Genomic DNA, 54,732 nt, shown 5'->3' on the forward strand with positions numbered 1-54,732 from the left:
GCAGCTCCAGGCCGGTGGCGTTGACCACGTGGTCGACGTCCAGCACCAGGCTGCGTCCGTCGCGGGTGCGCGCGGTCAGCTGCACGCAGCGCTGGCCGGCCACGGCCATGTCCAGGCGCGCGCGGTGCAGGACCAGGCGCCCGTCCGCGTACCAGTCGGCGAGGATCGCGCCGACTTCCGGGGCGATGCGGTGGCGGTGGATGTCCCAGTAGCGCACGGCGTGGCGCAGGAAGCGGCGCTGCTCGGCCGCGTCGAGCGAACGCCACAGTGCCTGGCCGTGCGGGCGCAGCCGTTCCATCACCGCCTGCCAGGGCAGGCCGCGCGCGGCTGCGTCGCGCATGCCCTGGCGCAGGCGGCGCAGGCGTTCGCGCACGCCCAGCGGATGCAGCGCGTCGACGTCGAAGGCCTCGTCCGCCGCGGGGTTGGTGGAGTGCGCGCGCGGCAGCATCGCGTGGCGCGAGAGCAGGTGGATGCGGCCGCGGTGGCCGTTGGCATCGAGGGTGAGCAGCACGTCGACCATGCTCAGGCCGGTGCCGACGATGCACACCTCGGCCGCCGGGTCGATCGCGGCGACGCCGGCGTAATCCCAGGCGTCGACCAGCCGCGGCCGCGCCAGCGCGCCGGAACCGCGCACCGGCAGCGGGCGCTGCGCATTGCCCACGGCCAGCACCACGCGCTCGGCCAGGGCCGTGCCCTGCGCCGAGGACAGGCGCCAGCCATCGGCCTCGCGGGCCAGGGCCTCGATCCGCCAGGGCAGGACTTCCAGCGAAGCCGGGCTGGCCTGGCGCGCGTCGTGCAGCCGGTCGGCCAGGTAGCGGGCGTAGTCGCGGCGCGGCGCGTAGCCATGGGCCAGCGCTTCGCGCGAGGCGCCGGCGTGCTCCGGACGGGCGGCGAACCAGTCCAGGAAGTCGGACGGGCGGTCCGGCAGCGCGCTCATCCGCCCGGTCGGCACGTTGAGCAGGTGCTCGGGCCGCTGGGTGGAGTAGGCGATGCCCTCGGCCAGGCGCGGCGCGGGCTCGAACACCGCGATCCGCAAGGGCGTGGCGGCCTGGCGCAGGTGCTGGATCGCGGCCAGCGTTCCGGCGGCGGCGCCACCGACGATCGCGATGTCGAAGCGGGGATGCATGGGTCGATTCTACCGGGTGGCTCCGTCGGGTGGCCCCGGGGAACCGCCTACATGAACGAGTCGGCCAGCCGGGCCAGGCCCTCCAGGCTGCGCTTCCAGGCCGGACGGCGCCGCCACTGTTCCAGCGACAGCTGCTCCGAATGGCGCAGGTAGTCCTCCTCGATCCGGTGCATCCGCCGGACCACCTCGCGGTCGTAGCACAGCAGCCCGATCTCGGCGTTCAGGGCGAAGGAGCGGATGTCCAGGTTGATCGAGCTGACCAGCGCCACCGAATCGTCCACGCTCAGGTGCTTGGCGTGCATGAAGTGCGGCCGGTACAGGGCGATCTTCACCCCGGCCTGGAGCAGCTCCTCGTAGTAGGACTGCTGGGCGAGGAACAGCAGGCGCTGGTTGTTGGTCGCCGACAGCACCAGCTGCACCTCCACCCCCGACAGCGCGGCGATGCGCAGCGCGCTGAGGGTGGCGTCGTCGGGCACGAAGTAGGGCGTGGTCAGCACCAGCCGGTGCTGGGCCAGGTGGATCAGCGAGGTCACCGTCTCGCCGGCGTTGCGGAACGGGTAGGCCGGGCCGCTGGGCAGCAGCTGCGCGGCCACGTCCTCCTCCTGGATCGGTCGCGCCGGCGAGACCTCCAGCATCTGCCCGGTTTCCAGGTACCAGTCGCTGGCGAACACCGCCTCCATGTGCGAGACGATCGGGCCGCGGCAGCGCGCGACCAGTTCGCGGTTCGGATGCCCCGGGACGAACACCGCCTCGGCCAGGTTCTGTGAACCGACGTAGCCGACGTGGTCGTCGATCACCGCGATCTTGCGGTGGTTGCGCAGGTCCATGCGGCTGCTGCGGCGCCAGCGCAGGCCGCCGGGCATCATCCGCTCCACGTCCACCCCGGCGGCACGCAGCTGGCGGGCGAAGCGCCGGTAGCCGCGCTTGGCCCCGATCGCGTCCAGCAGCAGCCGGCAGCGCACGCCGCGTCCGGCCGCGCGCGCCAGCGCATCGGACACCGCCTGGCCGACCGCGTCGTCGAACATCAGGTAGTACAGCAGGTGCACACGCACCCGCGCCGCGTCGATGTCGGCGACCAAGCGGGCGATCGAGGCGTCGTAGTCGTCGAGCAGCTCCACCCCGTTGCCGCGCACCGGCATGAAATCGCCCAGGCGCTCGACCAGCGGCGCGGTCTCGGCCGCAGCTCCGGTCGGCGGCGGCTGCCAGCGCAGCGCCCGCTGCGGCCGCTGGCCCTCGCGGATCGCCTGCGAGGCCTGGCCCTGGCGCAGCCGGCGCTGCCGCGACAGCCACGGCTGCCCGAGCAGCAGGTACAGCGGCAGGCCGACCAGCGGCAGGAAGAACACCAGCAGCAGCCAGCTGCGCGCGGCAGCCGGCGTCGAACGGGTCGGGATCCACCACAGCGCGGCCAGGCGGACCAGCCAGTCCAGCGCCAGCAGGAGGGTGCCGGTGGACCAGTCGCTCATCGGGACGCCTGCATGGCCGGGACCGGCCGATTCTGCGGGCAGGAGCGCTGCCGGCCAAGCCCGCCTCGGCCTGGCGGCGGGCAAAAGAAAAGCCCGCCGGTGGCGGGCTTTTCCAGAACAGCGGAGGCGACCAGTTACTTGATCTTGCCTTCCTTGTAGATCACGTGCTTGCGAACGACGGGATCGTACTTCTTGATCTCCATCTTGTTCGGCGTGTTCTTCTTGTTCTTGTCGGTGGTGTAGAAGTGGCCGGTGCCGGCCGAGGAGATCAGGCGGATCTTGTCGCGCTTGGATGCCATGGTCGATTACTCCTCAGATCTTCTCGCCACGCGCGCGCAGCTCGGCCAGAACGGAGTCGATGCCGTTCTTGTCGATGGTGCGCAGGGCAGCGGTGGAAACACGCAGCTTCACCCAACGGTTCTCGGAGGCCACCCAGAAGCGGCGCTCGTGCAGGTTGGGGAGGAAACGGCGGCGGGTCTTGTTGTTTGCGTGCGAGACGTTGTTGCCGGTCTGCACGCTCTTGCCGGTGACTTGGCAAACGCGGGACATACGCACCTCGAAAGGTCTGGTGTCGCCCATAGCCCGGGAGACGGCGGCCCCGCGACCGTTCCCTCGTGGGAATGGCGCACGCGATGCGGGAAGGGGTTCGACTGCGGTGGCGGCCCCGGATCGCGTTCCCGGGCTGCCGGTCCGGGTCACGGACGCAGCGAGCCGCGCATTATGCACGGCCAAGTGCCTGATTGCAACCGGGTTCCTTGCCGGGAGCCCGGACAGGCCCCCCCTCCCCGCTCCGGCCCGCGTCCATGGGCGGGAGCGCGACGGCACGCGCCAGTGGGCGCGCATGCCGCCTCACCCCAGAGGGCGAAGGGAGAAAAAACGAAGCCACGACCCGAACGCGCCCAAAGACGCGGTGGCGCGGGGGTATGTCGCAAGCGGCACATGGATGTGCCGCGGTCGCGCGTTGGAGCAGGACGCGGAACCGCGCGATGCGGCATACCCCCGTGCCGCCGCGGCTCCGTCCGAAGCCAGCCACCCCTGGAAGCCGACAGGCCTTTGCTCCTTCCAGACAGCACCGTGGTGAGCGAAGCCTGAGCCCGGGGATGTGGCCAGTGGCGCCAACGGACTGATTATTCCCGCTGCCGCCGCCAGCCCCGCAGGCGGATGTCCAGGACGAGGTTGTAGAGGGCCACGAAGCAGGGGAACAGGTTCTGCAGCACCCCCACCGAGTCCTGCTTGGCCGAGAACAGGAAGTAGCTGAGGGTCATCAGGCTGCCGGCCACGCTCATGTACCAGAACAGCCGTGGGATCACCGGCCGCCCGGCCCGGCGGGTGGCGACGAACTGGACCAGCCAGCGCGCGCCGAACATCAGCGCGCCGGTGTAGCCGATCAGCTTCCAGCCGGTGACGTGCAGGCCGCTCCAGGCCAGCCACTCCAGCTGCCGGTCGAGCAGGGGCAGTTCCACCATCTCAACGCTCCTCCACCGCCGTGCGGCGGCTGCGCGTGATCAGCCAGGCCACCCCGCGCAGGTCGCGGATGCCCACCAGCGCGCGGCCGAGATTGTTGTACTTGGACACCCCCGCCGTGCGCGGCCGGTGCGCCACCGGCACGCTCACCGTCTTCCAGCCCGCGCGCTGGACCAGCGCCGGCAGGTAGCGGTGCATGTGGTCGAAGTACGGCAGGTCGAGGAACACCTCGCGCTCGAACAGCTTGATCCCGCAGCCGGTGTCCGGCGTGTCGTCGCGCAGCATGCGCGCGCGGATCCGGTTGGCCCAGCGGCTGGCCCAGCGCTTGGAACCGGAATCCTTGCGGTCCACCCTCCAGCCGGCGAACAGCTTCACCTCCGCCGGCGCCGCGTCGCGCGCGGCCAGCAGCTTCGGGATGTCGGCCGGGTCGTTCTGGCCGTCGCCGTCGAGGGTGGCGATCCAGGCCCCGCGCGCGGCCTTGACCCCGTTGCGCACCGCGGTGCTCTGTCCGCTCTGCACCACGTGATGCAGCACCCGCAGTTCCGGCACCGCGGGCTTGAGCGACTGCAGCACCGCCAGCGAATCGTCGCGCGAATGGTCGTCCACGTAGACGATCTCGAAGGCGACGCGCCCGCGCAGCGCGGCGACGATCTCGCCGACCAGGGGCGCGATGTTGTCGCGTTCGTTGAAGACGGGAACGACGACGGAAAGCTCGGGAGGGGTCATGGCGTCGCTTGCAGGGGAGGGCATGCCGGGCTGGCGGCCGGATCCCGCAGGGCGGGAAGCCTGCCGCGGCTGCCTGCACCGCAGCGCCGCCGCGGCACGGCAGGGGGCGGCTGCATGGCGGGGCGGACAGCGATAGCGGCCGCGGACGGTCCCGCGCCGGCGCGGCATTGTCGCAGTCGCCGGATGAACGTGGAATACGGCACGCCCGGGGCCGGGCGGGCCGGTCAGGCCTGGCGGTTGCGCAGGCGTTCGAGCACGCCGTCCAGGGTGTCCAGGTCGGTGTAGTGGATCACCAGCTTGCCCTTGCCGCCGCGGCCGTGGGCGATGGCGACCTTGGCGCCGAGGGTCTCGGACAGCTCGGTCTCCAGCGCGGCGATGTCCGGCTGCTGGGTGCGCGCGGCGGCCTTGCGCGCGGCCTTGCCGGTCACCGGCACCTTGCCGGCGGCGAACTGCTGGGCGCGGTGCTCGACCTCGCGCACCGACCAGCCGTTCTCGGCGGCCTCGTGGGCCAGCTTGCTGGCCAGCTCCGGCGACAGGGTCAGCAGGGCGCGGGCGTGGCCCATCTCCAGGCGGCGGGCCTCGACCAGGGCGCGGATGGCCGGCGGCAGGTCGAGCAGGCGCAGCAGGTTGGACACCGCCGCGCGCGAACGGCCGACCGCGGCGGCGGCCTCGGCGTGGGTCAGCGAGAACTCGTCGATCAGCCGCTGCAGGGCCTGGGCCTCTTCCAGCGGGTTGAGGTCCTCGCGCTGGATGTTCTCGATCAGCGCCATGGCGATGACCGTGCGGTCGTCCAGCTCGCGCAGGACCACCGGCACCTCGGTCAGGCCGGCCAGCTGCGAGGCGCGCCAGCGGCGTTCGCCGGCGACGATCTCGTACTGGTCCGGGCCCAGCTCGCGCACCACGATCGGCTGGATCACGCCCTGGGCCTTGATCGAGGCCGACAGCTCCTCCAGCTTCTCCGGATCCATGTCCCGGCGCGGCTGGTACTTGCCCGGCTGCAGCTGGCCCACCGGCAGCGTGCGCAGCACGTCGCCCGGCTGCGGCTGCTCGATCTGCTCCGGCAGCGTGGCCGCCGGCGATGCGGCGGCGGCCGCGGCGCCCTTGGGGCCGAGCAGGGCTTCCAGTCCGCGGCCCAGGCCGCGCTTCTTCGCCGCACTCATCACAGTGCCTCCGCCGGGACGGTGGCGGTGGCGCGGGCGGCGCGTTCGCGCTCGGTCTGGCGCCGGATCACCTCGCCGGCCAGGCCCAGGTAGGCCACGCCGCCGCGCGAGGCGGCGTCGTAGCCGACGATGCTCTGGCCGTGGCTGGGCGCCTCGGCCAGGCGCACGTTGCGCGGCACGATGGTGCGGAACACGCGGTCGCCGAAATGCGAGGTCAGCTCGGCCGACACGGCATTGGCCAGGTTGTTGCGCACGTCGAACATGGTCCGCAGCACCCCTTCGATTTCCAGGCCCGGGTTGAGCCGCTGGCGCAGCGCCTCGATGGTTTCCATCAGCGCGCTCAGGCCTTCCAGCGCGTAGTACTCGCACTGCATCGGCACGATCACCGAGTCGGCGGCGGTCAGCGCGTTGAGGGTCAGCAGCGACAGCGCCGGCGGGCAGTCGATGATGATGAAGTCGTATTCGCCGCGCAGCGGTTCCAGCGCGGCCTTGAGCTTCTGCTCGCGGTCGTCCAGCTCCATCAGCTGGATCTCGGCCGCGGTCAGGTCGATGTTGCCGGGCAGCAGGTCGAAGCCTTCGGCCGTGGCCACCCGGATCGAGCGGGCGTCGCTCTCGCCCAGCAGCAGGTCGCAGGTGGAGGACTCCACCTCGCGCTTGTCCACGCCGCTGCCCATGGTGGCGTTGCCCTGGGCGTCGAGGTCGACCAGCAGCACGCGCTTGGGCGCGCGCGCCAGCGCGGCGGCAAGGTTGACCGCCGTGGTGGTCTTGCCTACGCCGCCCTTCTGGTTGGCGATGGCGATGATGCGGGCCATGGGTGCTCTGCCTCGGGGACGACGGACGCGCTGGGTCCGGAGCGGGCCATTATGCGGATTTCACGCCGCCCGGCCCACCTCGACCAGGTGGCGCTCCGCCTCCAGCCCCGGGACGACCAGCGGATGCACCGCCAGCGCGGCCCATCCGGCCGGCAGCGCGGCGATCTCTTCGGCCGGATAGACGCCTTTCATCGCCAGCAGCCGGCCGTGCGGGGCCAGCAGGTGGCCGCCGACCTCGAGGATGCCGGCGAGGGTGTCCAGGGCGCGGGCGGTGAGCTGGGCGTAGGCGCCCGGTTCGGCCACTGCCTCCGCGCGCGATTCCAGCACCCGGGCATTGCCCAGTTTCAGCTGGCGCACGGCCTCGCGCAGGAACCGCGCCTTCTTGCCGTTGCTCTCCACCAGGGTGACCTGCAGGTCCGGGCGGACGATCGCCAGCGGGATGCCGGGCAGCCCGGGGCCGGTGCCCAGGTCGGCCAGCGCGCCGGGCTGCACGAACGGGTGCATGGCCAGCGAGTCGAGCAGGTGGCGGGTCACCATCTCGTCCGGGTCGCGGATCGCGGTGAGGTTGTAGGTGCGGTTCCAGCGCAGCAGCAGGGCCAGGTAGTCCAGCAGCGGCGCGGCCAGGGCGCGGTCCAGGCCCAACGCGGCCAGGCCGTCGTCCAGGCGCTGGCGCAGGGCGGGGGAGAAGGGGGGTTCCATGGACGGATTATCGCCGATGGGGCGGCGACCCCGCGGCCCGGCTCAGCGCGGGCGCCAGGCCAGGGCGGCCAGGTAGCCCGGCTCGGGGTTCCATTCGTGCAGGTGCCATTCCGAGGCGTGGCCCAGCTCCGGATCGCTGGCCAGCAGGCGCAGCGGGGCGTCGGGCGCGTCGTCCTCGCTGCCGAACTCCAGCCGGTGCAGGCCGAAGGCCAGGCCGCGGCCATGCGCTTTCAGCACCGCTTCCTTCGCGCACCACAGGCGCAGGAAGGCGAGCTCGCGCCACGGCCCGTCGAACGACTGCAGGCGCCGCGCCTCGCGCTCGGTGAAGTAGCGCCGCGCCAGTTCCAGCGCACGCGGGCGCGGACGCTGGCGCTCCAGGTCCACGCCCAACGTGACGCCGTCGCCGACCGCCAGCAGCAGGCGTTCGCCACTGTGGCTCCAGCCGGCATCGCGTTGCGCATGCGGCGCGAGCAGGCGCGGGCGCCCATGCACGTCGCGCTGCAACGGCAGTGGCGCACCGGGCGCACCCAGCCATTGCGCGAGCAGGTCGCGCACCTGCGGCTCGCCGCGCAGGCCCTGCACGTGCGGCAGCGCGTGCACCTGCACCGGACCGAACCGCCATTGCGCCAGTGGCGTACTCACGCGGCGGCGTTCCTTTTGCTGCACCTGCGGAATACCGGATATACGGCCGCTTCACGCCATGGCGCGTCTGATGGCCGCGCACACCCCGCCAGCCGGGGTGAACTTCGCGGAACCAAGGAGACGGACAGCATGGGCATCATCATCTGGTTGATCGTGGGCGGCATCGTCGGCTGGCTGGCCAGCCTCATCATGCGGCGCGACGCGCAGCAGGGCATCCTGCTCAACATCATCGTCGGCATCGTCGGCGCGGTGCTGGCAGGCTGGATTTTCGGTGGCGGCATCAACGAGGCCATCACCATCCGCACCTTCCTGTTCTCGATTGTCGGCGCGGTCATCCTGCTGGCCATCGTCAACCTGTTCACCCGCGGCCGGGTGCGCTGACCCGGCGCGACGCCTGCGACGAGGCGACGGAGGCCCGGCCCTGGCCGGGCCTTCGTCGTTGTGGGGCCGGCCAGGCCGATTGCAAGCTCAGCCGGCCAGCTCGATCCAGGCCGGGGCATGGTCGCTGGGGCGCTCCCAGGTGCGTGGCTCGCGGTCGATGCCGGCGGCGCCGACCCGCGGGCGCAGCGCTTCCGAGACCAGGGTCAGGTCGATGCGCAGGCCGAGGTTGCGGCGGAACGCGGCCTGGCGGTAGTCCCACCAGCTGAAGATCCCGCCGTCGCCGTGCAGGACGCGGAAGCCGTCGTGCAGGCCGACGCGCAGGATGTCCTGCAGTGCGGCCCGCTCGGGCGCCGAGGTGAGGATGTGGTTGTCGTTCCACACCTCCGGGGCGTGCACGTCGCGTTCGTCCGGGGCGATGTTGAAGTCGCCCAGCACCACCAGGTTCGGATGGGTGCGGATCTCCTGCTCCAGCCAGGCACGCACCGCGGCCAGCCATTCCAGCTTGAACTCGTACTTGGGCGTGCCGATGTCCTGGCCGTTGACCACGTACAGGTTGACGATGCGCACGTCGCCGACGGTGGCGCTGATCGCGCGCTTCTGCTCATGGTCGAAGCCCGGCACGCCGATGACCACGTCGCGCGGCTCCTCGCGGGAGAGGATCGCCACGCCGTTGTAGGTCTTCTGCCCGGAGAACACGCTGCGGTAACCCATCGCTGCCAGCGCGGTGTCCGGGAACTTGTGGTCCTCCAGCTTGGTTTCCTGCAGGCCGACCACGTCCGGGTTGAAGGCGCGCAGCCACTGTTCCAGGTGCGGCATGCGCACGTTGAGGGAATTGACGTTCCAGCTGGCGATCTTCACGGGGGACGGCGACCTGTGCGGATGTACGGTGGCGCCGCGGCAAGCTGCGGCGCATGGGCGGTCTATTTCAGCACACGCTGGCGCGGGGCGCCCTCAGGCGTCGGACGCCTCGTCCAGCGCCGCATCCGGCGCGGCTTCCGTTGCATCCTCGCCCTCGCGCATCAGCTTCGCCGCCATCCACGCGGCCAGCAGCATCGCCGCGGCCCCGAACACGGCCACCGCACGCATGGCGTCGGTGAAGGCGGTGCGCGCGCTGTCGCCGAGCGCCGCGCCCGCGGCGCCGCCAAGTTCGCCGGCCACGCCGATCGCGCCGCCCAGGGTGGCCAGGCTGCGCGCGGTGGCCGCCGCGTCCAGCTCCGCCGGCATCGCCGGGCCCAGCCACAGCCGGAACAGCACCATGCCGGCGCTGCCGAGGACGGCGATGCCGAGGGCGCCGCTCAGCTCCGCGCTGGTTTCCGACAGCGCCGAGGCGGCACCGGCGCGTTCGGGTGGCGCAGTGGTGATGATCAGTTCGTTGCCGACGGTCATCACCGGGGCCAGGCCGATGCTCATCGCCAGCATGCCGCCGATCAGGATCCACAGCCCGTAGGGCGGCACCACCATCGCGGTGATGCCGAACCCCACCGCCGCCAGCAGCAGGCCACGCACCATCACCTGCCGCGCGCCCCAGTAGCGGGCCAGGCGTGGCGCCAGCAGCGACCCGACAGTGAAGCACACCGACCACGGGATCGTCGCCACGCCCGCCTGCAGCGGGGTCAACCCCAGCACCAGTTGCAGGTACTGGGTCATGAAGATGTATACGCCCATCATCGACAGGCCGGTCAGCGAGTAGGCGACGATCGAGGCGGTGAACGCGCGGCGGCGGAACAGGGCCACGTCGAGGAACGGATACGGCAGGTGCCGCTGCCGGCGCACGAACAGCACGCCCAGCACGGTGCCGGCCAGCAGCGCCGCGATCCCGCGCCCGTCCGCGCCGTACTCGGCGATGCGCTTGAGTCCGTAGACCACGGCCAGCACGGCCAGCAGCGACTGCACCATGCTCGCCGGATCGAGCTTGCCGGCGTCGGGATCGCGGTACTCGGGCAGCAGCTTCGGCCCCAGCACCAGCAACAGCACCATCACCGGCACCGCCGCCAGGAACACCGCGCCCCACCAGAACCACTGCAGCAATACGCCGCCGACCAGCGGCCCGATCGCGCCGCCCACCGAGAACGCGGCGATCCACACGCCGATGGCGAACTGCCGCTCGTGCTCGTCATGGAACATGTTGCGGATCAGCGACAGGGTCGACGGCGCCAGGGTCGCGCCGGCCACGCCGAGCAGGGCGCGCATGGCGATCAGGGTTTCGGCCGTACACGAGAACGCCGCCACCAGCGAGGCGATCGCGAACGCGGCCGCCCCGACCAGCAGCAGTTTGCGGCGGCCGATGCGGTCGCCCAGCGTACCCATGGTGATCAGGAAGCCGGCGACGAGGAAGCCGTACACGTCGACGATCCACAGCAGCTGGCTGGCGGTGGGCTGGAGTTCGGCGCTGATCGCCGGCAGGGCGAGGTTCAGCACGGTCAGGTCCATCGCATAGACCAGGCAGGGCAGGGCGATGATCGCCAGCCCGATCCATTCGCGGCGGGTGGCCTTGGCAGGTGTGGGAGCGTCGGTCATGGGGCAGCCGGAATGCACGCGTCATCCAGTCAGACGGATGGGAAGCGTGATTCTCGACCGGTCCGGACTCCGATTGACATGCCTTTTGCGTGACATTCCGCCGGGCACAGGCGCATCGGCTGCGCACCGGGCCCGGCGGGACCGGGTCGGCACGTCCGCAGGGCGCACCGTCGGAACGGGGTGGAAGGCCGGCCATACTGCGCGGAGAGGCGCCGTCCGTCGCCGTACACGTGCCCGGCTTCACCCGGGTGGTAGAGCGTGCCCTCGGGCACCTGCGGCGGGCGGTCTTCCTGCTGCCGGTCCGCGTACTTGGCCGCCATCCGGTCGGCCAGCTTCGGCAGCATCCGGGCCATGAAGGAGTTCATCTTCGACATGGCCCCGACCTTGTAGTCGCGTCCACCGCGCTCGGCGGCTGTGAGGATGGCCTCGGCGACCTGGAAGGGGTCGATCTGCGGATCCGGCAGCTTCGGTTCCTGCGGCAGGTAGTTGCGCGCGCGGTGCGGATACGGCGTGTTCACCGCGGTCGGCTGGATCAGGGTCACGCTGACCGGGCTGTCCTCGACTTCCTCCACCTCCACGCGCAGCGCGTCGGTGAAACCCTTGACCGCGTGCTTGCTCGCCGAATACATGCCCTGCAGGGGCACGACCGCGTCGGAGACCTCGCTGCCGACGTTGACCGGTGCGCCCCGGCTGCGGCGCAGGTGCGGCAACGCGGCGAGACTGCCGTTGACCACGCCCCAGAAGTTCGTGTCGAACAGGCGGCGGCTGTCTTCCTCGCTGACTTCCTCGAGCCTGCCGTAGATGGCCACGCCCGCGTTGTTGATCCAGGTGTCGATGCGGCCGAAGCGCTCGATCGCCACCGTCGCGGCGGCTTCCACCGCGTTGCGGTCCGCCACGTCGGCCACCACCATCGTGGCCCGGCCGCCTGCGCTGGTGATCTCGTCCACCGTGTCCTGCAGCGTCCCGCTGCTGCGTGCCACCAGGACGAGGCTGGCCCCGCGCTCGGCGGCCTTGAGTGCCGTGGCCAGGCCGATGCCGCTGCTGGCGCCGGTGATGACGATAACCTGCTGGTCGAGGGGTTGGTGCTTCATGGCGCGCTCCACGGCTGGGTAGCCCACCCTAGGTGCGCGCATGTAAAGCGGGTGCGGCGTGGCGGTTAACGCCAGGCCAAGGGCAGGTGATGCCGTCGCAGCCACCGGAACACTGCGGTGACGCCCTCGTCAGCGCACCAGCAGGTCGAGGAAGCGCTGGATGCGCCGGTAGGGCGGCCGCAGCAGGTCGCTGGCGCTGCGCCGCGGCTGCCACAGCACCGGCAGCCACTTGCCCATCGCGTCGAACCCGGCGCGGCCGTGGTAGGCGCCCATGCCGCTGGCGCCGACGCCGCCGAACGGCAGGCCCTCGGCGGCGAAATGCAGCAGGGCGTCGTTGACGGTGACGCCGCCGGCGCGGGTGGCGTGCAGGATGCGCTCGACCTCGCCGCGGTCATGGCTGAACGGATACAGCGCTAGCGGTCGTGGCCGCGACTGCACCACGGCGATCGCCTGGTCCAGCGTGTCCACGCAGCGCAGCGGCAGCACCGGGCCGAAGATCTCGTCCTGCATCACGGCGAGGTCGTCGCCCGGTTCGATGACCAGGGTCGGGGCGAACAGGCGCGTGGCCGGGTCGTGGCCTTCGGCCAGCACGATCACTTCGCAGCCGCGCTCGCGCGCCTCGTCGACATAGCCTTGCAGGCGGGCGAAGTGGCGTTCGTCGATGATCCGGGTGTAGTCCTGCGCGCCATCGCGCATGTCGCCGTAACGCGCGGCCACCTGTTCGCGCATCGCCTGGACGAAGGCATCGCGGCGCTGGCGGCCGACCAGCAGCACGTAGTCCGGGGCGATGCAGGTCTGCCCGCCGTTGAACCACTTGCCGCTGGCCAGGCGCGCGGCGGCGCGCTCGACCGGATAGTCCGCGCAGACGATGGCCGGCGACTTGCCGCCCAGCTCCAGGGTCAGCGGGGTCAGGTTGGGCGCGGCGGCGGCCATCACCTTGCGCCCGACCGCGGTGGACCCGGTGAACACCAGGTGGTCGAACGGCAGCGCGGCGAAGGCCGCGCCCACGCTGGCGTCGCCTTCGGCCACCGCCACGCGGTCGGACGGGAATACTTCGCCCAGCAGCTCGCGCAGGAAATGCGAGGTGCGCGGCGTGAGTTCCGAAGGCTTGAGGAACACGTGGTTGCCGGCGGCGATCGCGGTGGCCAGCGGCACCAGCGCCAGGTTGACCGGGTAGTTCCACGGCGAGATCACCCCGACCACGCCCAGCGGCTGGTGGCGCAGCTGCGCGCGTGCCGGCCACAGCCGCCAGCCCACCGCCACGCGCTGCGGTTTCATCCAGCGGCGCAGGTGGCGCAGCAGGTGGTCGATCGCGGCCAGCACGGTCATGCCGTCGGCCAGCAGCGACTCGTGGCGTGAGCGGTGGCCGAAGTCGGCGGCGATGGCGTCGGCCATCTCCGGCAGGCGCCGCCTGAGCGTGGCGCGCAGGCGCAGCAGGTCGTCGCGCCGCTGCGCGTAGCCGGGGATCGACGTCTGCCAGGCATGGCGCAGCGCGTCGAGCTGCGCGGCCAGGTCCAGCGGACCGGCGGGCGCTTGCGGGGCGGGCGCATTGCCTTCCTTGCGCGCACGGCTGGCCGCGAGCGCTGCGGAGACCGCGGCGGTGTTGGCGATGGTCGCGGCGATGACGGCGGGGTTGGCGTTGGTCGACATGGGCGCAGTGTAGTGCCAGTCCGGCGGCCTACAATGCCCGGATGAACGAGCCTTCCCTGCGTCCCTACCTGGACAAGCGCCCCGTGCTGGGCGAGCGCGTGTACGTCGACCCGGCCGCCACGATCGTCGGCGACGTTGAACTGGCCGAGGATGTCTCGGTGTGGCCCGGGTGCGTGCTGCGCGGCGACGTGAACTTCATCCGCGTTGGCGCGCGCAGCAACATCCAGGACGGCACCATCGTCCACGTCAGCCACCACAGCCCGTTCAACAAGGCCGGCTACCCGACCCTGATCGGCGCGGACGTGACTGTCGGCCACGGCACGATCATCCATGCCTGCACCATCGAGGACCTGTGCCTGATCGGCATGGGCGCGTGCATCCTCGACGGCGCCACGGTGAAGAAGTACGGCTTCGTCGGCGCCGGCGCGGTGGTCGGCCCGGGCAAGGTGGTGGGCGAGGCGGAGCTGTGGCTGGGCAACCCGGCGCGCTTCGCGCGCAAGCTCAGCGACAGGGAAATCGAGAGCCTGCACTACTCGGCGGGCCACTACGTGCGCCTGAAGGACCGCTACCTCGGCATCGGCGGTTAACCGGGCGCCGCCCCGTAGAGTCGGGCTTGCCCGACTCCCCCGCCTGATGCTCCAGGCCGCGCAGAAGGCAGCGGGGCAAGCCCCGCTCTACACACTTCGGCCCGTGCGCGGTGACCCCTCTCCGGGAGACCTGGCAACCGTAGAGTCGGGCTTGCCCGACTCCCCCCGCCTGATGTCCCAGGTCGCGCGAAGAGCAGCGGGGCAAGCCCCGCTCTACGACGGTGTCCGCCTGTGCGCGGGTGGCCCTGCCTGTGGGGAGGGGGGTGTCACCCCGCAGGTGCCGTCGCCGCCTCCAGCTCGGCGAGGATGGCCATCGCCTCTTCGCGGCTGGCGCCGCACATCGAAGGGCCCGGACGCAGCGAGGCGCAGAACGCAGGGCGCTCTGGACGCCCGAACAGGCGGCAGCGCAGGTGTCCGTCCAGCTGCACGCAGGGCACGCCGGCCGGCTTGCCCTGCGGCATGCCCGGGATCGGCGAGGTGATCGACGGCGCCGTGCAGCACGCCGCACAGGCGGCGCGGCAGGCGAACACGGGCGGGACGGGTTGCGGCAGCATCGGGGAAGTGTATGCGCCGCGGCGGCAACCTGCCGGTCCGCGTGCACAGGCAACCGGAAACCCCGGCTGGATCCGCTGCGCCGCGCGAGGCCAGCCGGCAGGTGACAATCTTCACTGGCGCCGCGCACCGGCGCGGCCACAATCACGGCAGGACTTCCGAGGAGATACCGATGAGTGCACCCGGTTCGACGGGCAATGTGATCGCCGCGATCTGCAGCTTCTTCGTTCCCGGCCTCGGCCAGCTGGTGCAGGGGCGCGTGCTGTCGGCGCTGCTCTGGTTCCTGGCCGCCTGCGCCGCCGGCGCGATCACCTGGGTGCTGACCCTGTCGTTGTTCCCGTTCGGCTGGTTCCTGGTCAGCCTGTTCTCGTGCATCAACGCGGCGCTTTACCGCCCGCCGCTGCGCTAGGCGACGCCGGCGCAGCGCCGGTTCGATGCGTTTGCCGGGCACCGCTGTCCCGGCTTCGAGGCCGGGCGTGGCGTGCGCCGGGCGCTCAGCGCGCGCGTGCGCCGGCCGCGTCCAGCGCCTCCAGCAGCGGTTCCAGCGGCAGCGCCGGCGCAGTGCCGCGGTGGCCCTGCACGGTGCGGGCGCGCAGCAGCGAGTTGAGGATGGCTTCCTCGGTGGCTTCGGCGGTGGCCTCGAACAGCGGGGTCAGCGCCTCGCCACCGACGCTGGCGCCCGGCTGCACCGCCGCGCGCGGGTCGCGCCGGTTCTGCTTCGCGGTGGAGAAGGCGATGACGTAGTCACCCGAGCCGTTGGACATGTCCGAACCGGTGCGTGCCAGTCCGGTCAGCGCACGGTTGGCCACCCGGCGCAGCGCCGAAGCATCCAGCGGCGCATCGGTGGCGACCACGATCATGATGCTGCCGTCACCGCGCCAGGGCGGCGGTTCCTGGCGCGAGTGCAGCGCCAGCGCCTCCGGGCTCGGCAGCGACTTCCACACCGGCACGCCGGCCACGGTCAGATGGCCGCCGTAATTGCTCTGTACCAGCACGCCCACGGTCCAGCCGCCATCCGCTTCCGGAAGCCTGCGCGAGCTGGTGCCGATGCCGCCTTTCCAGCCGAACGCCACGGTGCCCGTACCGGCGCCGACCGCGCCTTCCTCGACCGCGCCGTAGGAGAGCGTCGCCAGGGCCTGTTCCACCTGCGCCTTGCCGATCGGGCGGGCGCGGATGTCACTGAGGTAGCCGTCGTTGGTCTCGCCGACCACCGGGTTGATCGAGCGCACCTGTTCCATGCCCGGCTGCGCCAGCAGCCAGCCGGCCAGTGCGTCGGCGGCGTTCCACACGCTCAGCGTGCCGGTCAGCAGGATGGGCGTTTCCAGTTCGCCCAGCTCCTGCACCTGGGTCACGCCCAGCAGCTTGCCGAAGCCGTTGCCGACCACGATCGCCGCCGGCACGCGCTCGCGGTAAAGGTTGCCGCGGTGGGGCACGATGGCGGTGACGCCGGTGTTGAGCTCGCGTCCGCGGACCAGCGTGGCGTGGCCCACGCCGACGCCTTCGACGTCGGTGATGGCGTTGTTCGGACCGGTCGGCAGCGTGCCGATGACGATGCCGACGTCGCGGGCGCGCGGACGTTCCTGGTGGTCGTGGGAAGTGGCCGCGGAGGCGCCGGCGGCGCACAGCAGCAGGGCGAACGGGAGCAGGGCGGAGGTCAGTTTCATCCGGCCATCCTAGCCGAGCTCCGCGTGGCGCCGCTGCACCCCGGGGACATGCCGGCTACGGGCCGATGCGGCCTCAGTCGGCGGTAGCCAGCGTCTTGTCGCGTTCGCGCAGCTCGGCGTAGATCGCGTCGGTGAGCGGGCGCACGCCGTGCCAGAGCTCGAAGGCCTCGGCGGCCTGTTCGACCAGCATGCCCAGGCCATCGATCGCTTCGAGGCAGCCGGCCGAGCGTGCCCAGGCCAGGAACGGGATCGCCGCTTCGCCGTAGTTGAGGTCCACCGCCACGCTGCGGCTGTTGACCAGCGACAGCGGCGCGACGAAGCCCGAGGACTGGTCGCGGCCCGCGGAGGTGGCGTTGACGATCAGTTCGAAGTCGCCCAGCTCGCGCAGGTCTTCCCAGTAGCGCGAATGCGCGCGGCCGGGTTCGCCGAGCGCATCGACCAGGGCATCGGCACGTTCCGGCGTGCGGTTCACCACCACCATCTCGCCGACGCCGGCATCCAGCAGCGCCGGGGCCACGCCGCGCGCCGCGCCGCCGGCGCCCAGCAGCAGCACGCGGCGCGCGCGCAGGTCCAGGCCCTGGCGGCCGGTGAGGTCGCGGACCAGGCCGGCGCCGTCGGTGTTGTCGCCGTGCCACTGGCCGTCGCGGCGGGTGAGCGTGTTGCAGGCGCCGGCGCGCAGCGCGCGCGAACTGGTCTGCGCGCACAGCGAGAAGGCGATCTCCTTCAGCGGCAGGGTCACGTTGCAGCCGCGCCCGCCGTCGGCGGCGAAGCTCTCCAGCGCGGCGGCGAAGCCGTCCGGCGGCGCGTCGATGGCGGTGTATTCCAGCGGGATCCCGCACTGCCGGCCGAAGGCGGCATGGATGCGGGGCGAGAGCGATTGCGCGATCGGGTGGCCGAAGACAGCGAAGCGGGCGGTGGACATGGCTTTGGTATATATCCGCGTAATTGGGAAACCTGGCCGGGAGCGATCACCATGAAGCGCAGACTGGGCGTCGCCTTCGCCTGCAGTCTACTCTGCGGTCCGGCCATGGCGCAGCTGGCCGAGTACGGCCTGGAAGGCATCTGGACCGTGTCCACCCGCGATGCCGAATTGCGTGGCACGGTCGCGCCGGACGGCCAGCGCATCGTCTGGGGCAGCGACCGCGCCGGCGGCCCTGGCGGCGGCGACCTGTGGCAGGCGCGGCTTGACGGCAAGCGCTGGGTCGATCCGCAGCCGCTGCCGTTCAACACTGCCGCGGCGGAGATCGAGCCGATGTTCAGTGCCGACGGGCGCTGGCTGTACTTCGCCTCGGACCGTCCGGGTGGCGCCGGCGGTCACGACCTGTACCGGGTTGAAGTGCGCAGCGACGGGTTCGGCGAGCCGGAGCGGCTGCGCGACGGCATCAACGGCCGCGCCGACGAGCGCTCACCGGCGCCGGTGGCGGGCGGGTCGCTGCTGTTCTCCAGCGACCGCCGCGGCGGCGTGGGCGGTTTCGACCTGTACCACGCTTCGCTGCAGGGCGATGCCGCCGTCGTGCCGGTGCCGGGGGTGAACACGCGCGCCGACGAGGTGGACATCGCCCTGCTCGACGGCGGCCGCGCGGCGATGTTCTCGCGCGGCGAGGATGGCGGGGCCATGCGCGTCTACGTGGCCACCTGCGACGGCAGCCGCTTCGCCGATGCGAATCCGTGGACGCTGTCGTTCAACACGGAGACCGGGCACACCCGCGCGCCGGTGGTCGATCCGTCGCGGCCGAAGGAAGGCACGGTGACCGGCTCTGCGCCCTCGCCGAAGGCGGGCAGAAGCGACATCTACCGCATCGTCCTGCCCACCGTGCGCGGGCAGGACGGCTGCCTGCCGCAATGATCTTTCCCTCTCCCTCCGGAGAGGGCTGCCAGCGCAGCCCGGGCGCTTCGTAGAGCGGGGCTTGCCCCGCTGCCTCCGGCGGTGCGTCGCCCCGCCGGGCGTGGGAGTCGGGCAAGCCCGACTCTACGTTCTCCCCTTCCTTGCGGGAGCGGGGGCTATCGATGCGTAGCCCGGGTAAGCGAAGCGCACCCGGGAGCTTTGCCCCGACGCAAGGCGTCTTACCCCTGCCGCAGCCAGCGCGCCACGTCCATGGCGTAGTAGGTCAGCACGCCGTCGGCGCCGGCGCGCTTGAACGCCAGCAGCGCTTCCAGCGCGCAGGCCTTCTCGTCCAGCCAGCCGTTGGCCGACGCCGCCTTGAGCATCGCGTACTCGCCGCTGACCTGGTAGGCGAAGGTCGGTACGCCGAAGGCATCCTTCACCCGGCGGATCACGTCCAGGTACGGCAGGCCCGGCTTGACCATAACCATGTCCGCGCCCTCGGCGATGTCCAGTTCCACCTCGCGCAGGGCCTCGTCCGAATTGGCCGGGTCCATCTGGTAGGTGTACTTGTTGCCCTTGCCGAGGTTGCCGGCGCTGCCGACCGCGCTGCGGAACGGGCCGTAGAACGCGCTGGCGTACTTGGCCGCGTAGGACATGATCCGGGTGTTGATATGGCCGGCGCCCTCCAGCGCCTCGCGGATCGCGCCGATGCGCCCGTCCATCATGTCCGACGGCGAGAGGATGTCGACGCCGGCCGCGGCGTGCACCAGCGACTGCCTGACGAGCGCGTCGATGGTCTCGTCGTTGAGGATGTAGCCGGTGTCGTCGATCAGCCCGTCCTGGCCGTGGGTGGTGTACGGGTCCAGGGCCTGGTCGGTCATCACGCCCAGCTCGGGGAAGCGCGACTTCAGCGCGCGGATCGCGCGCGGGATGATGCCGTTCTCGTCCCAGGCCACGCGCCCGTCCGGGGTCTTGGACGCCGGGTCCGGCACGCCGAACAGGTCCAGCACCGGCACGCCGAGTTCCAGCGCCTGCTCGGCCACCCGCAGCAGCTCGTCGATCGACAGCCGCTCCACGCCCGGCATCGACGGTACCGGCGCGCGGCCGTGTTCCTCGTGGACGAAGACCGGGTAGATCAGGTCGTTGGTGGTGAGGACGTGCTCGCGCATCAGCCGGCGCGAGAAGTCGTCGCGGCGCATGCGGCGCATGCGGACGTGGGGGTAACTCATCGTGGACTCCACCGGAAGCAGGCGTCCATGATACGCCCCGGTCCGAGCCGGGCCGGTCCTGCGCCAGGCCGCCGACCTGCGGGCGGTGCAGCGGCCGGACGGGGTTGCCGGCGGTGGCGGACATGCGCCGCCGCCCGGCTCCTGCGGAACGCCGCCGCGGGTCGCGGTTGCCGGCCGGTTCACGCCCCGCGGCGGATCATCCATGCTCCATCGATCCCCCGTTCCCGAGGTCCTGCATGCGCCCGTTCCCCGCTCTCGCCGCCGCCGTCCTGGTCCTGGCCGGCTGCGCCGGTTCCTCCAAGGTGATGGTCGGCCAGGCGCGACCGCCGATCGACCCTTCGCAGGTCCGCATCTACTCCGCCGTCCCGCCCGGTTCGCAGGAAATCGCCCAGCTGGAAGCCTCCAGCGCGGTGGGTTTCGGCACCCAGGGCCAGACCGACGCGGCCGTGGCCCGGCTCAAGCGCGAAGCGGCGGCGCTGGGTGCGAACGGCGTGGTCCTGATCGGGGTCGGTTCGTCCGGCTCGCCGGCCAGCATGTCGGTCGGCGCCGGCAGCTACGGCCGCCATACCGCCGGCGGCATCGGCATCGGCATCCCGACCACGCAGAAGAAAGCCCACGGCGTGGCGATCTGGGTGCCGGACCCGTCCACCGCCCAGCCGGCGCCGAACCCCTGACACGACGTTCGCGTTGCCGCCACCGTAGAGAACGCGTAGCCCGGATAAGCGAAGCGCATCCGGGACCCTGTGCGCGGCAGGCGCCGGGCGCAGGTGCGCAGGCCGGCCTCCCCGGATGCGGCCTGTGGCCTTACCCGGGCTACGTCACCCGTGCACCGACCTTCTCACCCAGCCCTCTCCCGGTTGGGGTGGAGAGAAGGTGCGACCTCAGTGCCCCGGCCGCAGGCAGCGGTCGAAGAAATCCGCGGCCAGGCGGTAGCGGTGCAGCGCGTCCTTGCCGGCCAGGCCGTGCTTGGCGCCCGGGTAGGTCATCAGCTCGAACGGCTGGCCGCGCTGCTGCAGCGCCGAGATCACCGCGGTGGAGTTGGTGAACAGCACGTTGTCGTCGGCCATGCCGTGGATGAGCAGCAGCTTCGGCGCGTCCTCGCCGACCAGGCCGTCGATGTGGGTCAGCACGCGCGCATTGCGGTAGCCCTCCGGATTGGCTGCCGGCAGACCCATGTAGCGCTCGGTGTAGTGGGTGTCGTACAGGCCCCAGTCGCTGACCGGCGCACCGGCGATGCCGCAGGCGTAGGCATCGGTGCGGGCCAGCAGCATCAGGGTCATGTAGCCGCCGTTGGACCAGCCATGCACGCCGATGCGCTTGCCGTCGACCCAAGGCTGCGACTTCAGCCATTCCACGCCGCGCAGCTGGTCGTCGACCTCCACCGTGCCCTGCACGCCGTACAGCGCGCCGCCGAAGTCGCGGCCGCGGCGCGGCGTGCCGCGGTTGTCGAGGGTGAACACCACGTAGCCCTGCTGCGCCAGGTACTGGTTGAACAGCAGGTCGCCGCCGCCGGCCCAGCTGTTGGTCGCGCGCTGCGCGGCCGGGCCGCCGTAGACGTACACCACCACCGGGTACTGCTTCTCCGGGTCGAAGCCGGCCGGCCTGATCAGGCTGTAGTGCAGTTCCGTCCTGCCGTCGGCAGCGGTGAGGCTGCCGAACTCCACCGGCCGCTGCGCGTCGCGGTACGGTGCGTAGGGATGGTCCGGATCGGACAGGTCGTTGCGCAGCAGGGTGGCCAGGTGCGTGCCGTCGTTGGCGAACAGCTCCAGTTGCGGCGGCGTAGTGGTGCTGGACCAGTTGTCGACGTAGATGCTGGCGTTGCGGGCGAAGGCCGGCGCGTGCATGCCCGGCGCCCGCGACAGCTTCTCGATGCCGCCGCCGGCCAGCGGCACGCGGTACAGATGCCTCTCCAGCGCCGAGTCGCGCGTGCCGGTGAACCACACGTATCCGGCCTTGGGGTCGATCGCGACGACCTCGTCGACGATCCACTCGCCCGAGGTCAGCGGGGTGAGCGTGCTTCCATCCTCCGACGCCAGGTACAGGTGTTCGAAGCCGCTGCGCTCGGACGACCACAGGAAGCGGCCGTCGGGCAGGAAGCGCAGGTTGTTGTGCAGCGGCACCCAGGTCTTCGAGGTCTCGGTGGCCAGCACGCGCTGCGCGCCGTTGTCGAGGCGGGCCTCGATCAGCTCGAGCGTCTGCTGGTCGCGCGACTGCCGCTGGAAGGCCAGCCGCTGCGGATCGCGCCAGTCCACGCGCGCCAGGTAGATGTCCTCGTCCTTGCCCAGGTCGATCCAGCGTGGCTTCGCCCCGGCCTTCGGCGCGATCACGCCCAGCTGGATGCGCACGTTCGGCTGCCCGGCGGCCGGGTAGCGTTGCTCGACCACCTCGGTGCGGTCGGCGTAGACCTCGTAGCGCTTCTGCACCGGCACCTGCGACTCGTCGATGCGGGTGAAGGCGATCGCGCTGTCGTCCGGCGCCCACCAGTAGCCAGTGTGGCGGTCCATCTCCTCGTCGGCGACGAACTCGGCCACGCCGTTGCCGATGGTGTCGCTGCCGTCGGCGGTGAGGCGGATCTCCTTGCCGCTGGCCAGCTCGATCACCCACAGGTCGCGGCCGCGCACGAAGCTGACGTAGCCGCCGCGCGGCGACACCTTCGGATCGGTGGCGAAGCCGCCGCCGGAGGTGAGCTTGCGCACCGCCTCGCTGCCGGACTTGCCCAGGTCGTACAGGTACAGCTCGCCGCCCAGCGGGAACAGCAGCGCCTTGCCGTCCGGCGCCCACTGGTAGTCGACGATGCCGGAAAGCGCGGCAATGCGCTGGCGCTCGCGGCGCGCCTTCTCCTCGTCGCTGAGCGTCTCGGTGCCCGGCAGGACCACCGACGAATCCACCAGCAGCCGGGTCTGGCCGCTGGCGACGTCGTATTCCCACAGGTCCAGGCGGTTGCGGTCGCTGTCCTTGCCGCGCAGGAAGCTCACCCGCGTACCGTCGGGCGAAACTTTCGGCTTCATCAGGGTGGGGCCGGACAGCGGCGCGCTGCCGGTGATGGCCTCAAGGGTGAGCTTGCGGGGGGCGGCATCGGCGCCCGGGGCGGCGGGCAGGGTCACGGCAAAGGCGAGCAGCAGCGGCGAGAGGGCCGGGGCGAAGCGGAGAAAGCGCATGCGGGCGTCCGGGATGGCGTCATGGGGACATTGTAGGGGCGCTGCCCGGCGGCCGGCCGTGCCGGAAGGCCGGGCTGGACAGTGGCTGTTCTTCGTGCGCTCCCGGCGTGTCCCGATCCGCCAGGGCGTCGATCGGCCGCGGATTCCCCGCATTGACGCTCCCGCACCCGCCTCGCACACTCCGATGAACCCCCGTGGAGGGACCGGGAGAGGGTGCTGGGGAGGCCCTTCCATCAGCCGGACGATGGCGCGGACCTCGCGGGGAACCACGAAAGGGGAAAATCGATGGCAGTGGCAATGCAGCTGGAGCAGAAGCACTCGGGCCTGGGTATCGCGTCCTTCATCCTGGGCCTGGGCGGCGGCCTGCTGACGTTCCTGGTCTTTTTCGTCGCCGGGATCATCGGCGCGGCCAATGGTGGCGAGATCGACGAGGAATCCGTCGAAGCCGTGATGATCGGCCTGTTCCTGATGCTGTTCGTGTTCCTGGACCTGCTTGCCATCGGCCTCGGCATCGCCGGGTTGATGCAGAAAGACCGCAAGAAGGTGTTCGCGGTGCTGGGCGTGGCGTGCGGCTCGTCGAGCGTCGTCCTGTCGGGCTTCCTGATGCTTCTGGGGCTGATGGCGTGACCTGGTGGCGCCTGCCGTGTGCGGGCGCTGCGGCGAACTTGGGGGGTCAGGTTCACTTCCTGGTCGCCATGACACGCGATGCCGAAGATCGGGGTCAGCGTGGAGTGACCCCTGTCCTGCGGATGCTGTCGCCTCGCCTGTAGAGCGGGGCTTGCCCCGCTGCTTCTGCCACGTGCGCCGGATGGGCCGGCGGTGGAGTCGGGCAAGCCCGACTCTACGCGAGGAACTTCAGCGGCCGAAGAGTTGCTTGCGCTCTTCGTCGGTCAGCGGCTTGCCCGCATCCGGGTTCACCTGCTGGGTCAACGCATAGGCGCGCTGGGTGGCGGGGCGGGCGGCGATGGCGGCGTGCCAGCGGCGCAGGTCGGGGTAGGGCTCCAGGTCAAGCGGGGCCCTGGTGTACGGGTTGATCCACGGGTAGGCGGCCATGTCGGCGATGGTGTATTCGTCGCCGGCGATGAAGGCGCGGCCCTGCAGGCGCCTGTCGAGCACGCCAAGCAGGCGCTTCACCTCGCGGGTGTAGCGCTCGATCGCGTAGTCGATCTTCTCCGGGGCGTATACGGTGAAGTGGCCGTACTGGCCGGTCATCGGGCCCAGGCCGGCCATCTGCCACATCAGCCACTGGTTGACCTCGACCTTCTGCCGCACGGTCTGGCCGAAGAAGCGCCCGGTCTTGTTGGCCAGGTAGACCAGAATGGCGCCGGACTCGAACACGCTGATCGGCTCGCCCAGGTCGTTGGGCGCGTGGTCGATGATCGCCGGTATCTTGTTGTTGGGCGAAAACGCCAGGAACTCCGGCTGGAACTGGTCGCCCTTGCCGATGTTCACCGGCTTGATGGTGTAGGGCAGCCCGGATTCCTCCAGGAACAGGGTGATCTTGTGTCCGTTGGGGGTGGGCCAGTAGTACAGGTCGATCATGGCGGGGCTCCGGTGGGGGGCGCCGGGGGCGCGGTCGAAGGTCGGGCCCCGGAGTGTACGAGGGAGCCCCGCAGGGCCGGGCGACGATGAACGGAACGCCCTGTTGCGGCCGCCCCGCCGGATCGGCCGCGCTTGGCAGCCCCGGGCCGGGCCGTTACCCTGCGCCGTCATTTCCGCCATGCCCGATCGCCCATGTCGCAGCCGCATACCACCGGCGCACCCCGCCTCAGCCCCCTGTCCACGCTGATCTTCGCCTCGCGCTGGCTGCAGCTGCCGCTGTACCTGGGCCTGATCCTGGCCCAGTGCGTGTACGTGTTCCTGTTCGGCAAGGAACTGTGGCACCTGATCCACGAAGCGCAGCACATGGGCGAGCAGCAGATCATGCTGATCGTGCTGGGCCTGATCGACGTGGTGATGATCTCCAACCTGCTGGTGATGGTGATCGTCGGCGGCTACGAGACCTTCGTCTCGCGCCTGGGCCTGGAAGGCCACCCGGACCAGCCGGAGTGGTTGAGCCACGTCAACGCCTCGGTGCTGAAGGTGAAGCTGGCGATGGCGATCATCGGCATCTCCTCGATCCACCTGCTCAAGACCTTCATCGCTGCCGGCACCCTGAACGGGTTGCCGTTCTGCCCGCCGGAACTGGTCGCCACCGCCGCCTCGAACGTGGGCGCGGCCCGCTGCAGCGCGCTGACCACCGATGGCGTGCTGTGGCAGACCATCATCCACGTGGTCTTCATCCTCTCGGCCATCGGCATCGCCTGGACCGACAAGCTGATGACCGGCACCAGCGCCCGCCGCGAGCACGAGGCGCATTGAGCGCGACCGCCAGGGCGGTCGCGCGTGATTGGTGATTGGTGATTGGAGGGAAGGCTCACGGGCCCCTCCTCGGTGCACGGTGCCGACGCCTCCGACGGCCGTTCCTGCTTCTTCGAATCACGGATAACGAATCACCAATCACGGACCGAGCTTCCAGAGGCCGTAAAATGCGCCCATGGATGTCTCCCACCTTCTCGACGGCCTCAACAGCGCGCAGCGCGAGGCCGTGTCCGCGCCGCCGGGCCATTACCTCGTGCTGGCCGGCGCCGGTTCCGGCAAGACCCGGGTCCTGACCCACCGCATCGCCTGGCTGAACGAAGTCATCGGCGTGCCGGCGCACGGGATCCTCGCGGTCACCTTCACCAACAAGGCCGCCGGCGAGATGCGCGCGCGTGCCGACCAGCAGCTGCGCCACGGCGCGCGCGGCATGTGGATCGGCACCTTCCACGGCATCGCCCACCGCCTGCTGCGCCTGCACTGGAACGAGGCGCGCCTGCCCGAATCCTTCCAGGTGCTCGACAGCGACGACCAGCTGCGCCTGGTCAAGCGCGTGGCCCAGCAGCTGGAGCTGGACGACGGCCGCTTCCCGCCGCGCCAGATCGCCTGGTGGATCAACGCGCAGAAGGACGAGGGCCGCCGCCCGCAGCACATCCAGGCGGTCAACGATCCGTGGACCGAGTCGCTGCGCCGCGCCTACGAGCTGTACCAGGAACGCTGCGACCGCGCCGGCCTGGTCGACTTCGCCGAGCTGCTGCTGCGCGCCCACGAGCTGCTGCGCGACAACCCGGCGCTGCTGCAGCACTACCGCACCCGCTTTCGCGACCTGCTGATCGACGAGTTCCAGGACACCAACGCCATCCAATACGCCTTCGTGCGCGTGCTGGCCGGCGACACCGGCCGGGTCTTCGTGGTTGGCGACGACGACCAGGCCATCTACGGCTGGCGCGGCGCCAAGGTGGAGAACGTGCAGCAGTTCCTGCGCGACTTCCCCGGGGCGAGGACCATCCGCCTGGAGCAGAACTACCGCTCCAGCGCCAACATCCTCAACGCCGCCAACGCGGTGATCTCGCACAACCCCGACCGCATCGGCAAGCAGCTGTGGACCGACAGCGGCGACGGCGAGCCGGTGGACGTGTACGCGGCCTACAACGAGATGGACGAGGCGCGCTTCGTGGTCGAGCGCATCCGCCAGTGGGTGCGCGACGGCGGCAGCTGGCGCGAGGCGGCGGTGCTGTACCGCTCCAACGCGCAGTCGCGCGCGCTGGAAGAGGTGCTGCTGGCCGAGCAGGTGCCGTACCGCGTCTATGGCGGCATGCGCTTCTTCGAGCGCGCCGAGGTCAAGGACACCCTGGCCTACCTGCGCCTGGTCGCCAGTCGCGCCGACGACGCGGCGTTCGAGCGCACGGTGAACACGCCGGCGCGCGGCATCGGCGACCGCACCCTGGACGAGGTCCGCCGCCGTGCGCGCGAGGCGCAGGTCTCGCTGTGGCAGGCCGCGACGTCGCTGGTCGCGGAGAACGCGCTGGCGGCGCGGGCGCGCAATGCGGTGGCCGGGTTCCTGTCGCTGATCGACGCGCTGGACGCGGAGACCACCGACCTGGCGCTGAAGGACCGCGTCGACCACGTGCTGGCCCGGTCCGGCCTGCGCGAGCACTGGGCCAGCGAATCGCGCGGGCAACTGGACGCCGAGTCGCGGCTGGAGAACCTGGACGAACTGGTCTCGGTGGCCTCGCGCTTCTCGCGCGCCGAACTGGACGACGACCAGGAAAGCATGAGCGAGCTGGTCGCCTTCCTCTCCTATGCGGCGCTGGAGGCCGGCGAAGGCCAGGCCCAGGCCGACGAGGACGGCGTGCAGCTGATGACCCTGCATTCGGCCAAGGGCCTGGAGTTCCCGCTGGTGTTCCTGGTCGGTGTGGAGGAGGGCGTGTTCCCCAGCAGCAAGTCGCTGGAGGAGCAGGGCCGGCTGGAAGAGGAGCGCCGCCTGGCCTACGTCGGCATCACCCGCGCCCACCAGAAGCTGGTGATGACCTACGCCGAGAGCCGGCGCATCCACGGCATGGACATGTACGGGATGCCGTCGCGCTTCCTGCGCGAGATCCCCGGGCACCTGCTCAACGAGGTGCGGCCGCGGGTGCAGGTGGCCCGGCCGATGGCCGCGCCGCCGCGGGTAGCGCATCCGGTACTGGAGACGCCTTCGCTGAAGCTGGGCCAGGGCGTGATCCACGCCAGCTTCGGCCGCGGCGTGGTCACCGACTACGAGGGCAGCGGCGCGCACGCGCGCGTGCAGGTGAACTTCGACGACGCCGGCAGCAAGTGGCTGGTGCTGGCCTTCGCCAACCTCAAGCCGATCTGAGGCGAAGGCCCGGGCCGACGCCCCCGTAGAGCGGGGCTCGCCCCGCTCCCCCGCGTCCGCAGGCGAGGGCGCATGAGAAGCGCATGGCGTCGCTGCCTGCGCGGCGCTGGGATATCGGGCGTGGGAGTCGGGCGAGCCCGACTCTACTGGGGGGGGCGGCTTTGGCGACGAACGCCTGCCACCTTCCGCCCATTGCCTCCACCGCGCCCCGGGTGTGCAATGGCCGCAGGCCACCAAGGGAAGGAGAGCGCCATGTACGACCGCATCCTGATCGCCACCGACGGCTCGGAGCTGGCCGGCAAGGGCCTGGCCCACGGCCTGGCACTGGCCGCCACCCTGAAGGTGCCGGTGGTCGTGGTCACCGTGACCGAGCCGTGGATGCCGGCGTTCGACGACGCGATGGCGCTGGTGGCCGATCCGGACATGCAGGCGCAATACCAGGAAGGCTGCGCGCGCTCCGCGCAGCGGATCCTGCAGGACGCGCTGGCCCAGGCGACCACCGCCGGGGTGGCCTGCGAAACCGTGCACATCCCCGACGGCTATCCCTCCGATGCCATCGTCCAGGCCGCGGCCGACCACAGGGCCGGCCTGATCGTGATGGCCTCGCACGGGCGTCGCGGGCTGGGCAAGGTGCTGCTGGGCAGCCAGACCCAGTCGGTGCTGGGCCGCTCGACGGTGCCGGTGCTGGTCGTGCGCTGACCGCGCTGCGGCCTTCGGCCGCGACCCACCAGGCGGACATGCAGCGATACGCAGCGAGCGACCTTGCCCGCGGCATGGTTCCGCCCGGCCGTGCAGGCGGGCGCACCGGAGCGCCGCACCTGGCCGCGCTGCAGCGCCGGCCGCGGCTCAGGCCGCGCCGGTCAGGTGCTCGTAGAGGATCACCGAGCCGATCACCAGCATGATCACGCCGCCGATGAATTCGGCGCGCTTGCCGGCCAGCACGCCCAGCACGCGGCCGAGCATGATCCCGATCGTCGCCATCACCAGGGTGCACAGGCCGATCACCGTGGCCACCACCGCGATCGGCACCTCGAGGAAGGCCAGGCTTACGCCCACCGCCATCGCGTCGATGCTGGTGCCCACGGCGGTGACCGCCAGCGCCCAGGGGCCGTGGCGGCGCGCGCCGGCGTCCTCCTCGTCGTCATGGATGCCGTGCCAGATCATGTGCAGGCCCAGCAGGCACAGCACGGTGAACGCGATCCAGTGGTCCCAGGCGGTGACGTAACGCGCGGCGGCGTTGCCCAGCAGCCAGCCGATCACCGGGGTCAGGCCCTCGATCACGCCGAAGATCAGGCCGGCGCGCAGGGCGTGGGAGAAGCGGGGGTGCTGCATCGAGGCGCCCTTGCCGACGGCCGCGGCGAAGGCATCGGTGGACATGGCCAGGCCGATCAGGACGATGGAAAACGGACTCATCAGGGACAACCGGGTCGGAAGGCGGCCACGACCCGCCAGCGTCCAACCACAGACGCGCCTGCAGGCCGTTGGTCTCGCCAGCGCCGGGCGGCGGTCGCGCCGCGCCCCGGGTGTCCGCGCCACGGCCGCAACGGGCCGAGCATGTTGACGCGGGCGGCCGGCGCAGGATGCGCCGGCAGGCTACTCCCCAAAGGAAGGCGTGCAGGATACCACGGAGTACTGATCGACTCGAAAGACGGCGTCTATCGACGGAGCCCCTTACCGCAGTCACATGGCGCGAAGGGATGGCGGGAGTAGGATCGAACCGGGCCGCCAAGTGCCTGTTCCCCGGGAGGTTCCGCCATGCACCTGCATTCGCGCCGCCGGTTCCTGGCCGGCTCCGCCGCCACCGTTTCCGCCCTGGCCCTGGGCACGCTGCCATTGCCAATGCGCGCGCTGGCCGCCGCCGCGGCCGGTCCGCTGCTGACCCGGCCGATCCCCTCCAGTGGCGAACAGCTGCCGGTGATCGGCGCCGGCACCTCCGGCAGCTACGACGTGGACCTCGGCTCGCCGGAGTACGCCGCGCTGCAGGAAGTGGTGCGGATCTTCTTCGAGGGCGGGGCGCGGGTGATCGACACCTCGCCCAACTACGGCCGTTCCGACGAAGTGGTCGGCAGCCTGCTGGCCGATGGCGGCTGGCGCGCCAAGGCCTTCATCGCCACCAAGATCGCCGCCGACAGCCGCGAGGCCGCCGAGGCGCAGTGGAAGGACTCGCAGCGCCGTCTGCGTACCGACAAGGTCGAGCTGCTGCAGGTCCACAACCTGCGCGACTGGCAGCGGCAGCTGCCGTATGCCCGCCAGCTGAAGGAGCAGGGGAAGACGAAGTACGTCGGTGTCACCCACTACACCGACGCCGGGCTGCCCGAACTCGAACGGATCATGCGCGCCGAGAAGCTGGACTTCATCCAGATCCACTACTCGGTCATCTCCACCCGCGCCGCCGAGCGGGTGCTGCCGCTGGCCCAGGACCGCGGCGTGGCGGTGCTCATCAACCGCGCCTTCGACGACGGCCGCCTGTTCGCGAAGGTGAAAGACAGGCCCCTGCCGGGCTGGGCCGCCGAGGTCGGCGTCACCTCGTGGGCGCAGATGTTCCTGAAGTTCGCCATCAGCCATCCGGCGGTGACCGTGGTGATCCCGGCCACCGGCAAGCCGGAGCGCCAGGCCGACCAGCTCAAGGCCGGCCGCGGCCCGCTGCTGACCGCCGCGCAGCAGCAGGAACTGGTCCGCCAGTTCGCCGCCGCCTGAGCCGGCCCGATGCAGCCGACCGACGGCGCGACCGTGCGCACGCCCTGGCTGTCCCGCCTGTTCGGGGTGAGGCCGCACGAAGCGCCGGCGGTGGCCGCCGGCCTGGCGATGTTCTTCCTGCTGTTCACCGGCTACTTCATGTTGCGGCCGGTGCGCGAGACCATGGGCGTGGCCGGCGGCGTGGACAACCTGCAGTGGCTGTTCACCGGCACCTTCCTGGCCACCGTGGCGGTGCTGCCGCTGTACGGCTGGATCGCCTCGAAGGTGGCGCGGCGGCGGATCGTGCCGTGGGTGTTCGGGCTGGTGGTGGCGACGCTGCTGGGCTTCGGCGTTGGGCTGGTGCTGCAGCCGGACAACGTGTGGGCCGGGCGCGCGTTCTACATCTGGGTCTCGGTGATCAACCTGCTGCTGATCTCGCTGGCCTGGAGCGTGCTGGCCGACGTGTTCGCCAGCAGCGAGGCCAAGCGCCTGTTCGCCCTGATCGCCGCCGGCGCCAGCGCCGGTGGCCTGACCGGGCCGCTGCTGGCCACCGTGCTGGTGCAGCCGCTGGGGCACGGCGGGCTGATGCTGCTGTCGTCGCTGTTCATCGCCGCCAGCGCGGGCATGGCGCTGTGGCTGCACCGCTGGCGCGACCGCCATCCGCTGGAGCGCCTGGAGGCGCATGCACCGGCGCAGCGCGAGCGGCCGCTGGGCGGCAACCCCTTCGCCGGCGCCACCGCGGTGTTCCGTTCGCCGTTCCTGCTGGGCATCGCCCTGTTCGTGGTGCTGCTGGCCACGGTCACCACCTTCCTGTACTTCGAACAGGCGCGGCTGGTGTCCGGGCTGTTCCCGGACCGCGCGCGGCAGACCCAGGTGTTCGGCCTGATCGACACCGTGGTGCAGGTGCTGGCCATCCTCACCCAGCTGTTCATCACCGGCCGCGTCGCGCAGAACCTGGGGGTGGGCGTGCTGCTGGTCGGCGTGCCGCTGGTGATGGCCTTCGGCTTCCTGTGGCTGGCGCTGGCGCCGGTGTTCGCGGTGTTCGTGGTGGTGATGGTGGCGCGCCGAGCCGGGGAGTACGCCTTCGTGCGCCCGGGCCGCGAGATGCTCTACACGGTGGTTCCGCCGGCGGACAAGTACAAGGCCAAGAATTTCATCGACACCGTGGTCTACCGCGGCGGCGATGCACTCAGCGCCTGGGTTAAGCGCCTGCTCGACGTGCTCGGCGACCATCCCGGCCTGGCGATGCTGATCGGCGCCGGCATCGCGCTTGCGTGGGCCGGCACCGGCTGGGGCCTGGGTCGCGCACAGCGGCGCCGCGAACCGTAGAGCAGGGCTCGCCCCGCTCTCCGCTCAGTCTGCCGCTTCGGCTTCCAGCAGGAAGCCGCCGGACTGGCGCTGCCACAGCTGCGCGTACAGGCCGCCGCGGGCGAGCAGTTCCTCGTGCGTGCCCTGCTCGACGATGCGGCCCTGGTCCATCACCACCAGCCGGTCCATCGCGGCGATGGTCGACAGGCGGTGGGCGATGGCGATCACCGTCTTGCCCTGCATCAGCCGGTACAGGTTCTCCTGGATCACCGCCTCCACTTCCGAGTCCAGCGCGGACGTGGCCTCGTCCAGCACCAGGATCGGCGCGTTCTTCAGCAGCACGCGGGCGATGGCGATGCGCTGGCGCTGGCCGCCGGACAGCTTCACGCCGCGCTCGCCGACCTGCGCGTCGTAGCCGCGGCGGCCCTTGGCGTCGACCAGTTCCATGATGAAGTCGTGGGCATTGGCCTGGCGCGCGGCCTCGATCATCTCCTCCTCGCCAGCGTCGGGCCGGCCGTAGAGGATGTTCTCGCGGACCGAACGGTGCAGCAGCGAGGTGTCCTGGGTGACCACGCCGATCGCCGCGCGCAGCGAGTCCTGCGTCACCGCGGCGATGTCGGTGCCGTCGATGCGGATGCTGCCGCCTTCGCGGTCGTAGAAGCGCAGCAGCAGGTTCACCAGGGTCGACTTGCCGGCGCCGGAGCGCCCGACCAGGCCGACCTTCTCGCCCGGGCGCACGTGCAGGTCCAGGCCCTCGATCACGCCGCCCTTCTTGCCGTAATGGAAGGTCACGTGCTCGAAGCGGATGTCGCCGCGCACCGGGCCGGCCAGGTCCAGCGGGCGCGCGCCGGGCGCGTCGTCCACCGTGGCCGGCAGGGCGATGGAGTTGATGCCGTCCTGCACCGTGCCGATGTTCTCGAACAGCGCCGACATCTCCCACATGATCCACTGCGACATGCCCATCAGCCGCAGCACGAAGGCGATGGCCACCGCGATCGCGCCGACGCCGACGGCATCCTGCATCCACAGGCCGATGCCGGTGGCCGCCACCGCGAACAGCAGCAGCATGTTGAGGGTGTCGTTGCTGACGTTGACCAGGGTGGCCAGGCGCATCTGCCGGTGTACCGTGCCGAGGAACTGGTCCATCGACTCGCGGGCGTAGGACTCCTCGCGGTGCGAATGCGAGAACAGCTTGACCGTGGCGATGTTGGTGTAACTGTCGACGATGCGCCCGGTCATGGTCGAGCGCGCGTCGGCCTGCTCCTGCGCGACCTTGTTCAGTCGCGGGATCGCGTAGCGCAGCAGGGCGATGTAGGCGACCAGCCAGCCGGCGAACGGCAGCATCAGCCGCCAGTCGGCCGAGGCGGCCACCAGCAGCGCGCCGCCGAAGTACACGATCACGTAGTTGCCCACGTCCAGCAGCTTGATCACCGTCTCGCGCACCGCCAGCGAGGTCTGCATCAGCTTGGTCGCGATGCGCCCGGCGAACTCGTCCTGGAAATAGCCCATGGACTGGCGCAGCAGGTAGCGGTGCACGCGCCAGCGGATCCGCATCGGGAAGTTGCCGAGCAGGGTCTGGTGGATGACCAGCGAACTGAGCAGGTTCAGGCCGGGCATCACCACCAGTACCACCAGCGCCATCATCGCGAACTTCCAGCCTTCCTCCTGCAGGAAGGTGGCCGGGGTGTGGCTGGAGAGGCGATCGACGATCGAGCCGGTGAAGGCGTACAGCGATACCTCGGTCACCGCGATGGCCGTGGTCAGCGCCGCCATCAGCAGCAGCCAGGGCTCGGCCCCGCGCGTGTAGTGGCGGCAGAACGCGTACAGCGTCCGCGGCGGTTGGGTGGTGGCGACGGCCGGATACGGATCCAGCCGGGTTTCGAACCAGCGAAGCATCGGGCAATCCTGTCGATGGGTCCGGGGCGGCATCCGGGACCGCTATTGTCACGCCGCCGCGCGCGGCGAACGTGTGCGCTGGCAGGAAAGGCTGTTCAGCCGCCGGGTGGAACGCGGAGGTGGAACGGAGCGGTGCACGGCCGACGGCGCGTGCCGCACGCCTGCGTGCCGCGGCGCCGGGCGCGGGAGTGTAGCGTGGCGGTGCGCGCGGAAAGGGGCTCCGGCGCGGCGCCGTTTACCAGGAGAACAGTTTCCAGTAGGTCTGCGGCAGCTTGTCGGCGTCGTCGCGGTCCAGCGCGCCGTCGCCGTCGCGGTCGTACAGGTAGTAGGCCGGGCCGCGCACCGGGGTGATCCTGACCATGCGCAGCTGGCCGGCGACGCGGTACTCCTCGATGAGGTCGCCGTTGTCCAGGGTGCGGCTGGCGACTTCGGCGCCGCTGATGTCCACCGGGGCATCGCCCGTGGTCGCGCATCCGGCCAGGGAGAGGATCGCGGCCAGCGCCGCGGCGGTCATGATCGTCTTGGACATGGCGGCTCCTTCGTGTGTACGCCTGCATTATGCGCCGGGCGCGGCGCCGGTTGCGCGGGCCCGCACGGCAGCCCCGGGGGCGGTCGCGGCGCGTGCAGGGCCCCGGCGGCGCATGGCCGTAGAATGCACGGATGACACGCCTAGTCCTGATCGACGGTTCCAGCTACCTCTACCGCGCCTTCCACGCGCTGCCGCCGCTGAGCAATGCCGCCGGCGAACCCACCGGCGCGCTGTTCGGCGTGGTCAACATGCTGCGCGCGACGCTGAAGGAGAAGCCGGACTACGTCGCCTTCGTGGTCGACGCCCCCGGCAAGACCTTCCGCGACGAGATGTACCCGGCCTACAAGGCCAACCGTCCGCCGATGCCCGACGAGCTGCGCGCGCAGGTGCAGCCGATGTGCGAGATCGTCAGCGCGCTGGGCATGGACATCCTGCGCATCGACGGTGTCGAGGCCGACGATGTGATCGGCACCCTGGCGGTGCAGGGCGCCAACGCCGGCATGGCGGTGACCATCTCCACCGGCGACAAGGACTTCGCCCAGCTGGTCCGCGAGCCGGGCGCGGATGGCGGCTCGATCATGCTGGTCAACACCATGAGCGGCAGCCGCATGGACACCGCCGCCTCGGTGGTGGAGAAGTTCGGCGTGCCGCCGGAGCGCATCGTCGACATGCTGGCGCTGATGGGCGACGCCATCGACAACGTCATCGGCGTGGAGAAGTGCGGGCCGAAGACCGCGGCCAAGTGGCTGGCCGAGTACGGCTCGCTGGACGGGGTCATCGCCAACGCCGCCGCGATCAAGGGCAAGGTGGGCGACAACCTGCGCGCCGCGCTGGAGCGCCTGCCGCTCAACCGCGAGCTGGTGACGATCCGCACCGACCTGGCGCTGGAGCGCAGCGCCGATTCGCTGCGCCTGCGCGAGCCGGAAGTCGAGACCCTACGCGGGCTGTACCAGCGCTATGGCTTCAACCAGGCGCTGAAGGAACTGGAAGGCGGCGCGGTGGCCGGCGGGCCGGCGGCGGTCGCCGAGAAGGAACCGGGCCGCGCCCGCGGCACCGGCTACGCGGTGTCGGCGGCGGCCGCCCCGGCAGCGGCGCTGGATCCGGCGCTGGCCGCGCCGGGCCGCTACGAGACCGTCACCACCGTCGAGGCGCTACAGGACTGGATCGCGCGGCTGCGCGCGGCCGGCCGCTTCGCCTTCGACACCGAGACCGACAGCCTCGATCCGATGCGCGCCACCCTGGTCGGCCTGAGCTTCGCCGCCGAACCCGGCCACGCCGCCTACGTGCCGGTGGGCCACGACTACCCGGGCGCGCCCAGCCAGCTCGAACGCGGGCAGGTGCTGGACCTGCTGCGCCCGCTGCTGGAGGACCCGGCGGTGTCCAAGCTCGGCCAGCACGGCAAGTACGACCTGCACGTGCTGCGCCGCCACGGCGTGGAGATCGCCGGCTACGCCGACGACACCATGCTGGAGAGCTTCGTGCTGGAGTCGGGCAATGCCCGCCACGACATGGACAGCCTGGCCCGCCGCCACCTCGGCTACGAGACGGTCAAGTACGAGGACGTGTGCGGCAAGGGCGCCAAGCAGATCCCGTTCGCCCAGTGCGCGCTGGAAGATGCCACCCGTTACGCCGCCGAGGACGCGGACATCACCCTGCGCCTGCACCGGGTGCTGGCCCCGCGCCTGGCCGACGAGCCGAAGCTCGAGCAGGTCTACCGCCAGATCGAGATGCCGCTGGTGCCGGTGCTGGCGCGGGTCGAGGCCAATGGCGTCAAGGTCGACGTCGAGGAACTTCGCCGGCAGAGCGCCGACCTGTCACGGCGCATGCTCGCCGCGCAGCAGAAGGCCACCGAGCTGGCCGGGCGCCCGTTCAACCTGGACTCGCCCAAGCAGCTGTGCGCGCTGCTGTTCGAGGAGCTGAAGCTGCCGGCGCTGGTGAAGACGCCCAAGGGCCAGCCCTCGACCAACGAGGAGGCGCTGGAGGCCATCGCCGACCTGCACGAGCTGCCGCGGGTGATCCTCGAGTACCGCGGCCTGGCCAAGCTGCGCAGCACCTATACCGACAAGCTGCCGGAGATGGTCAACCCGGACACCGGCCGGGTGCACACCAGCTACCACCAGGCCGGCGCGGCCACCGGGCGGCTGTCCTCGTCCGACCCGAACCTGCAGAACATCCCGATCCGCACCGACGACGGCCGCCGCATCCGCCGCGCCTTCGTCGCCCCGCCGGGGCGCAAGCTGGTGGCCTGCGACTACTCGCAGATCGAGCTGCGGATCATGGCCCACCTGTCGCAGGACCCGGGCCTGCTGCGCGCCTTCGAATCCGGCGCCGACGTGCACCGCGCCACCGCGGCCGAGGTGTTCGGACGCACGCTGGAGGAAATCACCCCGAACGAGCGCCGCGCCGCCAAGGCGATCAACTTCGGCCTGATGTACGGCATGAGCGCGTTCGGCCTGGCCCGCCAGCTGGGCATCGCCCGTGGCGAGGCGCAGGACTACATCGCCCTGTACTTCAGCCGCTACCCGGGCGTGCGCGACTACATGGAGCGCACCCGCGAGCAGGCCCGCGGCCAGGGCTTCGTCGAGACCGTGTTCGGCCGGCGCCTGTACCTGGAGTACATCAATGCCCGCAACCAGGCCCAGCGCGCCGGCGCCGAGCGCGCCGCGATCAACGCGCCGATGCAGGGCACCGCGGCGGACATCATCAAGCGGGCGATGATCGCCGTGGACGGCTGGCTGGCCCGGCACCGCGACCGCGCCCGGATGATCCTCCAGGTCCACGACGAACTGGTGTTCGAGGTGGACGAAGACTTCGTCCCGACCCTGCTGGCCGAGGCCACGTCGCTGATGTCGTCAGCGGCGCAACTGAGCGTCCCGCTGGTGGTGGAAAGCGGGGTAGGCGACAACTGGGACGAGGCCCACTAACGCAAAAAGCGGGCGCCTGCGGGCACCCGCTTCCGTTACAACTGTTACAAGGCTGGAAGATGAATGAATCCGCCCTAAATCCAAGGCTTTCTTAACCGGTTCCTTCACGATCCATCCATGTTCGGAATGGTGTCATAGCCCTCGACAGGTGCAATGCCTGTCGACGGATCTCTCCCTTCCCCTGGAGCAGATCTACCCGGAGCGGGACTCCTCCCCAAGTCTCCGTTCCCGGCCCCGTCGAGCCCCCCCTGCTCGGCGGGGCTTTTTATTTGCGCGTTCCCCGGCGGTCAGGGTTGGCCCGCGCGCGACTGGCCCCCCAGCCAGTCGCGCGGGACCAGGTACTCGTGCAGGCGCGCCTCGGGGCTGCCGGGTTCCGGCTGGTAGCCGTATTCCCAGCGCACCCTCGGCGGCAGGCTCATCAGGATCGATTCGGTGCGGCCGCCGCTCTGCAGCCCGAACAGGGTGCCGCGGTCGTAGACCAGGTTGAACTCGACGTAGCGGCCGCGCCGGTACAGCTGGAACTCGCGCTCGCGCTCGCCGTACGGGGTGTCCTTGCGGCGCTCGACGATCGGCAGGTAGGCGTCGAGGAAGCCGTCGCCGACGGCGCGCATGTAGGCGAAGTCGCGGTCGAAGTCGCCGTGCAGGTCGTCGAAGAACAGGCCGCCCACGCCGCGGGTCTCGTTGCGGTGGCGCAGGAAGAAGTACTCGTCGCACCAGCGCTTGTGCTCGGCGTAGCGGTCCGGCCCGAAGGGCGCGCACAGGTCCGCGGCGGTGCGGTGCCAGTGCCCGATGTCCTCGTCGAACGGATAGAACGGGGTCAGGTCGAAGCCACCGCCGAACCACCAGGCCACGGTCTGCCCGTCGCGCTCGGCGCGGAAGTGGCGGACGTTGGCGTGCGTGGTCGGCAGGTACGGATTGCGCGGGTGGAACACCAGCGACACGCCGGTGGCGCGCCAGGAGGCGCCGGCCAGTTCCGGGCGGGCGGCGCTGGCCGACGGCGGCAGGCGGCTGCCGGACACGTCTGAGAAGCCGATTCCGGCCTGCTCGAACACCGCGCCCTCGCGCAGCACGCGGGTGCGCCCGCCGCCGACGTGCGAAGGGCCGGTCGGGTCCGGGTTGCGGGTCCAGGCATCCTCGACGAAGCGGGCCTGCCCGTCGGCCGCCTCGATGGCGGCGCAGATCCGGTCCTGGAGTCCGGTCAGGTAGTCGCGAACGGAATCGAATTGCGGGTCCATGCCCGGGATTCTAGTCATGGGGAAGCATCTGTCCTTTGATTCCGATCAAGGGGGGGCGGGCCGGCGCCGCGATCAGGTGAATTCGGCCCGGACCTCGGGCGTGTACAGCTTCCAGGCCAGCCAGCCGTGCAGCGCCGCCAGGCCGGCCGCGCCCAGCGCGGTGGTGATGAAGGTGATGCGCTTGCTGAACTGCATCTGCGCCAGCAGCTGGGCGCCGTCGGGGCTTTCCAGCAGCTGCGCCGGGTAGATGTCGATCAGCCCGTCGAATAGCGGGTTGACCAGGGCCAGCCCGGCGAAGTTGGCCAGCGCGGTGAGCAGCAGCAGGCCGATGAACAGCCAGCGGCCCCATTCCCGGCGCCGCAGCAGGCCCCAGGACGCGGCGAGGAAGACCAGCGCCAGCGCGAGCTGGGCCGTGGTCAGGGCCACCCGGTAGTCCAGTATCCACATGAATCTCTTCAGGATCGCCTCCGGGCCGGTCGGGGGCGGGGCGGGGATGTCGGGCATGGCCGCGGCGAACATCACCAGCAGCGCCGACGTCACCACGGCGATCGCGGCCAGCACCACGCTGATCATCGCGGTCACGGTGACGAAGCCGGTGCGAGGCGGCTGGCTCATGGGACTCCCGGGGCAGGCTGGCGGATTGTGCCGGGCGCGCGGGCGGCCGCCTACGGGGCGACGGCGACCACGGCCGGCATGATGTGGCCGGCGCTGAGCGGGGCCACCGCCACCGGGAACGGCGCGCGCGGCGCCACCCAGGCCAGTTCGGCGATCTCGGCCTGCGGAACCGGTTCGCCCTCGACCTCGACCAGGAAGGCCTCGGCGCGGACGCGGCGGCCCGGCTCGTTCGCTGCCGAGTCCTCGAACTCGCCCAGCGCCTTCGCGCCGGGCAGCAGGCGCACGCCCAGCTCCTCGGCCAGCTCGCGGCCGAGGGTGGCCAGGCTGTCCTCGCCCGGTTCGCGCTTGCCACCGGGCTGGATGAACACCTCCGAGGCCTGCTTGCGGACCAGCAGGATCTCGCCGCGTGCGTTGCGGATCACCGCGGCGACGGTGCGGATCAGTCCGGGTTCGGCCGCCGGCGCGGGCGCCTGTTCGGTCATGGGGCGTTCCTGCAGATGGGAAAGAGGTACTGGCGCGCGCTTACTTCAGCGTGCGCTCGAACAGCTTGAGGATGCGTTTGTACTCGTCCAGCCAGGAGTCGGCGCGGGTGAAGCCGTGGCGCTCCAGCGGGTACGGCGCGATCTCCCAGTTGTCCTTGCGCAGCTCGATCAGGCGCTGGGTCAGCACCACCGAATCGCGGAAGAACACGTTGTCGTCGATCATGCCGTGGGCGATCAGCAGGTGGTCCTGCAGCCCCTGCGCGTACTCGATCGGCGAGGACTTGCGGTACGCCTCCGGGTCGATGTCCGGGGTGTTGAGGATGTTCGAGGTGTACTCGTGGTTGTACTGGGTCCAGTCGACCACCGGGCGCAGCGCGGCGCCGGCCTTGAACGTGCCCGGCGAGCGGAACAGCGCCATGAAGGTCATGAAGCCGCCGTAGCTGCCGCCGTAGATGCCGGCGCGGTCGCGGTCGCCCTGGCGGTTGGCCACCACCCAGTCCAGGCCGTCCAGGTAGTCCTCCAGCTCCGGATGGCCCATCTGCCGGTAGATCGCGGTGCGCCAGTCGCGGCCGTAGCCCTCGCTGCCGCGGTAGTCCAGGTCCAGCACCACGTAGCCCTTCTCCACCAGCAGGTGGTGGAACATCTGCTCGCGGAAGTAGTTCGGGTAGCGTGCGTGCACGTTCTGCAGGTAGCCGGCGCCGTGCACGAACATCACCACCGGGTACTTGCGGCCGGGCTCGTAGTCCTTCGGCCCGTAGAACTTGCCCCACACCGTGCCGGCACCGTGCTTCGACGGCACCTGCACGATCTCCGGCCCGATCCACTGCCGCGCCTTGAACGCGGCGCTGCGGGTGTCGGTGAGCCTGCGCGCCTCGCCGCCGGCCACCGGCGCCACCGCGATCTGCGGCGGCAGGTAGGCGGCCGACCAGCGCACCAGCAGCTGGCGGCCGTCGGGCGAGAGGCTGAAGTCCTCCACGCCGTCCAGCGCGGTGACCTCGCGCACCTGGCCGCTGGCCAGGTCCAGCGCGCAGACCTTGTAGTCGCCCGGCCACTGCCGGTTGCACAGGAACAGGAAACCGTTGCCGTCGGCGGTGACCACCGGCGAGGAGGCTTCCCACCTGCCGGAGGTGCGCTGCTGCGGGCGGCCGTTGCCGGCCTGGGTGTACAGGTGCGAGTAACCGGATTCCTCGGACAGGAACCACAGCGTGCGGTTGTCCGGCAGCCAGCCGAAATCGTTGAAGTTCCAGTTGATCCAGGCCGGGTCGTTGAGCCGGTGGCGCGGCTGCAGGGTGGCGCCGTCCAGGTCGACCGCGGCGATCCAGCGGTCCTTGTTGTCGACCGCGCGCAGCATCACCGCGACGTTGCGGCCGTCACTGGTCCAGCGGATCGCCGCGTTCGGGCCATCGCCGCCGACCTGCACCGGGCGCAGGCCCTTGAGCGGGTCCTTGCCGGCGGCCTTGCGCAGCGCCGCCAGCGGATCGACGCCGATGCCCGGCAGCGCGTCGAACTTCAGCTCGCGCACGCTGCCGTCGACGGCGTCGACCAGCCACAGCGCGTGCGGCAGCGGGTCGTTGCGGCCGACGCGGGTGCGCACGTCCTCGAATTCCTCGTAGCCGGACTCGGTGACGTAGGTCGGCATCTTGCCTTTGCGGCCGGCGTCGGCGCCCTTCTTCTTCGTCACCACCAGCAGGTGGCGCGCATCGGGCGAGAGGCTGCTGTCGACGATCTCGACCTCGTCGCCGAGGTAGGCCGGGCCGGGCGCGCGGGTTGGATCAGCCTTGCGCCAGGCTTCCTCCTGCGCGCGCTGGGCGTCGCGGCGCTCCTTGTCCTTGCGCAGGGTGTCGATGGTGCGCAGCTGCTGTTCGCGCAGCAGGTCCGGCTTCGGCGGCGCGGCCGGGTCCTTCTCGGCCTTGAGCGAGGCGACCTGGGCCACGCCGGCGCCGGCGTTCCACTTGAACCAGTCGTGGCCGGCGCGCCAGATCACCCCGCCGTCGGCGGCGAAGCGCGGCTGCGATTCGGCCGCGGCGCTGCGGGTGAGCTGGGTCAGCGCGCCGGAGGACAGGTCGCGCAGGAACACGTCGCCGTTGCGGACGAAGACCATGCGGCGGCGCGCGGCGTCGTACACCGGGTCCGGCGCGTCCAGGCCGGCGCGCTCGGCGTCGGAGACCTTCTGCAGGGCGCCGCCGGCGATCGGCTGGCGCCAGGTGTCGCGGATGGCGCTGCCTTCGCGCTTGAGCAGCAGCTGCGCCTCGCGGCCGTCCCAGCTCCACCAGGCCTTCTCCACCGGCGGGCCGATCCAGTCCGGGTCGGCCATGGCCTGTTCGATGGCCAGCGGGGCGGGCGCCTGGGCGGCGGCCGGCAGGGACGGAAGCAGGGCAGCCGGGGCGAGGAACAGGGGCAGGGCGCGCAGCAGCGGACGGGTCATGGCGACGGCGGCAGTTTCGGAAGCCGCGCAGGGTAGCAGTCCGGGGCGGTGCGGCCACCGGTGGAAGGTCACGGTTCGCGGCCAAACTTGCCTGCGCGGCACGCCACGGCCAAGCTAGCCGCACAGCAAGGGCGGGCAACGGGTCCGTCGCACAGGGGACCGGGCAGTACCGATGTCGGCCGTCATCCAAGCGCATTCCCACGGCGGGCGGCTGCCGTTGCCCGCCGGCGATCCGGCGCGGGTACTGGTGTTCGATGGCGAGGGCGCCCTGACCCTGGGGGCGTTCATGGAGCAGGCCCGCGCGCTGGCCGCCGGGCTGCCGGAAGCCCGCCACGTCGTGCACCTGGCCGAGGACCGCCGGCGCTTCCTGCTCGGCTTCTGCGCCGCCGCCCAGCGCGGGCAGGTGGCGCTGCTGCCGCCGTCCGGCGCGCCGGGCACGGTGGCCGAGATCCTCGACGCGCACGCCGCCGGTGGCGCCTACCGCCTCGAGGTCGCGCGCATCGATGCGGCCGCGGTGCAGGCGCCGGGCCTGCAGGATCCGGCGGTGCCGACGGTCCAGGCCGAGGCGCTGGCCGCGATCGGCTACACCTCCGGCAGCACCGGCCGCCCGCAGCCGCACGCCAAGACCTGGGCGGCCTTCGCCACCGGCGCGATGCAGAACCTGGCCGCGCTGCAGGACCTGTGGGGCCAGGCGCAGCCGCAGGTGGTGGCCACCGTGCCGCCGCAGCACATGTACGGCATGGAGATGACGGTGATGCTGCCGCTGCTCGGCGGCGCGGCGGTGCACGCCGGCAGGCCGCTGTTCCCCGCCGACGTGGCCCGCGCGCTGCACCAAGCCGGCGGGACCCGCCTGCTGGTGACCACGCCGGTGCACCTGCGCGCGCTGCTGAGGTCGGGCGTGGAGCTGCCGGCGCTGTGCGGCATCGTGTCGGCGACCGCGCCGCTGCCGCGGGACCTGGCCGCCGAGGCCGAGGACCGCTACGGCGCGGAGGTGCGCGAGGTGTTCGGCTCGACCGAGACCTGCGTGTTCGCGCGGCGCCGCACGGCGCGCGACGAGCTGTGGACGCCGTTGCCGGGCGTGCGCCTGGCGCCGCGGCCGGACGGCACCCAGGTGGCCGCGCCGCATCTGCCGGCGCCGGTGGTGCTGGCGGACCTGTTCGAGGTCCATGCCGACGGCCGTTTCCGCCTGTGTGGCCGCCAGGCCGACCTGCTGGAGATCGCCGGCAAGCGCGCCTCGCTGGGCGACCTGACCCGGCGCCTGCTGGCCATCCCGGGGGTCGAGGACGGCGTGGTCCTGCAGCTGGAGCCGGACCGGCCCGGCGGCGTCGGCCGGATCGCCGCGCTGGCGGTCGCGCCGGGGCTGGACGCGGCGGACATCCTCGATGCGCTGCGCGGCTCGGTGGACCCGGTGTTCCTGCCGCGCCGGCTGCGCCTGCTGCAGCGGCTGCCGCGCAACGGGACCGGCAAGCTCCGCCGGGAGACCCTGCTGGAGCTGCTTTCCGGCGGCCACTAGGGCGCATTCATCCGCCGTGCCGGTAGCGGCGGGCGGGCGGTTCTAGAATCCACGGCGCCGCATGCCGCGGCCCTTCCGTGATCCTGCCCGTGCGCCGTTCCCCGCTGTCCCGATCCGTGCCCCGTCGCTGGTTCCCCGTGCTGGCCCTGCTGCTGCTCGCCGCGTGCGGGGGCACCAGGCCGGAGGCGCCGCCGCAGGTGGTCGTGCCGCCGGCGCCCGATCCGGTGGTGCCGCCGCCGCGCATCGGCCTGGCCTTGGGCGGTGGCGCGGCCAAGGGCTTCGCCCATATCGGCGTGATCAAGATGCTGGAGGCCAACGGGCTCAAGCCGGACGTGGTCGCCGGCACCAGTGCCGGCAGCGTGGTCGGCGCGCTCTACGCCAGCGGCATGGATCCGTTCCAGCTGCAGGAGAAGGCGGTAGCGCTGGACGAGGCCAGCATCCGCGACGTGCGCCTGTTCGGCGGCGGGCTGGTGCAGGGCGTGGCGCTGCAGGACTACGTCAACGCGCAGGTCGGCAAGCGCCCGATCGAGCGGCTGCGCAAGCCGTTCGCGGCGGTGGCCACGCGCCTGGAGACGGGCGAGCGCACGGTGTTCGTGCGCGGCAACACCGGACAGGCGGTGCGCGCGTCCAGCAGCGTGCCGGGGGTGTTCGAGCCGGTGACCATCGGCCAGTACCAGTACGTGGACGGCGGGGTGGTCAGCCCGGTGCCGGTGGACGCGGCGCGCCAGCTCGGGGCGGACGTGGTGATCGCGGTCGACATCTCCAGCAAGGCGACGGGCAAGCGTCCGGACGGGATGCTGGGCATCGTCAACCAGTCGATCGCGATCATGGGCCAGCGCCTGGGCGAGCAGGAGCTGGGACGCGCGGACGTGGTGATCCGGCCGAACGTGCTGGACTACGGTTCGGCGGATTTCACCCGGCGCAACCAGGCGATCCTGGAAGGCGAGAAGGCGGCGCTGGCGGCGCTGCCGCAGATCCGTGCGGCGCTGGAGAAGGCGCAGGCGCGGAGGCTGGTTCAGGCGCGCGAGATGCAGGCGCAGGCGGCGGCGCAACGCCAGGCGGCACAGGCGGTGCCGCCGTGCGAGGAGGGTTCGCGCTGGAATCCGCTGAAGCGCAAGGGCGGCGACTGCAAGGCGGAGAAGCGCTGAGGCGTTCTTGCTGTGCTCTGTTGGGGGGCGGGCCAACGACAGCAACAGCAACAGCAACGGCAACGGCAACGGCTTGGGGCGTCGGCTTCGGACGGAGCCGCGGCAGCGCGGGGGTATGGCGCATCGCGCGGTTCCGCGTCCTGAGCGCGGCACATCGATGTGCCGCTTGCGCCGCGCCGGGAATGAACTCGGGCGCTGGCCACGCCTGGCGCGTCGCCACGCGCCGGCCTTCTAACCGCATCGTCCAGCCATCAGCCTTTTGCACACCCCCGCGCTACCGCGTCTTCGGGCGCTTTGGGGTCGTGGCTCCGTTCTCTTCTCCCCCTCTCCTACCGAGGGAGGAGAGGGGGCACAGCGCCTTCGCGTAGAGCGGGGCTCGCCCCGTTGCTTCTCCCGCCTGCGAGGGTCAGCTCCGTAGCCCGGGTAAGCGAAGCGCACCCGGGGCCGTGGTCCGGCATGCGTCGCCATCTGCGATGGCCAGAGGTGGCCCCGGATGCGGCCTGCGGCCTTGTCCGGGCTGGGACGGCTCGCTGCGACGTGCTTGTGCGGACTGCTTCCAGGGCCACTGGGACACCGGGCGTGGGAGTCGGGCAGGCCCGACTCTACGGGGGTGCGGGGCTTCCCCCGATGGATCAGTCACGCGGTGCGGCGGCGCTGGTGTCGTCGTGGTAGACCGCGTCGCGGAAGGCCTTGTGCAGGGGGACCTTGCCGAAGGGCAGCCACTGGGCGAACAGGACGGCGGCGAGGTCGTTGACGGGGTCGACCCAGAACAGGGTGTTGGCGGCGCCGTCCCAGAAGAATTCGCCGACTTCGCCGGAGGCCTCCCCGGCGTCCGCCGGCGGGGCGATGCGCACGGCGAAGTCGATGCCGAAGCCGACCTGGCCCTTGCTCGGCAGCCAGGAGCGGTCGTGCGGGCCGACTGCGCGCGGCAAGGCGTCGGTGGCCATCAGCCGCACCGTCGACACGCCGTCGTCGCTGCGCAGGTACAGCGCGGCGAAGCGGTCGCGGTCGGCGGCGCGCACGACGTAGCGGGTGTCCTTCATCCCCAGCGGTTCGAACACGTGGGCCTGCAGGTAGGCGTCGAACGGCTGGCCGGAGAACACTTCGACCAGGCGCGCCTGCACGTCCACCGCCGGCGAATACAGCCAGCGCGTGCCGGGCTGGTAGAGCAGCGGCACGCTGGCGATGCGGCGCACTTCCTCGGCGAGGGTGTTGTCGAAGTTCTCCGGATCGGCCTTGCGGTACATCGCGCCGACCGGGCCCGGGGCGTCGTTGCCGCCGACGAAGCCGGCGGTGTGGCGCATCAGGTCGCGGATGGTGATGGGACGCTCCGGCGCCACCAGCAGTGGCCGTCCCTGCGCGTCGGTGCCGGCGTAGACGCGAACCCTGGCGAACTCGGGCAGGTAGCGGGAGACCGGGTCGTCGAGCTGGAACCTGCCCTGTTCGTACAGCTGCATCAGCGCCACCCCGGTGACCGGTTTGGTCATCGAGAAGATGCGCACGATGGTGTCGCGCGCCATCGGCTTGCCGGCCTCGCGGTCGGCCATGCCGAAGGCGCCGAAGTACGCTTCGCGGCCGTCGTGCCAGACCAGGGCGGAGGCGCCGACGATCTCGCCGGCGTCGACGAAGCGACGCAGCGACGCGTCCAGGCGCGCCGGATCGATGCGGGCCACGCCGGCGTCGGGGCGTGCATCGGTGGCGGGCTTCGTGGCAGGCGTGGCCGCCACCGTGGCGGACGCGAAGGTCAGGCAGGACAGGAACGCCAGGCGCAGCAGGTTCATCGTCACCCTTCCGGTTCGTACGGCGATGGAGTGGCGCCGGCCGCGGGGCCGGGGCGAATGCAGCGCGGGGCAGTATCCCGGACGCGCGAGCGCCCGGCGCAAGCGCCGGGCGTGCTCAGGCCTTCGCCGTCGCCGTCGCGCCGTGCACGCCGTCGATCTCGATCAGCAGCTCGCGGCGGCAGACATGGGCGTGCAGCAGCAGCCGCGGCACCGACGGACCCAGGCGGGCGTCCAGCTGCGCGGCCACGGTGGCGGCGTCGCCGGGTTCGCGCACGTAGACCTTCAGCGCGCTGCCGCTGCCGAGCGTGGCTGGCAGCGAGGGCTGCAGGCGGCGCGCGGCCTCGACCAGGCTGTCGATATTGGCCAGCGTCTCGTCCAGCTGGGCGGACACCGAGCCGCAGTGCTGCGAGGCGTGGCCGACGATGGCGGCGGTGCCGGACAGCAGCAGCGGCATTGCTCCGTCGGCCGGGGGCAGCATCGCGCGGGCGAAGCTCGGCGGCTGCGGGCCGTACTGGCGCGGGTAGCGGTAGGCGCTGACCTGGCGCGGGTTCTCCAGCGGCGTCCCTGGCTCGCGCGCGGCCAGCCAGTACACCTGCAGGCGGCGCTGGCCGTCGCAGCGGCCGATCGCGGTGGCGGCCGGCAGGCTCGACGTGTCCATGCCGCCCATGCCGGCGACGCGGCCGACGCAGAAGCGGCGATAGCGCTCTTCGTCGCCGTCGCCGAGGGTGATGGCGTCCAGGTAGTTCCAGATGCGCAGCATGCGCGGCATCTGGCTGGCGCCGACGAAGGCGACCAGCCGCGAATAGGCGCGCGCGGTCGCGGCCTCGATGCCTTCCTCGCCCTCGTCCACTTCCAGCGCACCGAACAGCAGGCGGTCGTCGGTGGCCCAGGCCACGCCGTCGTCGCGGCCGTGGCTGACCGGCGCGGCGGCGCGCCAGACCTCGATGCACGGTGGGCCCTGCAGGGGTTCCAGCGGGACCCGCAGCCAGCGTGGATCGTCCAGCACCGGTGCATCGGTGCCGAAACCGAGTACGGCCAGGACCTGCGGGTCGGCCAGCTGCTGCGGCAGAGTGTCGGCGGGCGCGTAGGACACCTGCAGCCGTGGCGCGGCCAGCTCGGCCAAGGGCAGGGGGCGGCTCACGGATTGCCTCCCTGCAGGGTGTCGCCGCTGAAGCGCTGCGACACCTGGCGGCGCCGGCGCAGCCAGCCGGCCAGCGCCTGCGGCGCCATGCTGATCGCGGTCAGCGCGTAGACGATGCGGAACACCTGCAGCCGCCAGCGCACGGCGACGTTGTCGAACACGTCCCCGGCCAGCATCGAGATCACCGCCTGCTCCAGCTGCAGGTGGTTGCGGGGCTCGGCGAACAGCCGTTCCATCACCGGGGTGGTGAAGCGGTAGATGAACCAGGAGAAGTGGCGCAGGCCGCGGCGCAGGCGGCGGTCCATCGCGCGCTGCTCGGCGGCTTCGCGCGCCGGATCGCGCAGGATCGCGTCGACCGTGGACGCGGCCTGCTCGCCGCTGTTCATGCCCAGGTAGACGCCGGAGGAAAACACCGGATCGATGAAGGCGAAGGCGTCGCCGGCCATCACCCAGCCCGGCCCGTGCATGCGGCTGCAGGTGTAGGAGTAGTTGCCGGTGGCGTGCACCGGGGCGACGCGCTCGGCGTTGGCCATGCGCGCCCAGACCGATGGAGTGTCACGCAGGGTCTGCATCAGGAACGATTCGTTGTCGCCCTTGCGGGTCTTCAGGTATTCGGGGAAACACACCGCGCCGACGCTCATCACGTCGCCGGTGAGCGGGATCAGCCACATCCAGCCGTGGGCGAAGCGCTCGACGGTGATGTTGCCGGCAGCCTCGCCCTCGCGGCGGGTGACGCCGCGGAAGTGGCTGAAGATCGCCGCCGACTGGTGCCGGGGGTTCTTCTTCTTCAGCTTGAGCCTGCTGCCGAGGAAGGTGTCGCGGCCACTGGCGTCGACCAGGTAGCGCGGGCGGAAGGCCAGCGTGGTGCCGTCGGCCTGGCGCGCGTGCACCACGGCCGGGCGGCCGCCGGCGCCGAACGCGACCTGCTCGACCTTCACCTGCTGGCGCGCATCCACGCCGCTGGCCAGCGCGTTGTCGAACAGCAGGCTGTCGAACTCGGCGCGCTTGACCTGGAAGGCGTGGCCGAAGCGCGGATTGAGCGCGCGGTCGAAGCGGAACACGTTGACGCTGTCGGCGTCCCCGCGCATCGGGAAGTCGGCCCCGGGCTTGTACACGCCGATCGCGCGCACCTGCTCCAGCACGCCCAGGCGCTCGAGGATCGGCAGATTCATCGGCAGCAGCGACTCGCCAATGTGGAAGCGCGGGTGGACGTCCTTTTCGAGCAGGGTGACCTTCCAGCCGCGGCGGGCCAGGAAGGTCGCAGCGGTGGTGCCGGCCGGGCCACCGCCGATCACCAGCACGTCGGTCGCGATCGCCGTCCCTCCGGTGCCGGTCGCCGGCTCCGTGCGCGCCGGGGGCGCGGACGGGGTGTTCGGCGGCGCGGGAAGGGTCATGCGGAGGGCGGCCCTGCGGGGTGCTGGAGGACGCCGGATGATAACGCGGGCCCCCGGGGGACGGTTCACGCGGCCTTGCCGGGCTTGCGCGGCGGCGCCCGATGCCGGATCGTGGCCGCCCTTGCAGAACCCGGAATACCGGACCCATGCCGCAGACCGAAGCCGAACGCGAACTGGCCCAGCTCCTGGTGGAGAGCCTCAACCTGGAGGGCGTGGACCCGCAGGCGATCGACCCGGAGGCGCCGCTGTTCAACGATGGCCTGGGCCTGGATTCGATCGACGCGCTGGAGCTGTCGCTAGCCGTCGGCAAGCGCTACGGCGTGCAGCTGCGGGCCGACGGCGACGACAACAAACGCATCTTCGCCTCGCTGCGCGCGCTGGCGGCCCATGTCCAGGCGCACCGCGCCCACTGACGTGATGGTCGCCGGCGGCGCGGATGGCCGCGACCCCGCCGCCGCGCTGGCCCTTCCGGTCCAGCTGCTGCTGGGTGTGGCCTATCCTTTCCTGGCCCACCTGGCCGGTACCCGCGGCGGCATGTGGCCGGCGCTGGCGCTTGCCGACCTGGTCCTGCTGATGCTGGTGCTGCCGTTGCTGCACCGGCGCTGGTGGGCGCTGGGCCTGCTGGCCGCGTCGCTGGCCCTGCTCGCCGGCCTGGCCGGAACGATCTGGCTGGACCTGCTGCTGTTGGCGCCGCCGGTGCTGTTCACCGGCTGGCTGGCGTGGCTGTTCGGGCGCAGCCTGCTGTCCGGGCGCACGCCGCTGGTGACCCGGATCGTCTCGGCGCTGTACGCGCAGTCGGGCTGGTCGCTGCCCGAAGGCCTGCCGGCCTACGCGCGCCGGCTGACCCTGGGCTGGGCGCTGCTGCTGCTGGCGCTGACCCTGGCCAACGCCGCCCTGGCCCTGTGCGCGGTGCCCGGAGGAGTGCTGTACGCGCTGGGCCGGGAGCCGTGGATCGCGGTACCGCACCACGCCTGGTCCTGGTTCGCCAACCTGCTCAACTACGGCCTGGTCGGCGGCTTCATGCTGGCCGAGTTCCAGTACCGCAAGCGCCGCTTCCCGCAGCGGCCCTACCGCAACGGGCTGGATTTCGCCCGGCGCATGGCCGCGCTGGGCCCGCGCTTCTGGCGCGACCTGCTGCGCTGAACCGCGCCGGCCGCGCCCTGCCACCGGCTTGCCCGCGCCGACTATCCTTGGCCGATGCGCTTTTCGATCCCGCCCGACCATCCCTGCCTGGACGGCCACTTCCCCGGACGCCCGCTGGTGCCCGGCGTGGTCCTGCTGGAGCACGTGCTGCAGGCGATCGAGGCCGCGCACGCGCCGGCCACGCCGCTGCGCCTGCCCCAGGTGAAGTTCCTGCGCCCGTTGTTGCCGGGGCAGGTCGCCGAGGTGGTGCTGGACGGCGTCGCCCCGCGCTGGCGCTTCGAGGTCCGCGGCGAGGACGGCGTGCTGGCGCGCGGCGAAGTGCGCGAGGCCACGCATGGCTGAGCCGGCCGCCGCGGCGTGGAAGCAGCGTCCCGAAGGCGGGACGCGGGCCTCGCTCGGCCTGATCGTGGCCATCGCCCGCTACGGCGGGCGCCGGCTGGCGCGGCTGTGCCTGTACCCGATCACCGCCTATTTCCTGCTGGTGCGCGGGCCGGAGCGGCGTGCCTCGCGGGCGTGGCTGTCGCGCGTGCATGGACGCCCGGCCGGGCTGCTGGCGGGGGCGCGGCACATCCACTGCTTCGCCGCGACCATCCTCGACCGGCTGTTCCTGCTCGGCGGCCGCCTGGACCGCTTCGATATCCGCGTGCACGGCCTGGCGCCGCTGGAGGCGCTGCTCGACCAGGGGCGCGGCGCGTTGCTGTTCGGCTCGCACCTGGGCAGCTTCGACGCACTGCGGGTGCTGTCGAAGCGCCGTCCCGGCCTGCAGGTGCGGATCGTGCTCGACAAGGGCCACAACCCGGTGCTCACCAGCATCTTCGATTCGCTGGACCCGGAACTGGCGCGCGGCGTGATCGACGGCGCCCAGCCCGGCGCGGCGATCGCCCTGGAGATCCAGCACGCGCTGCAGGAAGGCGCGCTGGTGGCGCTGCTGGTGGACCGCGCGCAACCGCACGAGGACACCGCCGGCGTGCCCTTCATGGGCACGCCGGCGCGCCTGCCGCTGACCCCGTGGCGACTGGCCGCGGTGCTGCAGGCACCGGTGCTGTTGTGCTTCGGCCTGTACCGCGGCGGCAACCGCTACGACCTGCACTTCGAACCCTTCCTCGATCCCCGGGTCAAAGGGGTGCCGGCGCGCGGCGAGCGGGCGGCGTGGCTGCAGCGCCAGGTCGCCGCCTATGCGGCGCGGCTGGAGCACTACGCGCGGCTGGCACCGCTGAACTGGTTCAACTTCTACGATTTCTGGAGCGAGCAGACCGATGAAACGCCGACCGACCGCGCGCCTGCGCCTGGCGAGCCTGTGCTGCGCGACGGCGGCGCTGCCGTGCGCCGCGGCTGAGGCCGCCACGCCGGCGGTCGAGGCCGGGTGGGTGCTGCAGGCCGTCGCCCGCCCGGCGCCGAGCCGCACGCCGTTCGTCGAGCTGCGCGACTCGCCGATGCTGCGCGAACCGCTGCGCCTGCAGGGCGAGTACCGGCGCGAGGCCGACGGCAGCCTGGTGCGCCAGGTCGACGCGCCCTACCGCGAGACCACCACGCTGTCCGCCGGCGAGGCGGTGGTCCAGCGCGACGGCCGCGCGCCGCGCCGGATCGCCCTGGCGCAGGTACCGGAGCTGGCGGCGGTGCAGGCCGGTTTCGGCGCGCTGCTGGCCGGCGACCGCGCGCTGCTGGAGAAGACCTACACGGTGAGCGCCGAAGGCGCGCGCGAGGCGTGGACCCTGCGCCTGGTGCCGCGCGATCCGAAGCTGGCCGCGGCGCTGCGCCACATCGACCTGCACGGTCGCGGCGCGGAACTGCGCTGCGTGGAGAACCAGCCGGCCAAGGGCCCGCCGCAGCTGACCCTGATGGCCGGCGCCGCCGCGGCCGCGTCCGGCGTCGCCGACGCGTCGAAGCTGGCGGCGCTGTGCCGGGACGGCCAGCGGTGAGGACAGCCCCCCCGCGCGGCTTCGGCCGCGCCGCCCTGCTGCTGGCCTGGCTGGCGCTGCTGGCCCTGGCCGCCTGGGCGCTGGGCCGGCACCTGCGCATGGAGGAGGACCTGCGCAGCTTCCTGCCCGCGCCGCGCACGCCGGCACAGGTGCTGCTGATGGACGAGCTGGGCGAGGGCCCGGGCTCGCGGGTGCTGTTGCTGGCCCTGTCCGGGGCGGAGCCGGAGGTGCTGGCCGCGCGCTCGCAGGCGCTGCGCGCGCAGCTGGCTGCGCAGGCGGCCGTGGCGCAGGTGGCCAATGGCGACGACGCGGGCCTGGACGCGATCCCCGGACACCTGCGTCCGTACCGCTACCTGCTCTCGCCGACCCTGGATACGCAACCGCTGGATGCGGCGTTCCTCCGCGACGAACTGCAGCAGCGCGTGCAGGATCTCGGCTCGCCGGCGGCCGACCTGGTCGAGCCGCTGCTGCCATCCGATCCCACCCTCGAAACCCTGCGCCTGGCCGGGCAGTGGCAGCCGGCCAACGCACCCGAACGCCGCCATGGCGTGTGGTTCGACCGCGCCGGCGCGCAGGCGCTGCTGCTGGTGCAGACCCGCGCCGCCGGCTTCGACAGCGCCGGGCAGCAGCAGGCGGTCACCGCGATCCGCGAAGCGTTCGATGCCACCGGCAGCGCCGGCGATGGCGTGAAGCTCGAAATCTCCGGTCCCGGTGCCTTCGCCGTCGCGATCCGCGACCGCACCGAGCGGGAGATGGGCTGGATCGGCACCGCCGACACGCTGGGCCTGCTCCTGCTGCTGGGCCTGGCCTACCGGCGCTGGAGCATCCCGTGGCTGGGCGCGCTGCCGCTGGCCAGCGGCGGCCTGGCCGGGCTTGGCGCGGTGGCCCTGCTGTCCGGCGGCGGCGTGCACGGCATCACCATCGCCTTCGGCTTCACCCTGATCGGCGTGGCCCAGGATTACCCGATCCACTTCTTCAGCCACCTGCGTCCGGGCCAGTCGCCGCGCGACAGCGTGCGCGCGCTGTGGCCGACCCTGGTCACCGGCGTGGTCGCCACCTGCATCGCCTACGCGACCTTCCTGTTCTCCGGCGTCGAAGGCCTGCGCCAGCTGGCCGTGTTCACCATTGCCGGCCTCGCGGTCGCCGCGGCCTGCACGCGCTGGCTGCTGCCGCGGCTGGTGACGCCGGCGCGGCGCGATCCGGCCGATTCGCGTCTGCTCGCGCACCTGTGGCAGCGGGTGGAACGGCTGTCGCGCCCGCGCCTGGCGCTGGCTGTGGTCGGCCTGCTTGCGGCGGCGATCGTGGCGTTCGCGCCGGGTGCGTTCTGGCAGAACGACCTGTCGCGGCTGACGCCGGTGCCGCCGGCGGACCTGCAGCGCGACGCGCAGCTGCGCGCCGAACTGGGCGCGCCCGACGTGCGTTACCTGCTGGCGGTGCAGGGCGCGGATGCCGACGCCGCGCTGGCCGCCTCCGGACAGCTGCTGCCGCAACTGCGCCAGTTGCAGGCCGCCGGCGTGCTCGACGGCTACGACCTGGCCGCGCGCTACCTGCCCGCCGCGGCGACCCAGCGCGCACGCCAGCAGGCGCTGCCCGACGAACCGCAGCTGCGCGCCATGCTGGGCGAGGCGCTGGCCGGCACGCCCTTCCGCGAGGACGCCTTCGAGGCGTTCGTGGAAGATGTCGCGGCCGCGCGCGAAGCCGCGCCGCTGGGCATCGACGACCTTGCCGGCACGCCGCTGGAACTGGCGGTATCGGGCCTGCTGCTGCGCGGCGGCGACCACGCCACCGCGCTGGTCTCGCTCACCGGCCTGCACGATCCGCAAGCGCTGGCGGAGGCGATGGCACCGCTCGGCGCGCAGCTGCTCGACCTCAAGCAGGCATCCGAATCGCTGGTCGCGCAGTGGCGCATGCGCCTGCTCGGCGCGCTGGCGGTGGCGGCGCTGCTGCTGGCCGCCACGGTGTGGCTGGCGCTGCGCGAGCCGCGCCGGGTGCTGCGGGTGCTGGCGCCGATGGCGCTGGCCACGGTGCTGATCCTGGCGGTGCTGCGGCTGGGCGGGATCGAGCTGAACCTGTTCCACCTGGTCTCGCTGATCCTCGCCGCCGGCCTGGGCCTGGACTACGCGCTGTTCTTCGACCACGCCGGCGACGACCGCGCCGACCAGCTGCGCACCCTGCATGCCCTGGTCGTGTGCAGCCTGACCACGCTGCTGGTGTTCAGCCTGCTGGCGCTGTCCTCGATCCCGGTGCTGCGGGCGATCGGCAGCACGGTGGCGCTGGGCGTGTTGTTCAACTTCGTGCTGGCACTGCTGATCGCGCGGCGGCCGGCACGGGAGGTCGCGCCATGAACTCAGGCGGGGTCGACCGCGAAGGCATCCTTGCCCTGGTCCCGCACCAGGGGCCGATGTGCCTGTGGGACGAAGTGGTCGAGTGGAACCTGCGCACCATCCGCCTGCGCGCGCGCAACCACGTCGATCCGGCGCATCCGCTGCGCGCGCGCGACCGCCTGCACGCGGTGGCGCTGTGCGAGTACGGTGCCCAGGCGATGGCCGTGCACGGCGGCCTGCTTGCCCGGGCGCAGGGGGGCAGGGCCGCTGCCGGCGTCCTGGTCGCGCTGCGCGAGGTCCAGCTTCATGTCGAACGTATCGACGACCTGCCCGGCGCGATCGAGGGCCAGGCCGAACTGGTCGCCGCCGGCGAGGCCAGCCAGCAGTACGTGTTCCGCCTGTTCCACGAAGGCCGGCTGCTGGCGCAGGGCCGCGCCGCGGCGATGCTCGGCCCGGCGTAGCGCGCCGCCGCACCCGCCGCCACGCACAGGGCCCGCGCGCGCTGGCAGAATCGCGCGATGGACCAGACCCGTACCCTTCCGCGCCGCGCCCTGGTCACCGGCGGCAGCGGCGACATCGGCGGCGCGATCTGCCAGGCCCTGGCCGCGGCCGGCATGGACGTGGTCGTGCACGCCAACAGCAACCTGGCCCGCGCCGAAGCGGTGGTCGCGGCGATCCGCGCCGCCGGCGGCAGGGCAGAAGCGGTCGCCTTCGACGTCGCCGACGGCGCCGCCACCGCCGCGGCGATGGAGTCGCTGCTGGCCGCCGGCCCGGTCGACGCGCTGGTCAACAACGCCGGCATCCACGACGACGCGCCGA

52 protein-coding genes (2 of these 52 only partly in view) are annotated in these 54,732 nt (G+C 71.8%); 22 read left to right on the forward strand and 30 right to left on the reverse strand.

From position 1 onward, the window contains the following. The 10 genes from PSEJ35_RS0103310 to PSEJ35_RS0103355 all read right to left on the reverse strand — a co-directional run. A protein-coding gene (locus PSEJ35_RS0103310) for an FAD/NAD(P)-binding protein (RefSeq protein ID WP_028916555.1) crosses the window boundary here: on the reverse strand, positions 1–1,126 show its 5' portion. 260 nt of this gene lie to the left of the window's left edge; 1,126 of the gene's 1,386 nt are visible here — the first part of the coding sequence; it begins with the start codon at positions 1,124–1,126; the stop codon falls past the left edge of the window. A gap of 47 nt (positions 1,127–1,173) precedes the next feature. Next, complete coding sequence (gene cls, locus PSEJ35_RS0103315) at positions 1,174–2,589, reverse strand: cardiolipin synthase (protein ID WP_028916556.1); 1,416 nt, start codon at positions 2,587–2,589, stop codon at positions 1,174–1,176. A gap of 134 nt (positions 2,590–2,723) precedes the next feature. Then, the gene (rpmG, locus tag PSEJ35_RS0103320) at positions 2,724–2,888 is read right to left on the reverse strand and encodes a 50S ribosomal protein L33 (RefSeq protein WP_019398349.1); all 165 of its coding nucleotides are present in this window, start codon (positions 2,886–2,888) and stop codon (positions 2,724–2,726) included. A gap of 13 nt (positions 2,889–2,901) precedes the next feature. Then, positions 2,902–3,138, reverse strand: a complete 237-nt coding sequence (gene rpmB, locus PSEJ35_RS0103325) for a 50S ribosomal protein L28 (RefSeq protein ID WP_024869229.1) — start codon at positions 3,136–3,138, stop codon at positions 2,902–2,904. Between the two features lie 578 nt (positions 3,139–3,716). Next, complete coding sequence (locus tag PSEJ35_RS0103330) at positions 3,717–4,052, reverse strand: lipid-A-disaccharide synthase N-terminal domain-containing protein (protein WP_028916557.1); 336 nt, start codon at positions 4,050–4,052, stop codon at positions 3,717–3,719. Between the two features lie 4 nt (positions 4,053–4,056). Continuing rightward, positions 4,057–4,779, reverse strand: a complete 723-nt coding sequence (locus tag PSEJ35_RS0103335; RefSeq protein WP_028916558.1) for a glycosyltransferase family 2 protein — start codon at positions 4,777–4,779, stop codon at positions 4,057–4,059. A 224-nt stretch (positions 4,780–5,003) separates the two neighbouring features. Beyond that, a complete protein-coding gene (locus tag PSEJ35_RS0103340; RefSeq protein WP_028916559.1) occupies positions 5,004–5,939 on the reverse strand; it encodes a ParB/RepB/Spo0J family partition protein in 936 nt (311 codons plus the stop codon). After that, positions 5,939–6,751: an AAA family ATPase gene (locus tag PSEJ35_RS0103345; RefSeq protein WP_028916560.1), complete on the reverse strand. Its 813-nt coding sequence runs from the start codon at positions 6,749–6,751 to the stop codon at positions 5,939–5,941. The genes PSEJ35_RS0103340 and PSEJ35_RS0103345 overlap by 1 nt, the downstream gene beginning before the upstream one ends. Before the next feature lie 60 nt (positions 6,752–6,811). Then, on the reverse strand, positions 6,812–7,450 hold the full coding sequence (gene rsmG, locus PSEJ35_RS0103350; RefSeq protein WP_028916561.1) for a 16S rRNA (guanine(527)-N(7))-methyltransferase RsmG: 639 nt from the start codon (positions 7,448–7,450) through the stop codon (positions 6,812–6,814). A 42-nt stretch (positions 7,451–7,492) separates the two neighbouring features. Then, positions 7,493–8,092 (reverse strand): 4'-phosphopantetheinyl transferase superfamily protein, encoded by a 600-nt coding sequence (locus tag PSEJ35_RS0103355; protein ID WP_028916562.1) that lies wholly within the window; start codon positions 8,090–8,092, stop codon positions 7,493–7,495. Positions 8,093–8,221: 129 nt separating this feature from the next. Between PSEJ35_RS0103355 and PSEJ35_RS0103360 the strand changes: the two genes are divergently transcribed. After that, entirely contained in the window at positions 8,222–8,473 is a 252-nt protein-coding gene (locus tag PSEJ35_RS0103360; protein ID WP_024869215.1) for a GlsB/YeaQ/YmgE family stress response membrane protein, read from the forward strand. A gap of 87 nt (positions 8,474–8,560) precedes the next feature. Here PSEJ35_RS0103360 and xth read toward each other — a convergent pair whose 3' ends face one another. The 4 genes from xth to PSEJ35_RS0103380 all read right to left on the reverse strand — a co-directional run bounded on the left by xth (position 8,561) and on the right by PSEJ35_RS0103380 (position 13,731). Next, a complete protein-coding gene (xth, locus tag PSEJ35_RS0103365) occupies positions 8,561–9,331 on the reverse strand; it encodes an exodeoxyribonuclease III (protein WP_028916563.1) in 771 nt (256 codons plus the stop codon). A 93-nt stretch (positions 9,332–9,424) separates the two neighbouring features. Next, complete coding sequence (locus PSEJ35_RS0103370; RefSeq protein ID WP_051412457.1) at positions 9,425–10,990, reverse strand: MFS transporter; 1,566 nt, start codon at positions 10,988–10,990, stop codon at positions 9,425–9,427. A gap of 29 nt (positions 10,991–11,019) precedes the next feature. After that, a complete protein-coding gene (locus tag PSEJ35_RS15250; RefSeq protein ID WP_084635422.1) occupies positions 11,020–12,081 on the reverse strand; it encodes an SDR family oxidoreductase in 1,062 nt (353 codons plus the stop codon). Positions 12,082–12,210: 129 nt separating this feature from the next. Then, entirely contained in the window at positions 12,211–13,731 is a 1,521-nt protein-coding gene (locus tag PSEJ35_RS0103380) for a coniferyl aldehyde dehydrogenase (protein WP_084635412.1), read from the reverse strand. 41 nt (positions 13,732–13,772) lie between these two features. Between PSEJ35_RS0103380 and PSEJ35_RS0103385 the strand changes: the two genes are divergently transcribed. Beyond that, entirely contained in the window at positions 13,773–14,318 is a 546-nt protein-coding gene (locus PSEJ35_RS0103385) for a gamma carbonic anhydrase family protein (protein WP_028916566.1), read from the forward strand. A 266-nt stretch (positions 14,319–14,584) separates the two neighbouring features. On the opposite strand, the gene PSEJ35_RS0103390 is transcribed toward PSEJ35_RS0103385, so the two are convergent. Next, positions 14,585–14,872: a YkgJ family cysteine cluster protein gene (locus PSEJ35_RS0103390; RefSeq protein ID WP_028916567.1), complete on the reverse strand. Its 288-nt coding sequence runs from the start codon at positions 14,870–14,872 to the stop codon at positions 14,585–14,587. A 170-nt stretch (positions 14,873–15,042) separates the two neighbouring features. Here PSEJ35_RS0103390 and PSEJ35_RS0103395 point away from each other — a divergent pair, with 170 nt between their 5' ends. Then, the gene (locus PSEJ35_RS0103395) at positions 15,043–15,279 is read left to right on the forward strand and encodes a hypothetical protein (RefSeq protein ID WP_028916568.1); all 237 of its coding nucleotides are present in this window, start codon (positions 15,043–15,045) and stop codon (positions 15,277–15,279) included. An 85-nt stretch (positions 15,280–15,364) separates the two neighbouring features. On the opposite strand, the gene PSEJ35_RS0103400 is transcribed toward PSEJ35_RS0103395, so the two are convergent. Both PSEJ35_RS0103400 and aroE read right to left on the reverse strand, forming a co-directional pair. Beyond that, positions 15,365–16,534 (reverse strand): P1 family peptidase, encoded by a 1,170-nt coding sequence (locus PSEJ35_RS0103400; protein ID WP_028916569.1) that lies wholly within the window; start codon positions 16,532–16,534, stop codon positions 15,365–15,367. 73 nt (positions 16,535–16,607) lie between these two features. Beyond that, positions 16,608–17,456 carry a shikimate dehydrogenase gene (aroE, locus tag PSEJ35_RS0103405; protein WP_028916570.1) on the reverse strand — a complete coding sequence of 283 codons (849 nt, stop codon included), beginning with the start codon at positions 17,454–17,456 and terminating at the stop codon, positions 16,608–16,610. A gap of 51 nt (positions 17,457–17,507) precedes the next feature. On the opposite strand from aroE, the gene PSEJ35_RS0103410 reads away from it, so the two are divergent. Continuing rightward, positions 17,508–18,380: a PD40 domain-containing protein gene (locus PSEJ35_RS0103410; protein ID WP_028916571.1), complete on the forward strand. Its 873-nt coding sequence runs from the start codon at positions 17,508–17,510 to the stop codon at positions 18,378–18,380. 218 nt (positions 18,381–18,598) lie between these two features. Here the strand turns inward: PSEJ35_RS0103410 and hemB are convergent, their stop codons facing one another. Then, a complete protein-coding gene (gene hemB, locus PSEJ35_RS0103415; protein WP_028916572.1) occupies positions 18,599–19,588 on the reverse strand; it encodes a porphobilinogen synthase in 990 nt (329 codons plus the stop codon). 236 nt (positions 19,589–19,824) lie between these two features. Between hemB and PSEJ35_RS0103420 the strand changes: the two genes are divergently transcribed. Then, positions 19,825–20,262, forward strand: a complete 438-nt coding sequence (locus tag PSEJ35_RS0103420; RefSeq protein ID WP_028916573.1) for a hypothetical protein — start codon at positions 19,825–19,827, stop codon at positions 20,260–20,262. A gap of 207 nt (positions 20,263–20,469) precedes the next feature. Here PSEJ35_RS0103420 and PSEJ35_RS0103425 read toward each other — a convergent pair whose 3' ends face one another. Next, a complete protein-coding gene (locus tag PSEJ35_RS0103425) occupies positions 20,470–22,746 on the reverse strand; it encodes a S9 family peptidase (protein WP_028916574.1) in 2,277 nt (758 codons plus the stop codon). 297 nt (positions 22,747–23,043) lie between these two features. On the opposite strand from PSEJ35_RS0103425, the gene PSEJ35_RS0103430 reads away from it, so the two are divergent. Beyond that, a complete protein-coding gene (locus PSEJ35_RS0103430) occupies positions 23,044–23,373 on the forward strand; it encodes a hypothetical protein (protein ID WP_037082259.1) in 330 nt (109 codons plus the stop codon). 228 nt (positions 23,374–23,601) lie between these two features. On the opposite strand, the gene PSEJ35_RS0103435 is transcribed toward PSEJ35_RS0103430, so the two are convergent. Further along, the gene (locus PSEJ35_RS0103435; RefSeq protein WP_028916576.1) at positions 23,602–24,288 is read right to left on the reverse strand and encodes a glutathione binding-like protein; all 687 of its coding nucleotides are present in this window, start codon (positions 24,286–24,288) and stop codon (positions 23,602–23,604) included. Between the two features lie 192 nt (positions 24,289–24,480). On the opposite strand from PSEJ35_RS0103435, the gene PSEJ35_RS0103440 reads away from it, so the two are divergent. The 3 genes from PSEJ35_RS0103440 (at position 24,481) to PSEJ35_RS0103450 (ending at position 28,159) form a co-directional block, all read left to right on the forward strand. Then, on the forward strand, positions 24,481–25,107 hold the full coding sequence (locus tag PSEJ35_RS0103440; protein WP_028916577.1) for a TIGR00645 family protein: 627 nt from the start codon (positions 24,481–24,483) through the stop codon (positions 25,105–25,107). Between the two features lie 175 nt (positions 25,108–25,282). Next, positions 25,283–27,460 carry a DNA helicase II gene (uvrD, locus tag PSEJ35_RS0103445; RefSeq protein ID WP_028916578.1) on the forward strand — a complete coding sequence of 726 codons (2,178 nt, stop codon included), beginning with the start codon at positions 25,283–25,285 and terminating at the stop codon, positions 27,458–27,460. A gap of 252 nt (positions 27,461–27,712) precedes the next feature. Then, a complete protein-coding gene (locus tag PSEJ35_RS0103450; RefSeq protein WP_028916579.1) occupies positions 27,713–28,159 on the forward strand; it encodes a universal stress protein in 447 nt (148 codons plus the stop codon). Positions 28,160–28,306: 147 nt separating this feature from the next. On the opposite strand, the gene PSEJ35_RS0103455 is transcribed toward PSEJ35_RS0103450, so the two are convergent. Next, on the reverse strand, positions 28,307–28,873 hold the full coding sequence (locus PSEJ35_RS0103455) for a manganese efflux pump MntP family protein (RefSeq protein ID WP_028916580.1): 567 nt from the start codon (positions 28,871–28,873) through the stop codon (positions 28,307–28,309). A 342-nt stretch (positions 28,874–29,215) separates the two neighbouring features. On the opposite strand from PSEJ35_RS0103455, the gene PSEJ35_RS0103460 reads away from it, so the two are divergent. Both PSEJ35_RS0103460 and PSEJ35_RS0103465 read left to right on the forward strand, forming a co-directional pair. Further along, positions 29,216–30,157, forward strand: a complete 942-nt coding sequence (locus tag PSEJ35_RS0103460) for an aldo/keto reductase (RefSeq protein WP_084635413.1) — start codon at positions 29,216–29,218, stop codon at positions 30,155–30,157. 9 nt (positions 30,158–30,166) lie between these two features. Further along, positions 30,167–31,465 carry an MFS transporter gene (locus PSEJ35_RS0103465; protein WP_051412458.1) on the forward strand — a complete coding sequence of 433 codons (1,299 nt, stop codon included), beginning with the start codon at positions 30,167–30,169 and terminating at the stop codon, positions 31,463–31,465. Between the two features lie 24 nt (positions 31,466–31,489). On the opposite strand, the gene PSEJ35_RS0103470 is transcribed toward PSEJ35_RS0103465, so the two are convergent. Both PSEJ35_RS0103470 and PSEJ35_RS0103475 read right to left on the reverse strand, forming a co-directional pair. After that, complete coding sequence (locus PSEJ35_RS0103470) at positions 31,490–33,340, reverse strand: ABC transporter ATP-binding protein (RefSeq protein ID WP_198014139.1); 1,851 nt, start codon at positions 33,338–33,340, stop codon at positions 31,490–31,492. 235 nt (positions 33,341–33,575) lie between these two features. Further along, on the reverse strand, positions 33,576–33,869 hold the full coding sequence (locus PSEJ35_RS0103475; RefSeq protein ID WP_232207567.1) for a DUF2782 domain-containing protein: 294 nt from the start codon (positions 33,867–33,869) through the stop codon (positions 33,576–33,578). Between the two features lie 131 nt (positions 33,870–34,000). Here PSEJ35_RS0103475 and polA point away from each other — a divergent pair, with 131 nt between their 5' ends. Then, positions 34,001–36,793, forward strand: a complete 2,793-nt coding sequence (gene polA, locus PSEJ35_RS0103480) for a DNA polymerase I (protein WP_028916585.1) — start codon at positions 34,001–34,003, stop codon at positions 36,791–36,793. Between the two features lie 287 nt (positions 36,794–37,080). Here polA and hemF read toward each other — a convergent pair whose 3' ends face one another. From hemF to PSEJ35_RS0103500, 4 genes are all read right to left on the reverse strand, one after another. Next, positions 37,081–38,028: an oxygen-dependent coproporphyrinogen oxidase gene (hemF, locus tag PSEJ35_RS0103485; RefSeq protein ID WP_028916586.1), complete on the reverse strand. Its 948-nt coding sequence runs from the start codon at positions 38,026–38,028 to the stop codon at positions 37,081–37,083. A gap of 72 nt (positions 38,029–38,100) precedes the next feature. Further along, a complete protein-coding gene (locus PSEJ35_RS0103490; protein ID WP_028916587.1) occupies positions 38,101–38,643 on the reverse strand; it encodes a hypothetical protein in 543 nt (180 codons plus the stop codon). Between the two features lie 50 nt (positions 38,644–38,693). Continuing rightward, positions 38,694–39,125 carry an NUDIX domain-containing protein gene (locus PSEJ35_RS0103495; protein ID WP_051412459.1) on the reverse strand — a complete coding sequence of 144 codons (432 nt, stop codon included), beginning with the start codon at positions 39,123–39,125 and terminating at the stop codon, positions 38,694–38,696. Positions 39,126–39,165: 40 nt separating this feature from the next. Beyond that, positions 39,166–41,550, reverse strand: a complete 2,385-nt coding sequence (locus PSEJ35_RS0103500) for a S9 family peptidase (RefSeq protein ID WP_051412460.1) — start codon at positions 41,548–41,550, stop codon at positions 39,166–39,168. Positions 41,551–41,722: 172 nt separating this feature from the next. Here PSEJ35_RS0103500 and PSEJ35_RS0103505 point away from each other — a divergent pair, with 172 nt between their 5' ends. Together PSEJ35_RS0103505 and PSEJ35_RS0103510 are read left to right on the forward strand one after the other, a co-directional pair. Beyond that, positions 41,723–43,063 (forward strand): AMP-binding protein, encoded by a 1,341-nt coding sequence (locus PSEJ35_RS0103505; RefSeq protein ID WP_028916590.1) that lies wholly within the window; start codon positions 41,723–41,725, stop codon positions 43,061–43,063. Between the two features lie 116 nt (positions 43,064–43,179). Further along, the gene (locus PSEJ35_RS0103510; protein WP_028916591.1) at positions 43,180–44,211 is read left to right on the forward strand and encodes a patatin-like phospholipase family protein; all 1,032 of its coding nucleotides are present in this window, start codon (positions 43,180–43,182) and stop codon (positions 44,209–44,211) included. Between the two features lie 632 nt (positions 44,212–44,843). On the opposite strand, the gene PSEJ35_RS0103515 is transcribed toward PSEJ35_RS0103510, so the two are convergent. The 3 genes from PSEJ35_RS0103515 to PSEJ35_RS0103525 all read right to left on the reverse strand — a co-directional run bounded on the left by PSEJ35_RS0103515 (position 44,844) and on the right by PSEJ35_RS0103525 (position 48,527). Beyond that, the gene (locus PSEJ35_RS0103515; protein ID WP_028916592.1) at positions 44,844–45,992 is read right to left on the reverse strand and encodes a serine hydrolase domain-containing protein; all 1,149 of its coding nucleotides are present in this window, start codon (positions 45,990–45,992) and stop codon (positions 44,844–44,846) included. Positions 45,993–46,107: 115 nt separating this feature from the next. Further along, a complete protein-coding gene (locus PSEJ35_RS0103520) occupies positions 46,108–47,106 on the reverse strand; it encodes a pteridine-dependent deoxygenase (RefSeq protein WP_232207574.1) in 999 nt (332 codons plus the stop codon). Between the two features lie 23 nt (positions 47,107–47,129). Next, on the reverse strand, positions 47,130–48,527 hold the full coding sequence (locus PSEJ35_RS0103525) for an NAD(P)/FAD-dependent oxidoreductase (RefSeq protein ID WP_156924719.1): 1,398 nt from the start codon (positions 48,525–48,527) through the stop codon (positions 47,130–47,132). 146 nt (positions 48,528–48,673) lie between these two features. Between PSEJ35_RS0103525 and PSEJ35_RS0103530 the strand changes: the two genes are divergently transcribed. The 8 genes in view from PSEJ35_RS0103530 to fabG are tightly spaced (at most 57 nt apart) and all read left to right on the forward strand, a layout consistent with a single transcriptional unit that may run on beyond the window. Further along, positions 48,674–48,940 (forward strand): phosphopantetheine-binding protein, encoded by a 267-nt coding sequence (locus PSEJ35_RS0103530; protein ID WP_028916595.1) that lies wholly within the window; start codon positions 48,674–48,676, stop codon positions 48,938–48,940. A 4-nt stretch (positions 48,941–48,944) separates the two neighbouring features. Next, positions 48,945–49,670, forward strand: a complete 726-nt coding sequence (locus tag PSEJ35_RS0103535; RefSeq protein ID WP_051412462.1) for a hypothetical protein — start codon at positions 48,945–48,947, stop codon at positions 49,668–49,670. A 54-nt stretch (positions 49,671–49,724) separates the two neighbouring features. Continuing rightward, positions 49,725–50,012, forward strand: a complete 288-nt coding sequence (locus PSEJ35_RS0103540) for a dehydratase (protein WP_028916597.1) — start codon at positions 49,725–49,727, stop codon at positions 50,010–50,012. Continuing rightward, positions 50,005–51,006 carry an acyltransferase gene (locus PSEJ35_RS15255; protein ID WP_037082267.1) on the forward strand — a complete coding sequence of 334 codons (1,002 nt, stop codon included), beginning with the start codon at positions 50,005–50,007 and terminating at the stop codon, positions 51,004–51,006. Before PSEJ35_RS0103540 ends, PSEJ35_RS15255 begins: the two co-directional genes overlap by 8 nt. Continuing rightward, positions 50,927–51,589: a LolA-related protein gene (locus PSEJ35_RS0103550; RefSeq protein WP_051412463.1), complete on the forward strand. Its 663-nt coding sequence runs from the start codon at positions 50,927–50,929 to the stop codon at positions 51,587–51,589. Before PSEJ35_RS15255 ends, PSEJ35_RS0103550 begins: the two co-directional genes overlap by 80 nt. Then, complete coding sequence (locus PSEJ35_RS0103555; RefSeq protein WP_028916599.1) at positions 51,586–53,934, forward strand: MMPL family transporter; 2,349 nt, start codon at positions 51,586–51,588, stop codon at positions 53,932–53,934. Before PSEJ35_RS0103550 ends, PSEJ35_RS0103555 begins: the two co-directional genes overlap by 4 nt. Further along, entirely contained in the window at positions 53,931–54,374 is a 444-nt protein-coding gene (locus PSEJ35_RS0103560; protein ID WP_028916600.1) for a phosphotransferase, read from the forward strand. Before PSEJ35_RS0103555 ends, PSEJ35_RS0103560 begins: the two co-directional genes overlap by 4 nt. A 57-nt stretch (positions 54,375–54,431) precedes the next feature. Next, positions 54,432–54,732 carry the beginning of a 3-oxoacyl-ACP reductase FabG gene (gene fabG, locus PSEJ35_RS0103565; RefSeq protein WP_028916601.1) on the forward strand. Its footprint extends 440 nt past the window's final position, so 301 of the gene's 741 nt are visible here — the first part of the coding sequence; it begins with the start codon at positions 54,432–54,434; its stop codon lies off the right edge, out of view.

Origin of the sequence: Pseudoxanthomonas sp. J35 (genome assembly GCF_000513995.1) — a bacterium.
Classification (GTDB): domain Bacteria; phylum Pseudomonadota; class Gammaproteobacteria; order Xanthomonadales; family Xanthomonadaceae; genus Pseudoxanthomonas.

Excerpts from the sequence above, each read along its gene's own strand:
- cls (WP_028916556.1), bottom strand. The coding sequence starts at position 2,589 with ATGAGCGACTGGTCCACCGGCACCCTCCTGCTGGCGCTGGACTGGCTG.
- rpmG (WP_019398349.1), bottom strand. The coding sequence starts at position 2,888 with ATGGCATCCAAGCGCGACAAGATCCGCCTGATCTCCTCGGCCGGCACC.
- rpmB (WP_024869229.1), bottom strand. The coding sequence starts at position 3,138 with ATGTCCCGCGTTTGCCAAGTCACCGGCAAGAGCGTGCAGACCGGCAAC.
- PSEJ35_RS0103335 (WP_028916558.1), bottom strand. The coding sequence starts at position 4,779 with ATGACCCCTCCCGAGCTTTCCGTCGTCGTTCCCGTCTTCAACGAACGC.
- PSEJ35_RS0103340 (WP_028916559.1), bottom strand. The coding sequence starts at position 5,939 with ATGAGTGCGGCGAAGAAGCGCGGCCTGGGCCGCGGACTGGAAGCCCTG.
- PSEJ35_RS0103345 (WP_028916560.1), bottom strand. The coding sequence starts at position 6,751 with ATGGCCCGCATCATCGCCATCGCCAACCAGAAGGGCGGCGTAGGCAAG.
- rsmG (WP_028916561.1), bottom strand. The coding sequence starts at position 7,450 with ATGGAACCCCCCTTCTCCCCCGCCCTGCGCCAGCGCCTGGACGACGGC.
- PSEJ35_RS0103360 (WP_024869215.1), top strand. The coding sequence starts at position 8,222 with ATGGGCATCATCATCTGGTTGATCGTGGGCGGCATCGTCGGCTGGCTG.
- PSEJ35_RS0103370 (WP_051412457.1), bottom strand. The coding sequence starts at position 10,990 with ATGACCGACGCTCCCACACCTGCCAAGGCCACCCGCCGCGAATGGATC.
- PSEJ35_RS15250 (WP_084635422.1), bottom strand. The coding sequence starts at position 12,081 with ATGAAGCACCAACCCCTCGACCAGCAGGTTATCGTCATCACCGGCGCC.
- PSEJ35_RS0103380 (WP_084635412.1), bottom strand. The coding sequence starts at position 13,731 with ATGTCGACCAACGCCAACCCCGCCGTCATCGCCGCGACCATCGCCAAC.
- PSEJ35_RS0103385 (WP_028916566.1), top strand. The coding sequence starts at position 13,773 with ATGAACGAGCCTTCCCTGCGTCCCTACCTGGACAAGCGCCCCGTGCTG.
- PSEJ35_RS0103390 (WP_028916567.1), bottom strand. The coding sequence starts at position 14,872 with ATGCTGCCGCAACCCGTCCCGCCCGTGTTCGCCTGCCGCGCCGCCTGT.
- PSEJ35_RS0103395 (WP_028916568.1), top strand. The coding sequence starts at position 15,043 with ATGAGTGCACCCGGTTCGACGGGCAATGTGATCGCCGCGATCTGCAGC.
- PSEJ35_RS0103400 (WP_028916569.1), bottom strand. The coding sequence starts at position 16,534 with ATGAAACTGACCTCCGCCCTGCTCCCGTTCGCCCTGCTGCTGTGCGCC.
- aroE (WP_028916570.1), bottom strand. The coding sequence starts at position 17,456 with ATGTCCACCGCCCGCTTCGCTGTCTTCGGCCACCCGATCGCGCAATCG.
- PSEJ35_RS0103410 (WP_028916571.1), top strand. The coding sequence starts at position 17,508 with ATGAAGCGCAGACTGGGCGTCGCCTTCGCCTGCAGTCTACTCTGCGGT.
- hemB (WP_028916572.1), bottom strand. The coding sequence starts at position 19,588 with ATGAGTTACCCCCACGTCCGCATGCGCCGCATGCGCCGCGACGACTTC.
- PSEJ35_RS0103420 (WP_028916573.1), top strand. The coding sequence starts at position 19,825 with ATGCGCCCGTTCCCCGCTCTCGCCGCCGCCGTCCTGGTCCTGGCCGGC.
- PSEJ35_RS0103425 (WP_028916574.1), bottom strand. The coding sequence starts at position 22,746 with ATGCGCTTTCTCCGCTTCGCCCCGGCCCTCTCGCCGCTGCTGCTCGCC.
- PSEJ35_RS0103430 (WP_037082259.1), top strand. The coding sequence starts at position 23,044 with ATGCAGCTGGAGCAGAAGCACTCGGGCCTGGGTATCGCGTCCTTCATC.
- PSEJ35_RS0103435 (WP_028916576.1), bottom strand. The coding sequence starts at position 24,288 with ATGATCGACCTGTACTACTGGCCCACCCCCAACGGACACAAGATCACC.
- PSEJ35_RS0103440 (WP_028916577.1), top strand. The coding sequence starts at position 24,481 with ATGTCGCAGCCGCATACCACCGGCGCACCCCGCCTCAGCCCCCTGTCC.
- uvrD (WP_028916578.1), top strand. The coding sequence starts at position 25,283 with ATGGATGTCTCCCACCTTCTCGACGGCCTCAACAGCGCGCAGCGCGAG.
- PSEJ35_RS0103450 (WP_028916579.1), top strand. The coding sequence starts at position 27,713 with ATGTACGACCGCATCCTGATCGCCACCGACGGCTCGGAGCTGGCCGGC.
- PSEJ35_RS0103455 (WP_028916580.1), bottom strand. The coding sequence starts at position 28,873 with ATGAGTCCGTTTTCCATCGTCCTGATCGGCCTGGCCATGTCCACCGAT.
- PSEJ35_RS0103460 (WP_084635413.1), top strand. The coding sequence starts at position 29,216 with ATGCACCTGCATTCGCGCCGCCGGTTCCTGGCCGGCTCCGCCGCCACC.
- PSEJ35_RS0103465 (WP_051412458.1), top strand. The coding sequence starts at position 30,167 with ATGCAGCCGACCGACGGCGCGACCGTGCGCACGCCCTGGCTGTCCCGC.
- PSEJ35_RS0103470 (WP_198014139.1), bottom strand. The coding sequence starts at position 33,340 with ATGCTTCGCTGGTTCGAAACCCGGCTGGATCCGTATCCGGCCGTCGCC.
- PSEJ35_RS0103475 (WP_232207567.1), bottom strand. The coding sequence starts at position 33,869 with ATGTCCAAGACGATCATGACCGCCGCGGCGCTGGCCGCGATCCTCTCC.
- polA (WP_028916585.1), top strand. The coding sequence starts at position 34,001 with ATGACACGCCTAGTCCTGATCGACGGTTCCAGCTACCTCTACCGCGCC.
- hemF (WP_028916586.1), bottom strand. The coding sequence starts at position 38,028 with ATGGACCCGCAATTCGATTCCGTTCGCGACTACCTGACCGGACTCCAG.
- PSEJ35_RS0103490 (WP_028916587.1), bottom strand. The coding sequence starts at position 38,643 with ATGAGCCAGCCGCCTCGCACCGGCTTCGTCACCGTGACCGCGATGATC.
- PSEJ35_RS0103495 (WP_051412459.1), bottom strand. The coding sequence starts at position 39,125 with ATGACCGAACAGGCGCCCGCGCCGGCGGCCGAACCCGGACTGATCCGC.
- PSEJ35_RS0103500 (WP_051412460.1), bottom strand. The coding sequence starts at position 41,550 with ATGACCCGTCCGCTGCTGCGCGCCCTGCCCCTGTTCCTCGCCCCGGCT.
- PSEJ35_RS0103505 (WP_028916590.1), top strand. The coding sequence starts at position 41,723 with ATGTCGGCCGTCATCCAAGCGCATTCCCACGGCGGGCGGCTGCCGTTG.
- PSEJ35_RS0103515 (WP_028916592.1), bottom strand. The coding sequence starts at position 45,992 with ATGAACCTGCTGCGCCTGGCGTTCCTGTCCTGCCTGACCTTCGCGTCC.
- PSEJ35_RS0103525 (WP_156924719.1), bottom strand. The coding sequence starts at position 48,527 with ATGACCCTTCCCGCGCCGCCGAACACCCCGTCCGCGCCCCCGGCGCGC.
- PSEJ35_RS0103530 (WP_028916595.1), top strand. The coding sequence starts at position 48,674 with ATGCCGCAGACCGAAGCCGAACGCGAACTGGCCCAGCTCCTGGTGGAG.
- PSEJ35_RS0103535 (WP_051412462.1), top strand. The coding sequence starts at position 48,945 with ATGGTCGCCGGCGGCGCGGATGGCCGCGACCCCGCCGCCGCGCTGGCC.
- PSEJ35_RS0103540 (WP_028916597.1), top strand. The coding sequence starts at position 49,725 with ATGCGCTTTTCGATCCCGCCCGACCATCCCTGCCTGGACGGCCACTTC.
- PSEJ35_RS15255 (WP_037082267.1), top strand. The coding sequence starts at position 50,005 with ATGGCTGAGCCGGCCGCCGCGGCGTGGAAGCAGCGTCCCGAAGGCGGG.
- PSEJ35_RS0103550 (WP_051412463.1), top strand. The coding sequence starts at position 50,927 with ATGAAACGCCGACCGACCGCGCGCCTGCGCCTGGCGAGCCTGTGCTGC.
- PSEJ35_RS0103560 (WP_028916600.1), top strand. The coding sequence starts at position 53,931 with ATGAACTCAGGCGGGGTCGACCGCGAAGGCATCCTTGCCCTGGTCCCG.